The organism is Variovorax sp. J22G73, from assembly GCF_030317035.1.
Taxonomy (GTDB): domain Bacteria; phylum Pseudomonadota; class Gammaproteobacteria; order Burkholderiales; family Burkholderiaceae_C; genus Variovorax.
Genome location: NZ_JASZYK010000008.1, coordinates 1 through 54,444, shown reverse-complemented (window position 1 = coordinate 54,444; position 54,444 = coordinate 1). Strand labels below are relative to the sequence as shown.

Here is a 54,444-nt window from a genome sequence, read left to right as displayed (position 1 = left end):
ACAACTTCGCCGCGCTGAGCGACGCGGCGCTCGACGCGGTCATCGCTTCGGCCTCACGCTTGCCGGGCCCGGAGTGCGAGGTGTTCCTGGCGCAGCTGGGTGGCGCGATGTCGCGCGTCGCGCCCACGGCCACCGCCTTCGTGGGGCGCGACGCGCGCTTCATCATGAACGTGCATGGCCGCTGGTCCGATGCGAAGGACGACCAGCGCGTGCGTGCCTGGGCGCGCCAGGCCTTCGAAGACGCCGCGCCCCACGCCACCGGCAGCGGCTACGTCAACTTCCTGACGGAGGACGAAGGCGAGCGCGTGGCCGCGAGCTACGGCGCCAACTACCCGCGACTGCAGGCGCTGAAGCGGCGCTACGACGCGGGCAACCTGTTTCGCATGAACCTGAACATCGTGCCGGCGGTCGAGGCCGAGGGCGGTGCGCGGGGGGAGGGCGCGTCATGAGTGCGGCATCCACATCGGCATCCTTGCAGGCATCGTTCCAGGTGGGTGAGGCCACCCCGACCCCTACCCCGACCCCCATCCCGACCTCCGCCCTGCACCTCACCGGCGCCACGCCCGCGGCGCTGGCCGCCTACGACAGCGCGCTCGCCGCCGTGCTCGCCTGGCGCAGCGGCGCCGGGGCCCTGCTGGAGCAGGCGCTCGCGCAGGCGCCCGGCTTCGTCATGGCGCATGTGCTGCAGGCCTACACGCTGCTGTGCAGCCGCGACCGGCGGCGCGTGCAGGCAGCGCGGCCCGTGCTGCATCGCGCGGCGGGCCTCGCCGCCAACGAGCGGGAGGCCGCGCACCTCGCGGCCATCGCGAGCGTGCTGGCGGACAACTACGACTTCGCGCGCGAGACGCTCGGCGAGCTGCTGCAGCAAGACCCGCGCGACGCGCTCGCCGTGCACGCGGCCCATGCGCTCGACTACCTCACCGGCGACGCCGAGCGCATGAACACCCGGGTGGCCAGCCTGCTGCCGGCCTGGTCGCCCACCGTGTCTGGCTACCACGCGGTGCTGTCGATGCACGCCTTCGGCCTGGTCGAGTGCGGCGACAGCGAGGGCGCCGAGCGCGACGCTCGCGCGGCGCTGGCGCTGAACCCGCAAGATGCGCGGGCGCACCACGTGATGGCCCACGTCTTCGAGATGACCGGGCGCGCCGACGAAGGCCTGCGCTGGCTGCACGAGCACCGCGCCTGCTGGGCCGACCACAGCGCGGTGGCCACGCACTGCTGGTGGCATCTGGCGCTGTTCCTCATCGAACGCGGCCAGGCCGCGGCGGCGCTCGACGTGTACGACCAGCGCGTGCGCGCGGACCGCTCGGGCGCCATCGCCGACCTCATCGATGCCTCGGCCTTGCTGTGGCGGCTGCAACTGTGCGGCCACGATGCCGGCGCGCGCTGGGAAGAGCTCTGCGACGCGTGGGAGGCGCACATTGCCGACGGCTTCTGCAGCTTCACCGACGTGCACGCGATGCTGGCCTTCGTGGGCGCGCGCGACTGGGCCCGCGCGCGGAGCCTGGAGCGCGCGCTGGCCGTCAGCGAAACGCAGCCCACGCGCCACGGCAAGACCACGCGACAGCTCGGCCTGCCGGCCTGCCGCGCGCTGGTGGCGTTTGGCCACGGCGACCATGCGCGCGCCATCGGCCTGCTGGCCGGCCTGCCGGCGCTGGCGCATCGGCTGGGCGGCAGCCATGCGCAGCGCGACGTGCTGCACCTGACGCTGCTGCAGGCCGTGGAGCGCGTTCGCCGGCCGGTGCGCCGGGCGGTGGAGCGCATCCACACGGTGCCGTCGCCCGGCAGCCGTTTCGCAGGTTCTCCATTGCACGCAGCTGCGCCCGCGTCCGCGCCTGTGTCCGCATCTGCATCCGCTTCCGGAGGTTGACATGTACCACTTGCTGAGCTGTCTCTACGACGCCGTTCACCACGCCTGCACGCCGCGCTGGCCCGCGCTGGCATGGCGCCGCCTTGCCGATGCGCTGCGGGAGCGTCACCGCCGCGCCGTGGCGCGCCGCGAGCTGCGTGCCATCGACGAGCGCACGCTGCAGGACATCGGGCTGTCGCACCGCGCGGCGGCCGAGTGGCCGCGGCCGCGCGATGTGTGGTGAGGCGTGGCGACGTTGGGCCATGGCACGCATGCACTTCATCGCGCCCGCCGGCACGCGCCCGCCCGGCAAGCGGCGTTCCGGAGGGTTGTGGATCACCTTCGCCGCTGCCATGGCGGCGGTGGCGGGCGCGGTCGTGATCGTCGCGATACCGCAGCCGCTGGCCTCGGCGATGCCAGCGCCGTCGTCACTGCCTCCATTTGCCAGCACCGCGCAGCGATAGCACCGCAGTGCCGCGCACGCTCGCAGGTCAAGGCGCCCGGTCGCGCACGTACACGATGGCTTCGGCCCGCGTGTGCACGCCCAGCTTGTCGAAGATGCTCGAGAGCTGGTTGCGCACCGTTTTCTCGCTCTTGTGCAGCTGCCGGGCGATGGCATGGTTGTCCAGGCCCACGGCCACCAGGCGCAGCACCTCGCGCTCGGCCGGCGTCAGCGCTTCATCACCAGTGCCGGCGCCGTCGCCCGCATCGGCCGGGTCGGTGCCCAGGAAGGCACGCAGTTCGGCGAGGAAGGTGGCCCACGCCCGTTCGGTGTCCAGCAGCACATGGTTGTCGCTGTCCAGCGGCACGAAGCGCGCTCCCGGCACCAGCGCCGCCAGACGCAGCCCCTCGTCGAAGGGCACGCGCGCATCGCCGCGCGCATGCAGCACCAGCGTGGGCACCCGCACCTGGCGCGCCAGCGCGGTCACGTCGATGCGGTGGAAGGCCTCGAGCGTGCGCGCGGCGTTCTCGGGGCTCGCCGTGAGCCGCTCGAGCTCGTTCCACCACTGGTGCTGCGTGGGCGTTCCGCCCGGGATGAACTGGTTGGTGAACACCTGTCGGAAGGCGGCGTTGTCGCGCCCCCAGCCCAACCGGATCAGGTTGACCAGGGTTTCGGCCTCCAGGCGCTCGGCATCGCCAGCACTGCCGGTGGTGCCGGTGCTGCCGGTGCCGCGCCGTAGCGCGCCGCGCGCGTAGGCGCCGGGCAGCACCAGGTGCGACACCTTCTCGGGATGGCGCACCGTGAACGCAATAGCGACCGCACCGCCCTGCGACATGCCGATCAGCGGAAAGCGGCGCAGCCCCAGGCTGTCGACCACGGCTTCGAGGTCGCCGACCCAGGCGTCCAGCGAGAAGTCGATCACCGTGCTGTCCGACAGGCCGCAGCCGCGCTGGTCGTAGCGGATGTACCGGTGGTCGCGTGAGAGCTCGGACAGCCACGGCCGCCAGACCGGGCTGTGCAGGTCATGCTCGACGTGGCTCAGCCAATGCGCGCAGCGCACCAGCGGCGCGCCCGCGCCGATGGAGGCGATCGCGATGCGGGTGCCGTCGGCTGCCGTGCAGAAGCGCAGGCTCTGGCGGGGGAGCGAAGGTGAACCGGATGCACCGGGCATGCCCGATTGTCCTGCGGCTGGGCCACGAGTCCCAGCCCGCGGCGCGGGGGATTTGTCACAGCCGAAGACATGGGACAAGCGCCCCATGCGCCGCCGCCCGCGTGGGTGGATTCTTCATGCACGTCGATCCGACGGACCCATGCCAAAGGAACAGCCATGCAAAACCATCCTGCCGCCCTCGACGTGTCCCGCTACGCCAAGACCATCGAAGTTTCCAAGCGCATCCGCTGGGACATCGACCGCGACGTGATCCGGGGCCGCACCTTCGACCTGTCGCACACCTTCCTGCCCGACGGACTGTCGCTGGCCGACGAACTGCCCTTTCTGAGCCCGGCGCAGCACCGCTTCATGAGCCAGGTGCAGGGCCGCACCTACGCCAACATGTTCGGGCTGGTCGAGCGCTTCATCGGCGCCAAGATGCTGGAGGTGAGCCGCGACCACTGGCTGGGCGACCAGACCGCGCTCGAGGCCATCGTGCGCTTCACCGACGAGGAGCTCAAGCACCAGGCGCTCTTCCGGCGCATCGAGCATCTGGTGGCGCGCGACATGCCGGCGGGCTACACGTTCGGCGTGTCGCCCAACGACGTGGCCGCGTTCGTGCTGGGCAAGTGCACCTGGGCCGTACTGGCGCTCACGTGCCACATCGAACTGTTCTCGCAGGCGCACTACCGCGCCAGCATCGAGGCGGCCGAGGGCCTGTCGCCGCTGTTCAAGGACGTGTTCCTGTTCCATTGGCGCGAAGAGTCGCAGCACGCCATCATCGACGAGCTCGAATGGGAGCGCGAGGACGCCAAACTCGCGTTGCTGGCTCAGCGCGACGCTGCGGTGGACGACCTGATCGCGCTTGTCGGCGGCGTCGACGGCATCCTGCAAGGGCAGGCCAAGGCGGACGCGGCCTACTTTTTGCAAGCCAGCGGCATGGCCCAGGACGGCACGCACGCGGAGCAGGTGAGCGCCACGTTGTTGAAGGCCTACCGCTGGCAGTACATCGTCTCCGGCACGCTGGAGCCGCGCTTCCAGAAGCTGCTGGGCAAGCTGGTCAGCGAGGCGCAGATGGGGCGCATCCAGGCAGCGCTCGCGCCGCTCGGCTATGCGGTGCCGGCGCATGGGGTGGCTGGCGCGGTGCCTGCCGAGATGCCTGCCGACATGCCTGCCGAGTGAAAGCCGATACACGTTCTTACGCGAACGGCTTTCGATGGGGCCGATACGTCAGCGTACCGTAGGCATTGGCAGATACAGTCGGCGGGCGCTGCGCCTGCATCGGGGTGCGCGCACAGCTTGACCGGAAGATTTGAGGTGGTGGGTGGGTAGTGCTTGGAATTTTGAGGCGCACATGGGCGCGGAGACCCTGCAAGGTCGCGAGCCCGGTGCGTCACCGCTCGCGCCGGGCATCGCCCGCGTGCGCAGCGCGACCGGTGGCAGCGGCGTGACCGAGCCCTACCCGGTGCACGAGGCATTTTTGGTCGTGCTCCGGCTGCAGCCCTACCGTGTGGCGGACCTGTGGGCCGACAACCGGCGGGTGCCCCACGACGCCGTGAGCGCGGGCACCTTGTCCATCTACGACCTCGACCGCTTGTGGGTCGCGAACATGGATGCGCCGTTCGACTGCCTGCAGCTCCACGTGTCGCAAGACAGCGTCGACTGGGTCGCGGACGAAACCGGACGGCGCGCGGGGCAGCGCCTGCACTGCCCGCCGGAGCACAGCGTCGTCGATCCGGTCGTGCAGCGCCTCGGCCTCGCGATGGCGCCTGCGCTGGAGCGGCCCGGCGAGTTTCCGCGGCTCTTCACCGACCACCTGACGCTGGCCATCCACGCGCACCTCGTCGGCCGCTACGCCACGGGCGCGTCGCAAAGGCGCGTGGCGAACGTGCAGCAGCTCGCGCCCTGGCAGAAGCGCCGCGCCATCGACTTCCTGGGCGCCAAGCTGGCGAAAGATGTGTCCATCGAGGACGTGGCGCGCGAGTGCAGGCTGTCGCGCAGCCACTTCATCCGGGCGTTCAAGGCCAGCATGGGGCTGCCGCCGCACCAGTGGGTTCTTCTGCAACGGATCGAACGCGCGAAGCAGCTGATGCAGGGCACCGCGATGACGCTGGCGGACATTGCGGTCGAGGTGGGGTTCAACGACCAGAGCCACCTGACCCGGCGCTTTCGCCAGGAGGTGGGGACGACGCCGGGGGCTTGGAAAAGGTCGCGGTAGGTTGCAGCTTCGAATGAACGTGTCGACATGGCTTTTCAACCAAGCGCGCAAGCGGTTTCATGCGACGAGAACTGTTGTAGAAGGCCAGGTTCAGCCTTGAAGCCAACTCATGCCGGCCAACTGTTTTGCAGCACGCGCACAACGGTGCCCGGTCGGTTCTCCATCAAGCACTCAACGGCCCGAAGCAATGCGAAATTCATCCACCTTCCTGTTCGCCGCACTTTCGCTTCTTCATCTGAGCGCCATCGCCGAACCGAGCCTGTGCACGCCGGGTGAAACCACCGAGTGGTCCTGCACCGCGAAGAGAAAAACCTACGCGCTGTGCGCGTCCAAGGACCTTGGCGCCGAGACGGGCTACATGCAGTACCGCGCCGGCAGAGGCTCGAAGGCGGAGTTCGTGTTTCCCGAGCGACGAGAGCACCCGAAGGGAAACTTTCGCCTTGTGCTGCAAGCGAAGGGCGTCATGTTCAGTTTCTCGAATGCCGGCTATGAATACGCCATCTATGAGCCGCTGGCAGGGGCGACCCATATCGATGTCGCCAACAGCCAAGGGGCCCATGTAGCGGACGTGACGTGCGATTCGGCCACCGATACGCTGACGTTGACCACCACGATGCAGCGCTTCGAACGCCTGGGCATCTATCGATGAGCGAGCCGGCAATCCCGAAACGTTCTGCCGCCCGACCGCGACGCCGACAAATCAGGGCCGCGGTGTGCGGGGGCGCTTCGCAGTGACCGCCGGCGCTGCCGCGGAAGCGCCGTCATGTGGGGATGGCAGCGGCGACGGCGACGGCGACGGCGAGGGCGAGGGCGAGGGCGAGGGCGACGGCAGCGGCGGCGGCTCGCCGGTGGCCAGCCACCCGTCGTAGAAGGCGATCTTGCCGTCGATGAGTTCCAGCGCCTGCCGCCACTGCGCGATGGTCGCCTCGGTCCGCGCGCGGTGGGCCTCCAGCAGCTCCTTCCTCTGGCGCAGGCTGCTGCGGCCTTGGCGCACCAGCGCGGTGTATTCGCGCATCTCGGCGATCGACATGCCGGTGCGGCGCAGCCGGTCCATCAGCTCCAGCCAGCCCAGGTGCATCGGGTGGTACACGCGCCGCCCGGCGGCGTCGCGCGACACGCCGGGCATCAGCCCCTGAGATTCGTACCAGCGGATGGTATGCACGCTGCGCGCGCTGCGTGCCGCCAGCTCGCCGATGCGCAGGCCGCCGTTGCTCATGTGCCCGACCTCGCAGGCGGCGTCAGCACCGCCTCGGCAAGTGCGGTGTCCATGTACTCGGTCAGCTCCTTGAGCTTGCCGTCTTCGAGGCGGCAGACATAGCAATACTGGTTGTGGTACGGCCGCCCCGCCTTGGTGGTGACGCGGCCCTGGCACTCGACCACCACATGGTCGCCCTCGGCGATGAAGCGCTGCGCGGTGTTGGTGTAGCGGTCGGCGAACTGCGCCATGAGCGGCCCGAGCAGATCGTCGAGCACGGCCTGCTTGCCGCGGTAGCTGCCGCGCCAGGGGCCGGTGCTCTTGAAGCGCCAGCAGAAGTCGTCGGCCATCGCGTCTACCAGCGGCCGGCCGTTGCCTGTCGCCAGTTCGGAAAAGATCGCTTGCATGAGTGCTTTGTTTGCTTGCATCGTTCGGCTCCAGAACTGAAAAGTGATTGGAGTCGCGATTGGGCGAGCTAGAGTGCACTCGACGTCAAGTGGCGGGTGCGCCACAGTCGGGGGCGGCAGGGACGCGGCCGCCCTGACTCGTCGACCGTGTTCCTGCGCAAGGCATCCCACCCCGCGGCGTGATCGCCTGCACCGCACCTCTCAGCCACACCCTTCAGCCACGCGCCTGAATCATCTTCCACCCGTTGCCCGAAGGATCGCGAAACCCCGCGTCCACCGTCCCGTAGCGCTCCACCGGCTCCTGCGTGAACTCCACGCCCAGCGCCTGCAGGCGCGCATGCGCCGCGCGGCAGTCGCTCACGCTCAGCACCAGCGGCGGCATGGCGCCCTTGGCGACGATGGCGCGCACGGCCTGCGCGGTGGCCTCGTCGAGCACGGGCGGGCCGGGCTTGAACAGCCCGAGCTGGAAGCCCGGCTGCTCCGGGTGCTGCACCGTGAGCCAGCGGTAGTCGCCGTTGCCCACGTCGGTGTGCACGCGGAAGCCGAGTTTGTCTACGTAGAAGGCGAGTGCTTCGTCCTGGTCGCGGACGTACAAGCCGACGGTTTCAATGCCCTGTGTCATGGAATCTCCTGTGGTTCGGGCTCGTTTGTACCGTCGGCGGCCTGGCGCCGCTTCTCCGAAACTGCGGTGGCCAGTTGCGGGCGACGCGCGGCGTTGACCACGCACACGGGCACGCGGCCGAGTTGGTGCGCGGTCGCCCGCCCGCGCGCGCGAACGGCGCTCGGGCTGTCGCCGGTGATGTCGCGAAAGGTGCGCCCGAAGGTGCCCAGGCTGGCCCAGCCAGTATCGAAGGCGATGTCGGTGATGGGCATGTCGGTTTCGCGCAGCAGCGTCATCGCGCGCTCGATGCGCCGGGTGAGCAGGTAGCGGTGCGGCGGCGTGCCGAAGGCCTGCTTGAACGAGCGCGCGAAATGCGCCTGCGACACGCCGCTGACCTGCGCCAGCCGCTGCACGGGCCACTCTTCGTGCGACGCGGCGTCCATGCGGTCCTTGGCGCGCAGCAGGCGACGCAGCAGTTCGGGGTCCTGGTCGGGCGTGGCTTCGCTCATGCGCGGATTATGGAACGGCGGTGCGCGGTAACGGCTGCGCTCCAAGCCGGCTTTCGCCGCGTCAGGCCAGGCCGTCCACCAGCAACGCTTGCAGCACGAAACGCCGGTTGTCCCCCGGCGCCGCCTCGTCGCCCAGCGCCTGCGCCATGCGCGCCGACGGATGGGCGTCGGCCGCGACGTCGTCGTACACGGGCACACCCGCGGCCTGCGCAAGCTGCCGCACCAGCGCGGCCGGCATGCCCTGGCAGACCACCGCGTCGTAGAGCCGGCCGAGCATGCGGCCGGTGTGCTGCACCTCGTGCGGCCTGTGGTCGTTCGAAGCACCTGAGTCGGCCGAAGCGGTGGAAGGGCTCCAGCGCACCGTCGCCACCTGCGCGCCCAGCTCGCCCGCGGCGCGCAGCAGCGGCGCCGGGTCTTGCGCGCTCGCGGCGCCGCACAGCAGGCCGATGTTCTTGCCGCGCAGCAGCCGCGGCAGCGCGCCCGCGCGTGCAAGCTGCCGCAGGCGCAGTGCCAGCGCTACCAGTTCGGCTTCACCCGGCTGGGGCAACCACTGGGGCTGATGAGGCGGCGTTTGCAAGGGAGCGTGATCGGAAGGCGGGAGCATGGCGCGGCGGTGGTGTGACGCCGGCAAGGCTAGTGCGCCGGTCCGTGCGCGGCTTGATGCGCATCAAGGCCCGGTCGCGGCGCCCGCGTTGATACACGCCGGACACAAAGCATTCACCGAACGTTACCGGCCGATGCCGAGCGTTGTCACTGCGTTGCCTCGCGCCTCCTAGCATCGGTTCATTGACGGACGCGGCACCAGCCGCCCACCCGTCCCGCCCCAGCTACAACGGTTTTCCCCAGGAGTTCCAGATGCGCGATGTCGCCACCACTGAAAGTGCCACCGAAAGCACCACCGACACGCTCAAGCGGCTGGCCGGGCAGCTGCAGCCGCAGCGGCGCCTGGTGCGTACCGGCGACGTGGTCTACCAGGCCGGCGAGCGCTTCGACAACCTGTACATCCTGAACTCGGGCTTCTACAAGATCGTGAACCTCACGGCCGACGGCCGCGAGCAGGTGGTGGGCCTGAAGTTTCGCGGCGACTGGCTCGGCTTCGAGGGCATTGCCGGCGGCTGCTACGGCTGCGACGCGGTGGCCATGGACACGGGCGAGGTCTGGGTGGTGCCGTACGACGCGCTCATGGCCGCGTGCTGCGTGCACCCGGGGTTGATGCAGGTGCTGCACGCCGCCATGAGCCGCGAGATTGCCAACGACCGCGACTCTCTGATGTCGGTGTGCACGCTGCCGGCCGATGCGCGCGTGGCCGACTTTCTGCGCTACTGGGCCGAGTCGCTGGCCGAGCGCGGCATGCGCACCGACCAGATCACGCTGCGCATGACACGCGCCGAAATCGGCAACTACCTGGGCATGACGCTGGAGAGCGTGAGCCGCGCGCTGTCGCGGCTGGCGCGCGACAAGGTCATCGGCTTTGCCGAGAAGGGCCGGCGCGATGTGCAGATTCCGGATGTGGGGGCGCTGTCGGCCTTCGTGCAGCGCTGCCTGGCACCGGTGCCAGTCGCCGTGCCGGCCCCAGCGATGCTGCAGTAAAGCCCGCGGGCGTTCAGCCCAGCAGCCGAGCGATGGCGCGCGCCAGCTCGGCGCGCGTGTAGGGCTTGGGCAGCAGCTCCCAGCTCGCGGGCATGTCGCGGTCGGCGTCCAGCAGCTCCGACGAGAAGCCCGACATCAGCAGGATCGCCAGGCGCGGAAAGAGCTGCTGCGCCTCGGTCGCCAGCTGCGTGCCGCGCATGCCGGCACCCAGCGCGATGTCGCTCAGCAGCAGGTCGAAGGGCGCGGAGGCTCCATGGTCTTGGGCCTGGGCCTCGGCCCGCATGCTTGCCAGTGCCTGCTCGCCGTTGGCGGCGGCCTCCACCGTGCACCCGAGCGTGACCAGGAAGGTGTGCCCCACCTTGCGCACCTCGGCGTCGTCTTCGACCAGCATTACGCGCAACCCGCGGGGAAGGGGCGCGTCGGCGCGTTCGTCTTCCGCTGCGGGTGACGCGGCGTGGCCGCTGTCCTCGAACCGTGGGAGATAGAGCGTCACCGTCGTGCCCGCGCCCGGCTGGCTCTCGATGGCGATGGCCCCCTTCGACTGCTTCACGAAGCCGTACACCGTGCTCAGCCCCAGCCCCGTGCCGCGGCCGGCTTCCTTGGTGGTGAAGAAGGGCTCGAAGGCGCGCTCCTTCACGTCGTCGGCCATGCCGCTGCCGGTGTCGGTGATCGACAGGGCGACGAAGCTGCCCTGCGTCTGGGCCTGCACCGCGGCCGGCAAGGCGCCGCAGTCTTCCGCGCGAAAGTGCAGCGTGCCGCCCTCAGGCATGGCGTCGCGCGCGTTGATGGCAATGTTCAGCAGCGCCGACTCCAGCTGCACCGGGTCGGCCAGCACCGGCGGGCAGTCCGCCCCGGTGTCGATGGCGATGTGAATGCGCTGGTCGAGCGTGCGGCGCAGCATGTCGGCCAGCGAATGGAGCAGGGCGCGGGTGTCGACCACGTCGGGCTGCAGCATCTGCCGGCGCGAGAACGCCAGCAGCTTGCCCGTGAGCTCCGCGCCGCGCCGGCTCGCGCGCAGGGCCGCGGCCACCAGCTGCTGCGCGTGCGCGTCCTGCGCCAGCGCGGGCAGTTCTTCGAGCACCTGCAGGTTGCCCTGGATCACGGTGAGCAGGTTGTTGAAGTCGTGCGCGATGCCGCCGGTGAGCTGGCCGACGCTTTCCAGCCGCTGTGCGTGGGCCAGCGCCTCTTCGGTCTGCACGCGCTGCAGGCTGGTGGCCAGCAGGTTCGACAGCGATTCCAGAAAACGCAGCTCCTCGTCGCCGAAGCGCCGCGCCTCGCGCGAGCGCACCGACAGCATGCCGATCACGCGGCCCCGGTCCGACAGCGGCACCGCCAGCGCGCTGACCAGCCCCGCGTCCAAGTAGTGCGGCGGCACGGCGAAGCGGCGTTCCTCGCGGTAGTCGGCAATCACCACCGGCCGGCCTTGCGACAGCACGTAGCCGGGCGGCGTGTCGGGGCGGTTGGCGATGTGCGCGCCAATCTCCTCGCCCGCCACGTTGCCCACGCCGCTGGCCACCCGAAACGCCAGGCCGTTGTCTTCCAGCAGCAGCACCATCGCCACCTCGACCTGCAGGCCCGCGGCGGCGATGCGTGGCACCTGCTCGAGCACTACGTTCAGGTCGCGCGTGTCCACGGCCAGCCGGCCCAGTTGCGCCAGGTGGTCGCTGTAGCGCGCGCGCTGCAGCGCCTGCTTCACGCGCGGGTAGGCGCCGATGTCGCGAATGGCGGCCACCACGAAAGGCAGGCCCTGGTCCTGCAGCGGGCTGAGGGCAATCTCGACCATCACCTCGCTGCCGTCCTTGCGCTTGGCCACCAACTCCATGTCGGTGCCCATGGGGCGCGGGCGCGGCGCGCGGCCGTAGGCCTCGCGGTAGGCGGCATGGCGCGGGCGGATGCTGTCGGGCACCAGCACGTCGACGTTCAGGCCCGCGAGCTCGCCCGCGTCGTAGCCCAGCAGCGCCGCGGCCGACGGGTTGGCCAGCACGATGGCGCCGGCCCGGTCGACCAGCAGCAGCGCGTCGGGGTAGGCGATGAACAGCGAGCGGAACACGCTGCCTTCCTCGATGCCCGAGGGCAGCGAAAGCGCCGCCAGGTGGCGCGCCGCGTCAGCCATGGGACACCGGCGGCACCAGGATGTAGCCCGCGCCCCGTACCGACTTGATGAGCTGCGGCGCGTCCGCATCGGCCTCGATCTTCTTGCGCAGCCGGCCGACCTGGACGTCGATGGTGCGGTCGAAGGGCGCGGCCTCGCGACCGCGCGTCTGCTCGAGCAGGAAGTCGCGCGACAGCACGCGCCCCGGGTGCCGCGCGAAGGCGCGCAGCAGGTCGAATTCGCCGCCGGTCAGCGGCACTTCGTGGCCCTGCGGGTCGGTGAGGCGGCGAGCGGCCGTGTCGAGCAGCCAGTCGGCGAAGCGAAGTTTCTCGGCGGCGGTCCCAGGCGTGGCGTGCATTGCGGGGGAAGCCGCGGCCATCGACGGCTCGGGCGCCATGCGCCGCAGCACCGCCTTCACGCGCGCCACCAGTTCGCGCAGGTCGAAGGGCTTGGTCACGTAGTCGTCGGCACCCACCTCGAGGCCGACCACCTTGTCGACCGGGTCGCCCCGGCCGGTGACGATGACCAGCCCGCAGCGCCAGCTTTCGCGCATGCGCCGCGCGATGGAAAAGCCGTCTTCGCCGGGCAGGCCCAGGTCGAGCAGCACCAGGTCGGCCGGGTCGCCGGCCATGAGCGCCATCAGCGCGCGGCCGCTGTGCAGCTGGGTCACGCGAAAGCCGTGGCTCTGCAGGTAGGTGGCCAGGAGTTGCGTGATGTCGACTTCATCGTCGAGCACCGCGATGTGGGGTGCGGGTTTCATGCGAGCAGGGGGAGCAATCCGGAATCCGGGGGAGCGTAGCACGCGTGCCCCCGGAAACAGGCCGGGCGCGGTGCCCCGAAAGCTGCTCGCCCCACCGCAGCCGTGTTGCGTTTGCCTCGCTTGATGTGGCGCAAGGGCGCGACCCGGTGCGCTTCCGAAAATGACCGTTTTCGTCATTCAGAAGCCGCAGAGGCACGCATGCATTCACTGCTTTTTTCCGGAGTCCTGGACCTTCCCTGGTGGGGCTGCGTGCTCGTCGCGCTGGCGCTCACGCACGTCACCATCGCGTCGGTCACCATCTTCCTGCATCGACACCAGGCGCACCGCGCGCTCGAGCTGCACCCGGCCGTGAGCCACTTCTTTCGGTTCTGGCTCTGGCTCACCACCGGCATGGTCACCAAGCAGTGGGCGGCGGTGCACCGCAAGCACCACGCCAAGTGCGAGACGCCCGACGACCCGCACAGCCCGCAGGTGTACGGCCTGCGGCGCGTGCTCTGGGGCGGCGTGGCGCTGTATGCACGCGAGGCGTCCAACCAGGAAACGCTGGCGCGCTACGGCCACGGCACGCCCGACGACTGGATCGAGCGCCGGCTGTACACGCGCCACCAGGTGCTGGGCATCGTGCTGATGGGCGTGATCGACATGGCGCTGTTCGGCGTGCTGCCGGGCGCGCTCATGCTGCTCACGCAGATCGCGTGGATTCCGTTCTGGGCGGCGGGCGTGGTCAACGGCATCGGCCACTACTGGGGGTACCGCAACTGGCCCGGGGCGGACGCCAGTACCAACCTGTTTCCCATTGGCATCGTCATCGGCGGTGAAGAGCTGCACAACAACCACCACGCCTTTCCCACGTCGGCCAAGCTGTCGAGCAAGTGGTACGAGTTCGACATCGGCTGGCTCTACATCCGCACGCTGCAGGCGCTGGGCCTGGCCCGGGTGAAGCACCTGGCGCCGCGGCCGCGCATGGTGGCGCCGCGCGACACCATCGACCTGGACACGGTGCAGGCCGTCATCCGCCATCACTACGACGTGCTCTCCAGCTACACGCGCTCGCTGAAGACGACCTACGCGCGCGAGTTCGGCCGGCTGCGCGACCAGTCGCCGCAGCAGGCGCGCGCACTGCGCGGCGTGAAGCGCTGGCTGGGCAAGGACGAGCGCGGGCTCGGCGAGCCGGGCCAGGCGCAGCTGCTGGCGGCGCTGAGCGCCTCGCATGCGCTGGCCACCATGTACGCCATGCGCCGTGAACTCACCGTGCTGTGGGCCCGCTCGGGCGCCACCGGCGAGCAGCTGGTGCACCGCCTGCAGGACTGGTGCGAGCGGGCGGAAGACAGCGGCATCGCCGCGCTGGCGGATTTTTCAGCGCGGCTGCGGTCCTACGCCTGAGGCGGCTGTGTTCGTGGTGTCACGGTGCGTCGATGCCACTGTCTTCGTCCGCTGGCCGGGTGCCTTGCCGCGCACGAGCGCGCTGCACCAGCAGCCCGATCAGCAAGGCCGCCGCCGCTGAACTCGCCAGCCCACCGGAGCTGGCGAGCAACTGCGCCAGGCTGTCGACCGTTTCCACGCTGACCTGCTGCGCGTGGTGCACCAGCGCCACCACGTCGGCCGAATGAATGCCCTGCAGGTCGTCCATGCGCACGCTGAGCTCCTGGCCCGCGTTGCGAAAGCGCATCTTCGCGAAGATGCCGTTGGCAATGGCCACCAAAGACAGCACGCCCAATGGACGCAACAGCGTTTCCACGAGGCGGCGGCGCTCGGCGCTCGGGGCGGCTTCGTAGACCTGCGCCACCAGGGTGGGAATGGTCATCTCGGACGCGAGATCCGCGGGGGAGGGAGACGACGGGATCGAGGTCTTGGCAGCGGAGGTCCTGCGGCCTTCGGCTTGCGATGCATTGGATGCCATGCGTGTTATTCCTTCGCGTCATGCGGCCCGGCGGCGCTGATTCAAAAAAGATCGACACGAAATGGACTGCATGTCGGCCACCGGGAACCCCGATGGTGAAACCGCCGTGCCCGTGCCTTGATGAACGCACGGTAAAGCCGGCGTGACTTTACGCAACGGAAGGTGGCGATGCGCACCGGCCCAGTCGGTCTAGTCGCCTCAGCCCGCGCCGACCAGCTCCGCCGACGCCGACACCGGCGCGGGCGCACCGGCCGCCTTCGCCGCCGACCCATGCACCGGCCGCTGCAACCCCAGGTGCTCGCGCAGCGTGCGCCCTTCGTACTCCGTGCGAAACAACCCGCGCTTGCGCAACTCGGGCAGCACCAGCTCGATGAAGTCGTCCAGCCCGCCCGGGAACCACGGCGACATGATGTTGAAGCCGTCCGCGCCGCCTTCCTCGAACCACTGCTGCAGCTGGTCGGCAATGCTCTGCGGCGTGCCGACCACCTGCTGGTGGCCGCGCGCGCCGGCAATGCGCAGGTACAGGTCGCGAATGCTCAGGTTCTCGCGCCGCGCCAGGTCGACCAGCAGGCGTTGCCGGCTCTTGGGGCCGTTGGTCTCAGGCAGCTCGGGCAGCGGGCCGTCCACCGGCAGGTGAGAAAAGTCGAAGCCGCCGATCACGCCCGACAGCAGCGACACGCCCACCACCGGGTGCACCAGGTCTTGCAGCTGCGCAAACTTTTCCTCGGCCTCCGCTTGCGTGCGGCCCACCACCGGAAAGATGCCCGGCATGATCTTCACGCTGTCGGGGTCGCGGCCGTAGGCGGCCGCGCGGCGCTTGATGTCGCTGTAGAACGCCTTGGCCTCGTCGAAGGTCTGGTGCGCCACGAAGATCACCTCGGCCGTGCGCGCGGCCAGGTCGCGGCCGGCCTCCGACGCGCCGGCCTGCACCACCACCGGCCGGCCCTGCGGCGAGCGCGACACGTTGAGCGGCCCGCGCACCGAGAAGTGCTTGCCCTTGTGGTTGAGCACGTGCAGCTTGTGTTCGTCGAAGTACTGGCCGCTTTCCTTGTCGCGCACGAAGCTGTCGTCTTCCCAGCTGTCCCACAGGCCCGTGACCACGTCGTGGAACTCGGCCGCGCGCTCGTAACGCAGCGCGTGCTCGAAGTGCTCGTCGCGGTTGAAGTTCTGCGCCTCGCCGGTGCCGCTCGACGTGACCAGGTTCCAGCCCGAGCGCCCGCCGCTGATCTGGTCGAGCGAGGCAAACTTGCGCGCGACGTTGAAGGGCTCGTTGAAGCTGGTCGACACGGTGGCGATGAGCCCGATGCGCTCGGTCAGCGCCGCAATGGCCGACAGCAGCGTGAGCGGCTCGAAATGGTCGCTGCGCGCGGTGCGCGACAGCGAGGGCAGGTTGCTGCTGCGCACGCCGACCGAGTCGGCCAGGAACACCGCATCGAACTTGGCGGCCTCGGCCTTTTGCGCCAGCGCGACGTAATGCCGGAAGTTGCTGCCCGCATCGGCCTGCGCGCCAGGGTGGCGCCAGGCCGCGATGTGGTGGCCCGTTTGCATGAGGAAGGCGCCGAGCTTGAATTGGCGGGTCGATGAGGCCATGAGGACAGTCCGTTGAGGTGGGGGGAATGCAGCCGGGCCCGCAGGTTAGGGGCGGCGCGCGCCGGAGCGAAAGAAGGCTTTCGCGTTTGCTTAGGCGGCTTGCGCATACGAACGCCGGTGCACGGCAGGCGCGTGCCGATCAAGTGAGGAAACCGCATATGCAAAGGCGCAAATCTGATTTCCTCGCGCGCCCGGTCGGGGTGAACACTCGTGGGTTTTTCTTCACCACCGACCGTTCCGGATGCCGCGCACTCCCCCTACCTCCACCGCCGCCACCCTCGCGGTTTCCTCCGCCCCTGCTTCCACCTCGGCTTCGGTTCGCCAGCTTCACTTCGGCATCTTCCTGTTCTCCATCGGCTACCACCCGGGCGCGTGGCGGCTGCCCGGCGTGGACCCGAAGGCCTCGCACGACCCGGCCTTCATCGCGTCGATCGCGCGCAAGGCGGAAGACGCCAAGTTCGACTTCTTCTTTCTCGGCGACGCACTTGCGACCAGTGCCGAGCAGCAGTACGTGTTCCCTTCCCAGACCGTTCGGCTGGAGCCCTTCACCATGGTCGGCTACGTGGCCGCGCACACGCAGCGCATCGGCCTAATTGCCACGGCTAACACCACCTACGCCGACCCTTACCACATCGCGCGCCAGACGGCCTCGCTCGACCACCTGAGCGGCGGGCGCCTTGCGTGGAACGTGGTCACCGGCGCCGACGAGCGCGCCGCGAAGAACTTCAGCCGCGACCACCACTGGGACAACGCCCGCCGCTACGACTACGCCGAGGAACTGGTCGACGTGGTCTCGCAGCTGTGGGACTCGTGGGAAGACGGCGCGCTGGTCGGCGACCAGCAGGCCGGGCTGCTGGTCGACCCGGCCAAGCTGCACGCCATCGAGCACGAAGGCAGCTTCTTTCGCGTGAAGGGGCCGCTGAACGTGGCGCGCCCGCCGCAGGGCCAGATCCCGCTGGTCAACGCGGGCACCTCGCCGCGCTCGCGTGCCTTCGGCGCCGCGCGCTCCACCGTGGTGTTCGCGGGCGTGCCGACCTTCGAGGCCGCGCAGGGCTTCTACAGCGAGATCAAGGCCGGCGCGGTGGCCAACGGCCGGCGCGCGGAAGACGTGTCGGTGCTGCCCGGCCTGGTGCCCTACGTCGGCCGCACCAGCGAGGAAGCCTATGCGCTGTATCAAAAGCTGAGTGCGCTGATCGCCGCCAGGCTGGACACCGCCGCGCTGGAGCGTGACCTGCGCGTGCCGCTGGCCGGCCTGGGCGCGGACGATACGTTCCCGGCCTTTGACGAGAGCGACCCGGCGTTCGCGCAGGCCAGGCACTTCATCACGCAGGCGCGCAAGCTCAACCGCACCGATATGCCCACCGTGCGCCATGTGTTCGAGTACGCGATTGCGCGCGGCCGCGGCCACTTCCTGGCCATCGGCAGCGCAGAAGAGGTGGCCGACACGATCCAGCACTGGTTCGAGAACGGCGCGGCCGACGGCTTCAACGTGTGCCCGCCGCACCTGCCTGCGGGGCTGGACGATTTCGTCGAACTGGTGCTGCCGATCTTGCGTGCGCGCGGCCTGTTCCGCGAGGAATACACCGGCTGCACTTTCGCTGCGCACTTCGGTGGCGCACAGAGGCCGGCCAACCGCTTCGAGCGCGTGCGCACCGCGCAGGCCGAGTTCGGCCGCATCACCGAAACGCATCACCGTGTCGTTTGAAGCGAGGGCCGGCACGGCGCGGAAGTCGGTGAACGCAGAGAAGGCGGGCAAGGCGACTCGACCGGGTGCCCGTGGCTGGGGCATCGTCGCCGCGCAGGTGGCCGCGGCGCTGGTGCTGCTGCTGGCCTGGGAGGGCGCGGTGCGTGCCGGCGCAGTGAGTGCGCTGTACCTGCCGGCACCCACGGCCATCTTCGAGAGCTTCGGGCCGATGCTGTCGCGCGGCCAGTTGCTGCACCACACGTGCGTCACGCTGGCGGAGTTCGCGGTGGGCTATGCCGCGGCGGTGGTCGCGGGCATCGGCTTTGGCGTGGCGCTGGTGCTCACGCCATCCGCGGAGCGCTTCGCGCAACCCTTCGTCGCGGCGCTCATGTCGGTGCCCAAGGTGGCCATCGTGCCGCTGCTGGCGCTGTGGCTGGGCATCGGCTTCGGCCACAAGGTGGCCATCGTCTTTCTTTTCTCGGTGTTCCAAGTGCTCTACAGCACCATCGCCGGCATCAAGCAGACGCGCAGCGAGCACCTGAAGGTGGCCCGCGCGTTCCGTGCCTCGACCCTGCAGACGGTGTGGAAGGTGATCCTGCCTTCGGCTGTGCCCACCATCTTCGCGGCGCTGCGCGTGTCGGCCTCGGTGGGGCTGGTGGGGGCGTTGTTCGCCGAAATGCTTTCTTCGAAAGAGGGGCTGGGCAACCTCATTACGCGTTCGACCGCCTCGTTGGACACGGCCGAGACCTTTGCGCTGATCGTGCTGGTCACCGTGCTCGCGGTGGCGATGATCGCCGCGCTCGACTTGCTGGAGCGTGTTCTCTTCCTGCGCTGGCGGCCTGCCTGAGGCGGGCGCGCATTCATTTTTTTCTTCCTGTTCTCCAGAGTCATGACCTTCACGCTTTCCATCGCTTCCTTCCGGCTGATGCGCCTTGCCGCCTTCGGCGCGGCCGTTGCCATCGTCGCCGCCTGCTCGCGCACCGAACCCGAGGCGAAGGCGCCTGCGCCCTCCGCGGCGCCCGTGGCGCAAGCCGCTGCGCAGAAGGTGCGCTACGCCGGCTACCCGGGCGTTACCGGCCTGGGCGTGCAGCTGGGCATCGACAAGGGCTTCTTCAAGGACGAGGGCCTCGCGCTGGAGTTCATCAACACGCAGGACGCGGTCTCGGGCCTGGCGAGCGGCGACATCGACATTGCCGACTGGAACACCACCGGCGCCATCGTCGCGGCCGGCAAGGGCGTGCCGCTGACCATCGTGTCGTCGATGTTTCGCCACGTGGGGCCGTTCTACCTGGTCGGCGCGCCCGACATCGCGTCGGTCGCGGCGCTCAGGGGCAAGACCGTGGGCGCCGCCGCTTTCGGCACCGGGCTGGACGTGTACGCGCGCACCATCCTGTCGAAGGAGGGCGTGCCGCTGGACAGCGTTTCGTTCGTGGCCAACGGCGTCAACGCCGCGGCGTTGGCCACGGTGGAGAACGGCTCAGTCAGCGCCACCATCATCCATGAGCCCTTCGCGTCGTTGGCCGAGGCGAACGGCAAGGGCAAGGTGCTGGCCGCGGGCTACGACTACCTGCCGCGCTTTCACACCGGCGTGATCGTCGCCAACAACCAGTTCATCGCGAGCTCGCCGCAGCTGGTCGAGAAGTTCTTGCGCGCGTACTTCAAGTCGAACGAATACGCCAAGGCGCACCTCGACGAGTACAAGGCCTTCTACGCCAAGCGCTTGAGCGTGGACCCCAAGGTGGTCGACGCCGCCGTGCAGCGCGAGCTGCCGATCTGGGCGAACGACCCCAAGGTGTCGCTCGACGAGTTGCAGCAAACGCAGCAGGTGCAGCTCGCGCTCGGCTTCCAGAAGGAAATCTACGACGCCTCCAGGTTCGTCAACCTCGCGTTCATTCCGAAGGGCACGGCGCCCTGAGCGCGCGGTATGCCATGACGGAGTTCGTTCTCGAATCGCTGGGCAAGACCTTCGCGGGTGCGGTGCCGATCACCGCGCTGCAGGGAGTGAGCCTGCGGGTGCGCGCCGGCGAGTTCGTCTGCCTGCTGGGCGCGAGCGGTTGTGGCAAGAGCACGTTGCTCGACATCCTCGCGGGGCTGGAGCGCGCGAGCACCGGCACCGCGCTGTTCGACGGCCAGCCCATCACTGGGCCCGACCCGCGCCGCGGCCTGGTGTTCCAGGACCCGGCGTTGTTCCCGTGGCGCACCATTGCGCAGAACGTGGGCTTCGGCCCCGAGCTGCGGGGCCTGGGCCGGCGCGAGCGCCGGGAGCGTGCTGCCGCCAGCCTGGCGCGCGTGGGGTTGGCCGGCTTCGAAGACGCCTACCCGCACCAGCTCTCGGGCGGCATGCGCCAGCGCGCGGGCATTGCGCGCGCGCTGGCCAACGACCCCGAGGTGCTGCTGATGGACGAGCCCTTCGGCGCGGTCGACCACCTCACGCGCATCGCGCTGCAGGAAGACCTGCTGCGCCTGTGGGAGCGCGAGCGGCGCACCATCGTCTTCGTCACCCACGACGTCGGGGAGGCGGTGTTCCTTGCTGACCGCGTGGTGCTGATGTCGCCGCGGCCGGGGCGCATTCACCGCATCTTCGACGTGGCGGTGCCGCGGGCGAGGGTGCGGGGGCAGAAGGCGTTGATCGAGATCGAGGCGCAGGTGTATTGGGCCATTCAGGGAATGGATGGCGGCGACGGTGTCCGGGGGGCCGCGCAGCAGTCTGCTGTCGAGTTTCAGTGAGGATGTGCGGCCGCATTCTTTCGGAGCCGATTGCAGACGCCCGGCCCTGGCGTGATGTCGGACGCCTGTTTCAGGCCTGGCGCAACGAACGGAACGCCTTGCGGAGTTCGTCGGCAAAAAGCTGCGGCTGTTCGAACGCCGCGAAGTGGCCGCCACGGTCCACCTCGTTCCAGTAGAAGAGGTTGGGCCAGTGCGCTTCGGCCCAACGCTTCGGCGCGCGATAGATCTCGTTCGGAAAGACAGTCGCGGCCATCGGCAACTCGATGCGTCCCGCGTTGAACCCGCCGCCGTTGCGTGCGTTCTCCCAGTAGATGCGCGCGGACGAGGCTGCCGTGTCCGTCAACCAGTACAGGGTGATGTTGTCGAGCATTTCATCGATGGTGAGCGCGTCTTCAGCGCGGCCCTTGTTGTCTGTCCATGCCTGGAATTTCTCGTAGATCCACATCGCCTGGCCGACGGGGGAGTCCGCCAGGGCGTAGCCGATGGTCTGAGGCCGGGTGGCCTGCTGCTTGAAGTAGCCGCTCTGGTCGTCGCCGAAGCGCTGCGCCGCTTCCATTGCACGCTTTTCTTCTGGCGAAGGGTTGTCGGGAAACTTCTCGGGAAACACCAGCGGCCAGTTGACGTGCGCCGCGATGAGCCCCGGAGGCCGGACATGGCCCAGCGCGTGCGTCACGCCTGAACCCCAGTCGCCTCCCTGCGCAACCCAGCGGGTGTAGCCGAGCCGCGTCATCAGCGTTCCCCATGCCTGCGCCGTCTTCAGCACGGTCCAGCCGGTGGCCGACGGCTTGTCGGAGAACCCGAAGCCGGGCTGCGACGGAATGACCACGTCGAAAGCATCGGCGGCCGTTCCACCGTGGGCTGTCGGGTTCGTCAAAGGCTCGATCACCTTCATGAACTCCACGATCGATCCCGGCCAGCCGTGGGTCAGGATGATGGGCATGGCATTGCGTTCGCGCGACTTCACGTGAATGAAATGGACGCCGAGGCCATCTATTTCGGTTCGGAACTGTGGATACGCATTGACCTGGCGTTCGAACCGACGCCAGTCGTAGCGGTCCCTCCAATAGGCCACGAGTGCCTGCGCCTTTTCGAGCGGCACGCCCTGGGTCCAGTCGCCGACCGTTTCCTTGTCGGGGAACCGCGTGGATCGCAGCCGCTGGCGAAGATCGTCCAGCGCGGCTTGGGGTATCCGGACCTTGAACGGCGTGACCGACCTGTCCGCGGCCGGTAACTCGAGGGATGCCGGCGATTGCTCCGCCGCCATGGCGGTCGGTCCGGCGGACAGGGCGCTTGTCGCGAGTGCCAGGCCCAGCAGGTTTCGGCGCGAGACCAGGTTTTCTTCGAGAGCGGGAAAATTCATGACGTGCCCGATGCTCATTTCAGGAATGTGCCAAGGTGTTGAAGCAGAACCTTCGGAGCTTCTTCAGGAATGAAGTGCCCGGAATCGACCCGAACGAGGGTCAGGTTCGGCACCTTGGGGGTCAGCGTGGCCTTCAGCCAGTTGAATCCCGGCCCGCCCAGCGCGAGCACGGGCATCTCGAGGTTTCCGTATGTCCCGTAGTCGGCGATGTCCTGGGCAAACGCCTGGTACCAGGCGTTGCCGGCGCGCAGCGAATCCGCGCTGCGATAGGCGCGGGCGTACACCCGGCGCGAGCGCTCGTCGATCTGCCGCTCGTCTTTCGTCAGGTAGTGAAAGAACCAGTCCTGCTCGAGGCGGATGCGACCGTCGGCCGCGAGCTTCTCCGGCAGCCCCTTGACCTGGTGGTACGCAAACCACCACGGATAGGCGTTGCTGCCGTCGCCCACCTTGTCCGAGAACTGGCCGACCGCCGGCAACAAGGGCCATGTCGCCAGCTGCGGGTCGGGGTGTGGAACGTCCATCATCACCATGCGCCGGGTCAGCTCGGGATGGTTCGCCGCGAACGCGTAGGCGACCATCGAGCCGATGTCGTGGCCGACGATGTCGACCTGGGCAAATTCGAGGTGACGAACGAGCGCCGCGACGTCCGAGGCCATCGTCTTCTTGTCGTAGCCGTCCGTCGGCTTGCTCGACGCACCCATTCCGCGCAGGTCCACCGAAATCACGCGGTGTGTCTTCGCGAGTTCCGGCATGACCTTGTGGTACTCCCACCAGGTCTGAGGCCAGCCGGGGAGCAATACCAGCGGGTCTCCGTTGCCGCCGATGACGTAGTGGATGGCGATGCCGTTGACATTCGCGACACCCTGCCTGAAGCCGGGCAACGACCGGACCAGGGCGGCATCGGAAATCGCCGTGCGCGCCACGCCCGCCATGGCGGGGGCGGCCTGCGCCGTTGCAGGAGCCGCCAGCGCGGAGCTTGCGGCAACAAGTAGCACGACCACGAAACTGGCAATGGTTTGAAGTTTCATTGGGGTTCGGTCCGAACGCGAGCGCTCAGGAGCGGGGGTCCAGGAAGACGTAGAGACGGTGAACCCGACCGTTCTCGAAAAACGCGACGTCCGTTCCCGTGGTGTGCGCCTGCTGTCCGGGAACGCTTGCCTGCCACTTCAGGATGGCGCTCGCGTGGTGGCCGATGGCTTTGCCGACCGGCGTGAACGTTGTTCCAGCGGGCAGGCGCGCCTGCAAGGCCGTCAGATTCGCCGAGATTTCCTCGGCGCCGGCAATTGCTGCGTCGTGTTCGTAGAGCACGGGCTGGGCCGACCACAAGGCGTCCAGCGCAGCCAGGCGCTTCTGCGGGTTTCGCTCGTTGAAGACTTGCGCGATGTTGGCGCGCATCAGGTCGTCGAAGTCGACGGCTTCGGGGGCGTTCGGGGTGGGTTGCATGATCGGTCGCTCCATGGTCCGGACTGTTGATGACAGCGGGTTGCGTCGTATGGCGTCGTATGGCGTCGTGTGGTGTCTTTTTCAGGCCGGGGTCTCGCGCGGCGCCGACAGCAACTGGGCCTCCCACGCCAGCGCCACGCCCGTTCCCCCGGCGTGCTCGGCCAGCACCGTCGACAGTGGTTCGAGGTGCTGCGTACGGGCCCAGTCGCGCTGCCATTCGGAGACGATGGCCAGCCAGGTCATGGGGTTGGCGCCCGCGCGGATCATCCTGTGGACCGCCATCTCGTGCGCCTCGCGGCTGACGCCGCCAGAAGCGTCGGTGACGATGGTCACGTCCCAGCCCTCGCCGAGCGCGTGGATCGTCGGCATGGCGAGGCAAACCTCTGTCCAGAGCGCCGCGACGATCAACTTCTTGCGCCCCGTTTTCTTCACGGCCTCGACCACCCGTTGGTCTTCCCAGGTGTTGATGAACGTGCGGTCTATCGGCGGCTGCTCCGGAAAGACGGCCTGAAGGGCTGGAATCAGAAGACCACCACGCGCTGCAAGAACCGTCGTCAAGATGGTCGGCACCCCGAACACCTTGGCGGTTTTTGCCAGCCCGACGACGTTGTTGATCACCATCGTCGGCTCGTGGCTGTGCAGGTTGCTGAATTGAAAGGGCTGGTGGTCGATCAGCAGCAGCACCGATTCTTCGGGGGTGAGCAGCGCGTCGAGTCCGGCGGTGAGAGGCAAAGTCGTTCTCCTTGCGGGTTGGCGAGGTGGGCGGCTGCGGTGAATCAGATCTGGGTCTGTCCGCCGTCGACGAAGAGCTCGATGCCGTTGATGAAGCTGGCGTCGTCGGACGCGAGAAACAACACCGCCCGGGCGATTTCCACCGGTTGGCCCACCCGGCCGGCGGGGATCAGGTCCGTCAGGTTCTTCTTGACGCTTTCCGCCTGGTCGCCGCCGCCGAACAGGGCGTTGAGACCGTCGGTGTCGGTGAGCCCGGGGCTGATGGCGTTCACGCGAATGCGGCGCTCCTTCAGATCGAGCATCCAGTTGCGCGCGAAGTTTCGAACGGCGGCCTTGGTGGCGCTGTAGACGCTGAAGGCCGGCGTGCCGCTGACGCTGGTGGTGGACGACGTCAGCACGATGGAGCCGCCGTCGCGCAGGAGAGGCAACGCCTTTTGAACGGTAAACAGAACGCCTTTGACGTTGGTGGCAAAGGTCGTGTCGAAGTGCGCTTCGGTGATGGCGCCCAGGGGCGCGAACTCGCCGCCGCCGGCGTTTGCAAAGACCACGTCGATGTGACTGTGGCGCTTCTGGATCGCGTCGTACAGGCGGTCCAGGTCTTCCAGGCTGGAAGCATCGGCGCGCACGCCGGTCACCTTGCCGCCGATGTCCTTGACGGCGGCGTCCAGCGCGTCCTGGCGTCGGCCGGTGATAAAGACGGACGCGCCCTCGCTCGCGAACTCGCGTGCGGTGGCCAGGCCGATGCCGCTCGTTCCACCCGTGACCACCACCACTTTGCCCTCGAATCTTGCGCTCATGACTGGTTCTCCTGTGTTGCTTCGATCAATGTCTGGCGAGTGTATAAACGGAACGATCCAAGCAAAAGACGCCAAATTTGGCCTCCAGCGTTCCATGAAAAGAACGATGAACACACTCGATCTGAACGACCTCTACTACTTCGCCCAGGTGGTGGAGCAACGCGGATTCGCCGCGGCGGGCAGGGCCCTGCAGGAGCCGAAGTCCAAGCTGAGCCGCCGGATTTCTGCCCTGGAAACACGGCTGGGGGTGCGACTGCTCGAGAGAACGTCGCGCAGCTTCCGGGTCACGGAGGTGGGCGAGGCGTTTTATGAGCACTGCAGGAACATCACCCGCGAAGCTGGCGATGCGCAGGCGCTGGTCGCCGAAACCCGGGTCGAGCCGCAAGGTCGCATCAGGTTCAGTTGTCCCACGGGGCTGCTGGACCTGTTGTCTCCCTCGCTGCCCGCCTTCCTGGAGCGCTATCCCAAGATACGGTTGCAGGTGTTGGCGGTCGATCGGGCCGTCGATCTGGTGCAGGAAGGCATCGACCTGGCCCTGAGGGTTCGCATCGACCTCACCAGCGACTCCGGGCTGATCATGCGAACGCTCGGCCTGTCGCGCCGCATCCTGGTCGCAAGCCCGCGAACAGCGCGTGCGGTCGGGCCGGACATCGAGTCGCTCGCTGCAACGTCCACCCTCAGCACCAACGATACCGCCGGCGAGGTCTCGTGGCGCCTGGAGGGCCCCGCTGGCGAGGTGCGCAAGATCCAGATCGAACCGCGGCTGGCCTGCGCCGATTTTTCAGCCGTTCGACATGCGGCGGTCGCGGGCCTGGGGGTCGCCTTCCTGCCCGACCACACCTGCAGGGACTTGCTCGACGATGGACGCCTGGTCAGAGTGTTTCCGCAATGGCGCGGGCTCGAGGGAACGGTTCACCTCGTGTTCACGACACGGCGCGGGCTGCCGCTGTCCGTTCGCGCTTTCATCGACCACCTGGTGTCCGCGTTTCCTGAGAACGCCTTGTAGAAATTTCTTTCGGCCGAGCAGGAGATGGTTGCTGACACGGACGGACAGCAGGATGGGCGCCGACTGCGGCTCGCGGCCGCACTCACATAAGCAAGCACGTATTGATTCGTTCACGCCACGCGCGGCGCGCCCTATCGTCGTGTGCTTTCGTTTCTCGCGGTCGTCCCCTTGCATCCCTTGTCTCTCATCGCCCAGCCGGCGCCACGCAGCGCGCCCCTGCTTTCCCCGCAACCTTCACCGATCTCGCGCCGTGTTCAGCATTGAACTCGTCGAGGCCCTGCGCGAGGTAGCGCGCCACGGCAACCTCACACGCGCCGCATCCGCGATGGATTTGTCGAAGTCCACCGTCAGCAAGTACATCACCGAGCTCGAGACGCAGGTCGGCGTGCAGCTCCTGCAGCGCAGCACGCGCACGGTGCTGGTCACCGACGCGGGCCGTCATCTGCTCAAGCGCAGCGTGGCGCTGGTCGACCTTGCGAGGCGCATCCAGTCCGAACTCGACGCGCACGGCGCATCGGCCCGCTGACCGGCCAGCGCCCCCTCATCACACCCTCATCGCGCCTCGATCGCGGCATGCACCGGCCGCTGCAAGCCCAGGTGCTCGCGCAGCGTGCGGCCTTCGTACGCCGTGCGCACACGCCCGCGCACCTGCAGCAGCGGCACCACCTGGTCGACGAAGTCTTCGAGCCCGTCGGGCAGCGAGGGCGCCATCAGGATGAAGCCGTCGGCCGCGCCCGCGTCCACCCAGCGCTCCAGCGAGTCGGCCACCTTCTGCGGCGTGCCGATGAAGTCCGACAGGTCCATCGAGCCCGTGAGCATCGAATACAGCGCGCGCAGCGTCGGGTTCTGCTGCGCCACCAGCGCGCGAAAGCGCCGGAAGTCGGCGCGCGCGTGGGTCGATTCGTGCAGGCCCAGGTCCACTGCGCGTGCATCGAGCGTGGCGTCTGCGAAGTCGTGGCCGCCGAAGTAGTCCGACAGGAACTGCAGCGCCTGCTCGCGCGTGATCAACGACTCGAGCGCCGCGAGCTTTTCCGCCGCGGCCTCCCGCGTGGGCGCGAGCAGTGGCGAGATGCCCTGCAGCACGCGCACCTGCGCCGGGTCGCGCCCGGCCTCGGCCACCTTCTGCTTGAACGCACGGTAGAACGCCTGCCCCGCCTCCAGGTTCTTCTGGATCACGAAAATCACCTCGGCCGCGCCCGCCGCAAACGACTGCCCTTCGTTCGACGAGCCCGCCTGCACGAGCACGGGCTGCCCCTGCGGTGAGCGCGCGATGTTCAGCGGCCCTTCCACCGAGAAGAACTCGCCGGTGTGCCCGATGCGGTGCAGCTTGGCGGGGTCGAAGAAGCGGCCGCTGGCCTTGTCGCGCACGAAGGCGTCGTCTTCCCACGAGTCCCACAGGCCGCGCACCACGCGCACGAACTCGCCGGCGCGGCGGTAGCGCAGGCCCAGCTCCAGGTGGTCGGTGCCGTTGAAATTGCGCGCGGTGTTGCCCGACAGGTCGCGCGTGGTGACGATGTTCCAGCCCACCCGCCCGCCGCTGATGTGGTCGGCCGACATGAACTGCCGCGCGAGGTTGAATGGCTCGCTGTAAGACGTGGATGCGGTGGCCACCAGCCCGATGCGCTCGCTGGCGCCGGCCAGCGCCGACACCAGCGTGATCGGCTCGAAGCGGTTCAGGATGTTCGGGTGCGAGGCCTCGTTGATGGCCAGGCTGTCGGCCAGGAAGGCCATGTCGAAGCAGCCGCGCTCGGCGGTGCGCACGAGGCGGCGGTAGAAGTCGAGGTCGATGCTGGCGTCGGCCTGTGCAGCCGGCTGGCGCCACGAGGCGATGTGCATGCCGGTGCCCACGAGGTAGGCGGCCAGCGCAATGCGGGACGGTGAAGACATGAAGAACCGAGAGAAAGTTGAAGGCCGGAGCGCAGGCGCGGCGCGGCGCTCAGGTGTACGGCAGCACCCGCGGATGCCGCCCGTTCAGCGCGTACTCGCCCACCTCCAGCACCTTGTAGGCCACGGGGTCGTGCAGGCTGTGAATGCGCAGGTCGCGCCAGAAGCGGTCGAACAAATTGCGGTTGGAGGTGGCGCGCGCGCCCGTGCTGTCGAAGATGCGCGTGGTCACGTCCAGCCCGGTGCGAATCGCATGCGTGCGCGCCGCGGCCACGTCGATGGCGGCCTCTCCGCGCTGCGCGGGTGTCCAGTGCTCGGGGCCGGCGTCGATCAGCGCCTGCACCTTGCCGGCGGCGCGGTCGGTGAAGGCGATGGCGGCCTGCAGCGCGATCCACAGCTCGCCGAACTGCGAGATGACCAGCGGGTCTTGCGATGCCTTCTCGGCCGGCGACAGGTGCCATGCGCGGGTGGTGGTCTGCACGTAGTCGCGCGCGGTGCGCAATGCGCCCAGTGCGAAGCCCACGTAGTAGTTCGCGAACATCGAGTGCACGAGCGGCGTGCGCAGGCTGGCGCCGAAGTCGGTGTCGTCGTAGACCTTCACCGGGCCGACCTCGTGCGCCTGCGCGACCACGTCGGTGAGCGTGAAGCTGCCGCTCTCGGTACGGCCCAGGCCCAGGTGGTCCCAGTCGTCACCGAAGGAAATGCCCGCGCGGTCGGCGGGCAGCCAGGCGGTGAGCGTCTGCCCGTCGGGCGCGCGGCCGTAGGCCACCAGCCGGTCTGCGAAGCGCGCGCCGGTGCAGAAGGTCTTGCGGCCCGACAGCCGCCAGCTGCCATCGGGCGTTGGCACGAAGTCGATGTCGTCGTCGCGCGAGTTGGCCAGGCCGGCCACCCACAGCTTGTGCTCGACGATCTGCCGCGCGCGCTCGGGCAGGCGCATGTTGGCGGTGCTGATGAGGTGGTAGCCCAGCAGCACGCCGAGCGAGCCGTCGGCCGCGCACAGCTCGCGCACCACCTCCAGCGCCGTGAGCCAGCGCGCGCCGCCGCCGCCGAATTCGCGCGGAACCAGCAGCGTGCTGAAGCCTTGTGCTTTCAGCAACTCGATCTGCGCGAGCGGCGGCGTGTTGGCACGCTCGCGCGCCACCACGGTGCTGGCGAGTTCGGCCGCCAGCGCGCGGGCGCGCGCCACCCATTCGTCGTGGCCTGGGTGTTGCGAAGGGAGCGTCATGTGAACGGCCCCTGCGTCAGAAGGCCGGCAGCAGCGTGCCCTTGAACTTGGTCTCCAGCAGCTGGCGCACCTCGTCCGACTGAAACGCCCGCACCAGCTTCGGCACCCAGGGCTGGTCGCGGTTCTTTTCCTGCACGGCGATCACGTTGGCGTACGGGCCGCCGGGCGGCTCGGCCGCGATGGCGTCGCGCGCCACCAGCAGGCCGGCCTGCGAGGCCTGCGCGGTGATGACGGCGCCTGCGTCCACGTCGGCCAGCGAGCGCGCGAGGATGAGCGAATCGATTTCCTTGATCTGCACCTTCTTCGGGTTCTCGACCACGTCGAGCAGGCTGGCGTTCTCGCCCTTGCTCACGTCGAGCGTGGGGCGCAGCTTGATGACGCCGTAGTGCTGCAGGATGAGCAGCGCGCGGTTGCGGTTGGTGTCGTCGCCGGGAATGCCGATGACGGCCTTGTCGGGCAGCGCGGCCAGCGACTTGTAGCGCGTGGAGTAGATGCCCAGTGGCGCGCTCAGCGTCTTGCCCACCGGCACCAGCTTGTAGCCGAAGGCCTTGATCTGACCGTTGAGGTAGGGCTGGTGCTGGAAGGCGTTGGCGTCGATGTCGCCGTCGTTCAGCGGGCCGTTGGCGTTGATGTGGCCGCTGAAGACCACCGGCTGCACCTTGAGCCCTTCGCGCGCGGCGGCCTTCTGCACGGCCTGCACCACCTCTTCCATCACGCCGCCGCTGATGCCCAGCTTGATGGTGGTCTTGTCTTGTGCATGGGCGGCGTGGGCCAAAGAAAAAGCGGCCACGCAGGCCGCCAGCAGATGTGCGATTTTCATTGCGCTCGGGAGTCCCCGGAGAAGGGGAGGGAAGAGAAGGAAGCCCATGAATCTAAGGCTGCGCGCGCCCGGGCCAATCGACGCATTTCGGCTTTGCATATGCGCGAAAACGATTTGGCCGCAGGCGGTGCGGCCGATAGCATCCGTACCCTTTCAGCCGGTTCCGGCTTGGCAGAAAGAGCCGCATCGCATGACAGACCTGTCGGACATTCACCGGGTGGCCGAGCCATCCGATTCACTTGAGCCACTTGACCCGTTTGAGGCACTGGCGCCCCCGCTCGTCTTCGAGCGGCTCGGCAAGCAGTACCAGGGCGCCACAGGCACCGTGGTCACCGCGCTGCAGGACATCGACCTGCGCGTCGAGCACGGTGAGGTCTTCGGCATCATCGGGCGCAGTGGCGCGGGCAAGTCGACGCTGCTGCGCACCATCAACCGGCTGGAGCGCCCGAGCGCGGGCCGCGTGCTGGTGCAGGGCATCGACGTGAACACGCTGGCCGAGCGCGAGCTGGTGCAACTGCGCCGTCGCACCGGCATGATCTTCCAGCACTTCAACCTGCTGTCTTCCAAGACGGTGTGGCAGAACGTGGCGCTGCCGCTGCAGGTGGCCAAACTGTCTCCGCACGAGGTGGCCAAGAAGGTGGCGCACCTGCTCGACCTGGTGGGCCTGGGCGACAAGAAAGACGTGTACCCCGGCAAGCTCTCGGGCGGCCAGAAGCAGCGCGTGGGCATTGCGCGCGCGCTGGTGCACGACCCCGAGCTGCTGCTGTGCGACGAGGCCACCTCGGCACTCGACCCCGAGACCACGCAGTCCATCCTCGCGCTGCTGCGCGACATCAACCGCCGGCTGGGCCTGACCATCGTGCTCATCACGCACGAGATGGCCGTGATCCGCGAGATCTGCGACCGCGTGGCCGTGCTGGAAAAGGGCCGCGTGGTCGAGCTGGGCGAGGTGTGGCGCGTGTTCGGCGACCCGCGCAGCGAGGCCACGCGCGCGCTGCTGCGCCCGCTGCTGCACGACGTGCCGCAGGAGCTGCTCGAAGGGCTGGGCAAGGTCGACGACGCGACGCGGCTGTCGCCCGCGCGCAGCCTTTTACTGGCGTTGAACTTCACCGGTGAATCTCGCCAGGAGCCCGACCTGGGCCGGCTCGCGCAGGTGCTGCAGGGCGGCGTGCAGCTGCTGCACGGCGGCATCGACCGCATCCAGTCGCGCCCGCAAGGCCGCTTGCTGGTGGCCGTGAGCACCGCCTTGCCCGACGTGGCCGCCGTGCGCGAAGCCGTTCGCGGCGTGGCGAACCGCATCGAAATACTGGGGGTGCGCGATGGCGCTGCTTGACCTGTTCATCGCCGCCATCGGCGAAACCTTGACGATGGTGTCGGTCTCGGCGCTCATCGTGCTGTTCATCGGCCTGCCGCTGGCCGTGCTGCTGGTCACGACGGCGCCCGGCGGCATCTACGAGGCCGCGCGGCTGAACCGCGTACTGGGCGCGGTCATCAACATGTTCCGCTCGACGCCTTTCATCATCCTGATGGTGGCGCTCATTCCGTTCACGCGGCTGGTGGTGGGCACCACCATCGGCGTGTGGGCGGCGGCGGTGCCGCTCACGGTGGCCTCGGCGCCGTTCTTCGCGCGGGTGTCGGAGGTGAGCCTGCGCAGCGTGGACAAGGGCCTGGTCGAGGCCGCGCAGGCCATGGGCTGCCACCGCCGCGACATCGTGCGCCACGTGCTGCTGCCCGAGGCGCTGCCCGGGCTCATCGCGGGCTTCACGCTCACCGTGGTGGCGATGATCGGCTCGTCGGCCATGGCCGGCGCGCTGGGCGCGGGCGGCCTGGGCGACCTGGCGATCCGCTACGGCTACCAGCGCTTCGACACCAGCGTGATGCTGATGGTGATCGTGCTGCTGATCCTGCTGGTGAGCCTGGTGCAGTTCGTGGGGGAGTCGCTGGCGCGGCGGTTAACGCGCTGAACTCACCGAAGCGAGCCAGCCGCCGCCGCGCGCTCAGCGCCCCGGGTGCCCGACGGCCTGTGCGCTGGCCTTCGCGGCAAGCCAGCGGTGCGCCAGGATGCTCTCGAAGCTGGCCTTGACGATGGCGTCCGCGTCGCGATGCTCGTAGCGATAGACGCCAGGGTTCTTCGCTTCGTAGCGGATCGGGTTGCCCACATGGCTGTAGATGCTTCGCATGGCCGGCGACAGCTTCGACAGCAGCCAGGCCAGCCACTGCGGCGCCACCCGTGCCCGTGGGCGAAAGCCCAGCGGGCCAAACTGCCGCGCCACGCTGCGCGTGAGGTCCGCGAAGCTGGCCTGCGTGGCAAACGAGAACTGGCGCCTGCCGTCGGTGGACGCGTCGGCCATCACCGCGACGTGCATGCGCGCGCAGTCGCGCACGTCGACCATGTGAACGGTCATGTCCACCAGCAGCGGCATTTTTCCGGTGGCGATGTCGCTCAGCAACTGCAGGCTGAAGCGCCCCCAAGGCACGAGCGAGGGCCCGAGGATCAAACAGGGGTTGACCGTGGCCAGGGGCACCTTCCGCGGGTTGACGCGGGCGTCGGCGGCCAGCTCCCAGGCCAGGCGCTCGGCCAGCGTCTTGCTGCGAAAGTAGTCCGCGCCGGCGCCCACCTGCGACAGGTCGGTCCAGTCGTCTTCGCTCACGCTGCGCTGGCTGCGCGGGTGCCCGTAGGCAATGGCGGCCTCCGAGCTGGTCACCACGACCTTGCGCACCGAGGGCTCCGCGAACGCGGCGTTCAGCAGGTGGCGGGTGCCGCTCAGCGCGCCGGCGGTGCGTTGCCGCTCCGCCTTGACCGCCTGCGGGCTCGCCACGTGAAAGACCCAGGCACACCCGGCCACGGCCTGCGTCCACCCGTCTTCTTGCCGCAGGTCGGCCGCCACCAGCTCGATGCCGGGGAGCAGCCGCGCCAGGGTCGCGGAGCGCTCTGTGTCCGCCAGCGAGCGGACGGTGCCGCGCACGCGAAAGCCGCGCGCGAGCAGGTCCTTGGCAATCCATGAAGCCAGGTAGCCGCTTACGCCGGTCACCAGGCACAAGTCACCCGGGTTCATGAGAGTTGTTCCTTGTCGAAGGTGGTCATTTCTTCAGCTCCTTCGCCCGTGCAAACGAGCGTTCCATGTCGATGGAGCGGACTCTAGGCGGGCCTCATTGATTCGACTAGACCCATAATTCGGCACAGCTTGATAAGCCAAGCAGAACAATGGAGCGTGCATGAAGCGAAACGGCCTGTCTGAACTCGATGGCGTGGTGGCCGTGGCGGCGCACCGCAGCTTTCGCAAGGCGGCGGCCGAGCTGGGTGTCTCGCCCTCGGCGTTGAGCCAGTCGGTCGCAGGGCTCGAAGCGCAGATGGGCGTGCGGCTGTTCCACCGCACCACGCGCAGCGTGGCGCTGACGCAGGCCGGAGAAGACTTCCTCGACAGGGTGCGCCCCGCGCTGCGGCAGCTGGCCGCGGCCATGGACGCGACCAACGCCTTTCGCGGGAAGCCCGTGGGCACGCTGCGCATCAACACCTCGGAGGGCGCGGCGCGCCTGGTGCTGGTGCCCGTGGTGGGGGAGTTCCTGCGGCGCTACCCCGACATGGCGGTGGAGCTCGTGACCGAAGGGCGGTTGGTCGACATCGTGAAGGCGGGCTTCGACGCCGGCATCCGCTTCACCGAAAACGTGCCGCAGGACATGATCGCCGTGGCCTGCAGCCCCCCGTTGCGCCACGCGGTGGTGGCCTCGCCCGCGTACTTCGAGGGGCGTTCGCGGCCTGCGCATCCGGACGACCTGGCCGCGCACAGCTGCATTCGCGCGCGGCTCGCCGCGGGGGCCCTCTACCGCTGGGAGTTCGAAAGGAACGGGGAGGTCTTCGAGGTGGAGGTGCCCGGCGCGCTCACGCTCGACAACCAGACGCTGATCGTGCGTGCCGCGGTCAACGGCTTGGGCATCGGCTACGTGCCCGACTGGGCGGTGGCCGACCACCTGGCTTCAGGGCGGCTGGTGCGCGTGCTGCAAGACTGGACACCGCCTTCACCGGGCCTGAGCCTGTACTACTCCGGCCACCGGCACGTGCCCGCCGGCCTGCGCGCGTTCGTTGACCTGGTGCGCGAGCTGACGCCCTCCGCACGCTGAGACCTCAGCGGCCCGCCGCCGCTGCCGCTGCCGCTGCCGCCGGATGCGCCGGTCTCTTCAACCCCAGGTGCTCGCGCAGCGTGCGGCCTTCGTATTCAGTGCGAAACAGCCCGCGCCGGCGCAGCTCGGGCAGCACCAGCGCAATGAAGTCGGTGAGCCCGCCGGGCAGCGTGGGCGCCATGATGTTGTAGCCGTCGGCGCCGTGGTGCACGAAGCGCTCTTCGAGCTGGTCGGCGATCTGCTCGGCCGTGCCCACCAGTTGCCAGTGGCCGCGCGCGCCGGCCACGCGCTGGTAGAGCTGCCGAATGGTGAGGTTCTCGCGCCGCGCCAGGTCGATCATCAGCTGCTGGCGGCTCTTGCTCGCGTTGGTGTCGGGCAGCTGCGGAATGGGCCCGTCCAGCGGGTACTCCGACAGGTCGAAGCCGCCCGTCAGCCCCGAGACCAGCGCCAGGCCGACCACGGGGTCGATCAGCGACTGCAGTTGCTCGAACTTCTCCTTCGCCTCGCTCTCGCTGCGGCCCACCACCGGAAACACGCCCGGCAGGATTTTCAGGTCGTCCGGCGCGCGGCCGTGCTTGTGGAGCCGGCCCTTGAGGTCGGCGTAGAACGCCACGGCGTCTTCCAGCGTCTGCTGCGCGGTGAACACGGCTTCGGCCGTGCGCGCGGCCAGCTCCTTGCCCGCTTCTGAAGAGCCCGCTTGCACCACGACCGGGTGGCCCTGCGGCGGGCGCGACACGTTCAGCGGCCCCTGCACCGAAAAGTGCTTGCCCTTGTGATCGAGCACATGCCGCTTGGCCGGGTCGTAGAAGCGGCCCGAGGCCTTGTCGCGCTGGAAGGCGTCGTCTTCCCAGCTGTTCCACAGGCCGGTGACCACGTCGGCGAACTCGCCGGCGCGCTCGTAGCGGTCTGCGTGCGCAAAGTGCGTGTCGCGGTTGAAGTTGCGCGCCTCGTGCTCGCTCGACGAGGTCACCAGGTTCCAGCCCGCGCGCCCGGCCGAGATGTGGTCCAGCGACGCGAACTTGCGCGCCACGTGGTACGGCTCGTTGAAGCTGGTCGAGGCGGTGGCCACCAGGCCGATGCGCTGCGTGACCGCGGCCAGCGCCGACAGCAGCGTGATCGGCTCGAACTGCGCCTGGTAGCTGTGCGCGGTGCGGCTCAGAAAGTCGACGTCGGTGCCGCGCGTGCCCACGCCGTCGGCCAGGAACACCAGGTCGAACTTCGCGGCCTCGGCCGCGCGCGCAAGCTCGACGTAGTGATGAAAGTCGATGCCCGCGTCGGCCTTCGAGTCGGGGTGGCGCCAGGCGGCGATGTGGTGGCCGCTGGGATAGAGAAAGGCGCCCAGGCTGAAGGGGCCCTTGCGTTGGGTCATGGCGGTCGGTCCTGAAGAAAGAAAAGACTAGGAGAAGGTGTCGCTCACCACGCGAGCTGGAGACCGGCGGGCAGGCCCGGCACCGGCACCGGCAACCCGCCTTGGGGCTTGTGCGGTGGCGAAGGGGGCGAATGTCGTGCAGGCTGCGCGTCGGCCCCGCTGTCGATGAAGTCACCCAGCACGTCGTCGCGCAGGCGAATGAACTCGGGGTCGCTGCGGTTGCGCGGGTGCGGCAGGTCGACGTCCACCGTGCGGCGGATGCGCCCGGGTGATGGCTGCATCACCACCACGCGGTCGCCCAGGAACACGGCTTCTTCCACATCGTGCGTCACCAGCAGCATGGTGATGCGTTCTTTCTGCCAGATGCGCTGCAGCTCGTTCTGCAGCCGCGAGCGCGTGAGCGCGTCGAGCGCGCCGAAGGGCTCGTCCAGCAGCAGCACGCGCGGCCGGTTGACCAGACCGCGCGCGATGGCCACGCGCTGCGCCATGCCGCCGGAAATCTGGTGCGGCCACGAGCGCTCGAAGCCTTCGAGGCCCACCAGCGCCACGTGCTCGGCCACGAGCTCGGCCTTTTCGCGCGCGGTGTACGGCGCGTTGCGCAGGCCCACCGCGATGTTTTGCGCCACCGTGAGCCAGGGGAACAGCCGGTGGTCCTGGAACACGATGCCGCGCTCGCGCCCCGTGCCCGAGATGGGCTGGCCGCCGAGCAGTATCCGGCCTTCGTACTGCGTGTCCAGCCCGAGGATGAGCCGCAGCAGCGTCGACTTGCCGCAGCCGCTCGCGCCCACGATGCTCACGAAGCGGCCTTCGGGCACGTGCAGGTCGATGCCTTCGAGCACCTGGATCTCGCCGCTGGTGGCCTGTGCGTGGGTGTAGCGCTTGCCGAGGCCGCGAATGTCGAGCTCGTTGGAGGCCGGGGGGTTCAGGGGAGTGCTCATGGGGTGACCGTGGGTGACCGTTTGGGGGATGCCAGGGATGTGTTGTTTCAGTTCGCGCGGCCGGTCCAGCGCGCCAGCCGGCGCTCCAGCGCGCGTGCGGCGGCGTTCATCAGCCAGCCGACGGTGCCGATCACGACCATGCCGAAGATCACCAGGTCCATCTGGAAATGCTCGCTGCCCTCGATCAGCGTGTTGCCGATGCCCTTGCCGGCCACCAGCAGGTATTCGGCGCCGATGGTCGCGAGCCACGAATAGATCAGCGCCAGGTACACGCCCGTGAAGATGGCCGGCAGCGCCGCCGGCAGCACCACCTGCGTGACGGTCTGCCAGCGCGTGAAGCCGTACACCCGCGCCACTTCCAGCAGCCCGGGCGGCACGGTGCGGATGCCGTCGCAGGTGTTCACCACCACCGGCACCAGCGCGGCCAGCGACAGGAACACCACCTTGGCCACGTCGCCCAGCCCGAACCACACAGAGATGAGCGGAATCCACGCGAACAGCGAGATCTGCTTGAAGGTGTTGAAGCTCGGGCCCACGACGCGGTTGAACAGCGGCGACAGGCCCAGCAGCGCCCCCAGCAGCAGGCCCGCCAGCGTGCCGATGGTGAAGCCCGTGGCCTCGCGCAGCAGGCTGGCGCTCAGCGCACGCCAGAGCCGCCCGGTCACGACCTGGTCGACGGCGGTGTCGAACACCTTGGCCGGCGACACCAGCAGCGCCGAGTTGGCGATGTCCAGCGACGACAGCAGCCACCACAGCGCAATGGCCGCCACCGGCAGCACGAAGCCGCGCCAGCGGCTGCTGTCGGCCGGGCGCAGCGGTTGCACCGCGGCGAGCTCGGCGGCGTCTCTTGCGCTAACGCGTGGGGTGCCGCTCATCGCGCACCTCCGGGCCGGTGCCGGTTCGCCACCGCCTCGAGGCGGTCGAGCAGCCGGTCGATGGCATAGCCGATGGCCCCCACCACGATCACCGCCGCCATCACCAGGTCGAGCTGGAACAGCTGCCGGCCGTACACGATGAGGTAGCCCAGCCCTTCGCTGGACGCCACCAGCTCCACCACCACCAGCGACAGCCAGGCCTTGGTGAAGCCCAGCCGCACGCCCGTGAAAAGCGTGGGCACCGCATGCGGCAGCACGATTTCCAGCACCTGCTGGCGACGGCTGTAGCCATACACCTGGCCCACTTCGCGCAGCGCCGACGGCGTCTGGCGAAAGCCCTGCAGCGTGTTGAGCGCCACCGGCACCATCGCGGCCTTGGCGATCAGGATGTACTTCAGCGGCTCGCCGATGCCCACGATCAGCAGCACGAAGGGCAGCCAGGCCAGCACCGGTATCTGCACCAGCGCGTTGAAGCTGGGCAGCACGTAGGCCTCGATGCTGCGCGACAGGCCCATGGCCGAGCCCAGCAGCAGGCCCAGCGAAGTGCCGATGGCAAAGCCCACGCCCACGCGCGTGAAACTGGTGCTCACGTGCAGCCAGAGGTCGCCGTTGAGCGCGAGGTCGCGCAGGGTTTCCCACACGAACTGCGGCGGGGGCAAGACCTGCGGGGAAATCCAGCCTTGCTCGGCGCCGGTGAACCACAGGGCGACGAGGGCGAGGGGAAGGAGCCAGGGGAGGGCGGTGTCGACGGTGCGGGCGGCGATGCGGCGCCAGGGCAGCGGGGGGCGTGTGGGTGGGGCGTTGTCGCGCTCGAGGACGGCGGACAGTTCGGCTTCGGCGCTCATGTGTCTTGCTCCCTTCGCGGCGAGTGGGACGGAGACAACGCGCGGTCTTGCTCCCTCTCCCGCTCGCGGGAGAGGGCTGGGGTGAGGGTCAGCGACATGTGCGAACGCGGTGCTTGTGCGAAGGCCCCGGCCCTCACCCTAGCCCTCTCCCGCGAGCGGGAGAGGGGACAACGCGAGTCGCCGCGCCCGAGCTTGAGAGGACCAAGCAACAACGCGCTCATTTCGCCGCGACCGACTGGCCCGTTTTCGCCTGCCCCTTGGCATCGAACGCCGTCCAGTAGTTCTCCAACCCCTGCTTCTTCAACGCCGCCTTCAAGTACCGCGTATCGAACCAGTCGTCCACCGTCACTTCGCGCCGTATCAGCTTGAGCTTCAGCGCATCGGCCACCACGGCCTTGTAGCGCGCCACGATGAACTCGTCGACCAGCGGCGAATTGCGCACGGCCAGCGGCTGCTGGTCGAACTCGGCCGCCCACGAGGCCACCGGCGTGCCGCTGCGCGCCCAGATGCGGAACAGCTCGTCGCGGTTTTTCTCCTCCGACGACCAGTGCGCCGCGCGCACGAACACATCGACCACGCGCTGCACCTCGGCCGGGTTCGCTTGCTCGAACTCGCTGCGCACCAGCAGCGAGGCCTGGCGCGTGAGCGCCGGGTTCTTGCCCTGCGTGGAATAGACCACCTTGGCCAGCCCCGAATCGCGCACCTTGAACCACTCGTAGCCACCGAAGGCCGCGTCCACGCCGTTGGACACCAGCGCTGCCTGCGCGCTGCCCGCGTCCAGGTTCACACCCTTCACGTCGCGCTCGGCCAGGCCCGCCTCGGCCAGCACGTTGATGGCCACCAGGTGGCCGTTGGTGCCGCGAAAGATCGACACGTTGCGGCCCTTCAGGTCCTTCACCGATGCGATGTCCGACTTGGGCGGCGTCACCAGGTACAGGTTGTTGCGCGCGCCGCTCACCATCAGCAGCTTGGTCTTCAGCCCGTTGGAGCGCCCGACGATCTGCGGCAGGTCGCCCTGGTAGGCGAAGTCGATCTGCTTGTTCGACAGCGCCTCGTTCACCGCCGGCCCAGCGCCCTTGAAGAACAGCCACTCGACCTTGATGCCCGAGGCCTTGAACTCGTCCTCCAGCCAGTTGTTGCTGCGCGCCACGCCGCCGGGCGAGCCGCCGAAGGTGACCGGGTCGCCGCCGCCGGCCGAGGCCACGCCGATGCGGATGGTGTCGGGCGCCGCATGGGCCGACGCGGCTAGGGCCGTTGCGGCAAGGGCCAGTGCGAGCGTCGCGGTCCAGCGCGCGAACCGTGTGGTGCCGTTCATTTCGCTTCCTTCAGCGCCAGCTTGCGGCCGACCTCGGTGCCTTCGAAGAAGCGCGGGTTGGCCTCGGTGTAGAAGCGGTGGGGGTTGCCGAAGACGAAGGCCTTGAAGTCTTCCGCCGAGATCACGCCCTGCTGCACCAGGTCCCAGGTTTCGGCGAGGGGCTCGGTGAACTCGGGCACGTCCCAATGGCCCACGTCCGAAGACCAGATGGCGTTGATCTTCACGCCCAGCGGGTTCACCCGCGTGTTGAAGGCGGCGGCCACGGTGCGGTCGTCGGCCTCGGAGCCGAAGTAGAAGTTGTTCACCCAGCGGTCGCGAATGTCTTCGACCTTCTCGATGCCCGCGAGCGCGAAGTCGTCGATCTCGGATTCGTTCGGCTCGCGGCTGTGCGGCAACGCCGAAATGCCCAGGCTGTCACGCAGCAGCGTGGTCTTGTCGAGCGTGCGGCCCTTGACGAAGTCGCCGCCGTACTGCTCGAAGAGCGAGGCCAGCAGCTCGATGTCGGCCTCGGCCGGGTCGTAGTTGCGCACCGCGTGCCTGTTGCGCTTTTCCCAGCGGTCGACCAGGTGCGTGTACACGTGCGACCCCCAATCGGCCCCGCCTTCGAGCAGGCCCACGCGCAGGCCCGGAAAGCGTCGCGTCACGCCGCCGAAGAACAGCGCCTTGGCGAAGGCCTGCGAACCGTCGGCGAAGTGGCCGATGTGGTTGTTCATGTAGTTGCTGGTCGACTGCCGCCCGGTCCAGCCCTGGCTGCCGTAGTGCGTGGTCACCGGCACGCCCAGCTCCACCACCTTGGCCCAGAAGGGGTCGTAGTCGTGCTCGCTGTCGATGCCGTAGAAGTCGATGTAGCCCACCTGCTTCGCGATGTCGGGGTGCTCGGCGGCCGGGTACTTCTCGGCAATGGCGCGAATGGGCCGGCGCACGCCGCCGGCGATGTTGATCACCTTCAGCCCCAGCGTCTTCACCGCGAACTCCAGCTCCTCGATGCCTTCTTGCGGCGTGTGCAGCGGAATGCCCGCCACCGGCGTCAGGCGGTCGGCGTAGGGCCGGTACTGGTCGGCGTGAAAGTGGTTGATGGCGCGGTGCAGCGGCTGGCGGTATTCGCTGCCGGCCGCCGCGGGCGAGAGCACGTCGTTGGGGAAAAGAATGGAGTAGTCCGAGCCCTGCTCGCCCAGGCGCTCGTGCAGCAGCGCGGGCAGGGTGTAGGTGGCCAGGTCGTAGGTGTTGCGCGTCACGCGGGCCCACCAGGGCGCGCGCAGCGTGCGATGGAACTGTCGCTCCTCGGCGCTTTGCTGGTACCAGTCCTTGCCGCCGCCGTTGCGCGTGACGAAGCGCCCGCCCAGCGCCTTGCGCAGCGCGTCGACCAGCTTGTTGCCGCCGTACTGCGCCACGTAGTCTTCAAGTACAGGTGCGAAGTCGTTGACGTGGACATCCGTGTCGATCACGGGATGGTCGAGGCCGGCCTTGACGGCGGCGGAGCGCGAGGCGTGCACGCGGTTCAATCGATCGTTCATCTGCGGGTTCCTTGGTGTTCGACGCGGTGGAAGAAGGAACGCCGCAGGCTACGCGCGGGCCGCTGGCTTGCCAAAGAAGGGTTTGGCTGTTGCTTATGCAGGGCTCGCACTAGGCACACCGGCAGGCACTGGCACGAACGAGCAAGCGCTAGGAATTCGCACGCTCGGGAAAGCGCGGAATCGCCACCGCCAGCGCCGCGGTGTACGCGTGGCGCGGCCGGTCGAGCAGCTCGCGCGCCGGTCCCTGGTCGACGATGCGGCCTTCGCGCATCACCAGCACGCGCTCGCACAGCAGGCGCACCACGCCCAGATCGTGCGAGACGAACACGATCGCCAGGCCCAGCTCGCGCCGCAGCCGGTCGAGCAGCGCCAGCACGCCGGCCTGCACCGACACGTCGAGCGCCGCGGTGGGCTCGTCGAGTATCAGGAGCTCGGGTTCGGGCGCCAGCGCCCGCGCGATGCCCACGCGCGCGGCCTGCCCGCCGGAAAGCTCGTGCGGGCGGCGCTGCAGCAGGTCGGCGCCCAGCTGCACGCGCTGCGCCACGTCGAGCACACGCTGCCGCAGCGCGTCGCCCCTCAGCCCGCGCAGCGAACGCAGCGGATCGGCGATGGCATCGAACGCGGTCCTGCGCGGGTCCAGGCTGTCGTGCGGGTCCTGGAACACCATCTGCACGCGGTGCCGCCACGGCGCCTTCGCAGCCTGTGCTGCAGGTTGGTCGGCCAGCTCGATGCCGTCGAACACGATGCGTCCCGACACCGGGTCGGCCAGCCGCGCCAGCAGCGACACCAGCGTCGACTTGCCGCAGCCCGACTCGCCGACCAGCCCCACGGCCTCGCCGCGCGCGAGCGTGAAGCTCACGCCGTCGACCGCCTGCAGCCAGCGCCGCTGCGTGACCAGCCCGCCGAACGACGGCACGCCGGGCAGCGCGTAGCGCGCCACCAGGTCGTGCACTTCCAGCAGGGGCCGCTGCGCCATGCGGGTGCCCTCAGCGCAGGCCGATGCGCTGGGCTTGCAGCGCCTCGACCAGCCGGTGGCGTCCGCGCAATTGCTCGGGGCCGCGCAGGCGGGCCAGCGAATGCTCGCTCCAGCGCGCGACCGGCATGCCCTGCGCGGCATAGAAAGACTGCATGGTGTCGTCGTAGCGCCGCACGTGCTGCTGCGCCTCGGGCTGCGCATAGCGCTCGCGCGAGAGCACCGCGCTTTGCGGCAGGCGCGGCTTCACCGCGGCGGGGCGCGCGGCGTCGGGCCGGCCGATGCACAGGCCCACCACCGCGAACACGCCGGGCGGCAGCCCCAGCTCCTGCGCCACGCGCTCGGGCTGGTTGCGAATGGCGCCCAGGTACACCGTGCCCAGCCCGAGCGATTGCGCGGCGACCACGGCGTTCTGCGCGGCCAGCACCGCATCGATCACGCCCATCAGCGACGAGTCGAGGTAGTCCGCGCCCTCGATGGGCACCTGCGCCTGTTCGGCCAGCCCGCGCAGCCGCGCCAGGTCGGCCAGCCACACCAGCACCAGCGGCGCCTCGCGCACCTGGCGCTGGTCGCCCGCGAACTCGGCCAGGCGCGCCTTGCGCCCAGGGTCTTCCACGGCGACCACGCTCCAGGTCTGCAGGTTCGACGAGCTGGGCGCCGACTGCGCCGCGGCAATCAGCCACTCGAGCGTGCCGGGGTCCAGCGGCGCGGGGTCGAAGGCGCGCACGGAGCGGTGCGCGAGCAGCGCCTGCAGCACCGGGTTGGGCGCGGCCGGCGGCGCGGGCGCGACGCCCTCGCCGTAGCGTGCGCGCCAGAGGCCGGCAAAGCCGGGGTCGGTGTCCGAGCCGGTGTCCGAATGGGTGAGAAGTTTGGTCATGCGGCGATGGGAAGCGGTGGGTGAAAGACTTGAACCGGGTGCCAGCAGGCCAGCGCGTGCGGCGCGCCGAAGCGCGTGCCGAGCCCCGTGAGCCCCGTGAGCCGCGTGAGCGGTGCGGCCTGCGCGCGGCAGCGCGCTTCGGCCCTGTCGCAGCGCTCGGCGAAGCGGCAGGCGGGCAGGTCGTTGCGCGTCAGGTCGGGCAGGGTGCCGTCCACGCTGCGCAGCGCCTCCAGCGTGGCGGCCGACTGCGGTGTGGCGCGCAGCAGCTGGCGCGTGTAGGGGTGGGCGGCGCCGTCGCGCAGGCCGGCGGAAGGCAGCGTCTCCACCAGCTGCCCCGCGTGCATCACCGCGATGCGCGCGCAGCGTTGCGCGGCCAGCGCCAGGTCGTGCGTGATCAGCAGCATGGCCAGGCGCCGCTCGCGCGCGAGCCCGGAAAGCTCCGCGACCAGGTCGAGCACGCGCGCCTGCGTGCTCACGTCGAGGCCGGTGGTGGGCTCGTCGGCAATCAGCAGCTCGGGCTCGCCGGCCAGCGCCAGCGCGATCATCACGCGCTGGCACTGGCCGCCCGACAGCTCGTGCGCATGGGCCTTGAAGCGGCGCGCCGGGTCGCTCAGGCCGACGCGCTCGATCCACGCGAGCGCCTCCTGCCGTGCCGCGGCCGGCTTCAGGCCGCGGTGCACCTGAAGCACCTGCTGCAACTGCGCGCCGATGGGCCTCAGCGGATGCAGCGCGCGGCGCGGGCTCTGGAACACGAAGCCGATGCGGCGCCCGCGCAGGCCTTGCCATGCCGCCGGATCGGGCTCGCCCCGGCTGTTCAGCAGGTCGCGCCCCTGAAAGCGCAGCGTGCGCGCCTGCACCTGCGCGCGCGCATCGAGCAGGCCGGCCAGCGCCAGCGCGGTGACCGACTTGCCCGAGCCGCTTTCGCCGACCAGCCCCAGCGTTTCGCCGGCCTGCAGCGCGAAGCCGACGTTGTCGAGCACGTTCACCAGGCCTGAAGGCGTGCGAAAGCGCAGCGTGAGGCCGTCGACCTCGAGCATCGGCGCGCTCATGCAGCGGCCTCCGCGGCGCCGCGCGGGTCGAGCAGGTCGCGCAGCGCATCGCCCAGCAGCGTGAAGCAGCCCACCGCCGCGAACAGCGCCAGCCCGGGGAAAAAGGCCAGCCACCATTGGCCCGTGATGATGTACGGCGCGCCTTCGCTCACCAGCACGCCCCATTCCGCCGTCGGCGGCCGCACGCCCAGCCCGATGAACGACAAGCCCGCGCCGTTCAGCAGCGCCCACCCGAGGTTGATGGAGCCTTGCACCGCCAGCATCGGCAGCACATGCGGCAGCAGCACGCCGAACAGCAGGCGCGGCGCCGTCGCGCCACCGAGCCGCGCGGCCAGCACATAGCCCGCGTTGCGCCGCACGCCCACCTCGCTGCGCGCCAGCCGGATGTAGAAGGGCAGGTTGATGAGCGCCGTCGCGTAGACGATGTTCGCCACGCTGTTGCCCCAGGCCGCGACCAGCGCCATGGCCACCACGAACAAAGGGAAGGCCATCAGCACATCGACCAGCCTGCCGGTCCATCGGTCGAGCCGGCCGCCGACAAAGCCGCACCACGCGCCGATCGCGCTGCCCGCGAGCAGCGACAGCACCACCGCGCCCGCCGCCATGCCCAGGTCGAGCCGTGTCGCCACCAGCACGCGCGAGAACAGGTCGCGCCCCAGCGCATCGGTGCCGAACCAGTGCGCGGCGCCGGGCGGCTGCAGGCGCGCGATGACGTCGGTCGCCAGCGGATCGAAAGGTGCCAGCGCCGGCCCGAGCAGCGCCGCCAGCAGGAACAGCGCGAGCAGCAGCAGGCCGAGCACCGCATTGGCATGCGCCCATGGCCGCCGCGCCCTCATGCCTGCGCCCCCGCGCGCGGATCGATGCGCGCGTGCAGCAGGTCGACCGCCAGGTTCACGCCCACGAACAGCAGCGCCACCAGCAGCACGAAACCCTGCAGCGGTGCGTGGTCGGCAGCCAGCAGCGCGTCGAGCGCATAGCTGCCGATGCCGGGCCAGGCGAAGACCTTCTCGATCACCACGTTGGCGCTCAGCATGTACGAGAACACCATGCCCGCCCCCGTGACCACGGGCAGCAGCGCCAGGTGCAGCGCGCTCGCCAGCACTGCGCGGCGCGGCAGCCCGAGCGCACGCGCGGTGCGCACCGGGTCGCTGCGCAACACGCCGAGCAGCGACGCGCGCATGAGCCGCGCCACCGGCGCCAGCGAGAACAGTGCCATCGCCACCGCCGGCAGCAGCAGCCGGCCCGCTGCCGACGCGAGCGCCTCCCACTGGCCCGCGAGCGTGGCGTCCACCAGCAGAAAGCCGGTGACGGTGGGGGGCGGCGCGAGCATGGCGTCGATGCGCCCGGTCGGCTCCGGCGCCCAGCCCAGCAGGAAGTAGAAGACGTACACCAGCAGCAGCGCGATGACGAAGGTCGGCATGCAGCTGCCGCCGACCGTGAGCAGCGTGCACGCCCGGTCCCACACCGAACGCGGGCGCAGCGCCGCGGCCGCGCCCAGCGGCAGCGCGACGGCCAGCGTGAGCGCGAAGGCCACGAAGGTGAGCTCCAGCGTGGCGGGCAGGCGCTGGCGCAGGTCGGTCCACACCGGCTGGCCGGTGGTGTGCGACTGGCCCCAGTCGCCCTGCGCCAGCGCCAACAGGTAGTGCCACAGTTGCGTGGGCAGCGGCTGGTCGAGGCCCATGCGTGCGCGGATCTGCGCGATTTCTTCAGGCCCCGCGCTCGGGCCCGAAGCGAGGAACGCGGCGGGGTCGCCCGGCAGCACGTGCGTGAGCAGGAAGGTGAAGACGACCGCGCCCAGCAGCACCGGCAGCGTCGCCAGCACCCGGGCGCCGATGCGCGCCGCGAAGTTCGCTCCCGTGGCCACGCCGACGCTCATCCGCGCGTAAGCGGGCGGAAGTCCACCTGCCCGTGGATGTAGTAGGTAAAGCCCTGCAGGTCGGGCTGCAGCGCCGCCTCGAACGAGGGCAGCCACAGCGGCACCAGCGGCACCTGGTCGAACGCGATTTCGATGGCGCGCTGGATGGCGCGGTCGTACCTGGCGCGGTCGGTTTCCCAGCGCGCCTGCTCGACCAGCTTGGCGAGTTCGTCGTTCTTGAACGAGCCGAAGTTCCAGCGCCAGTCGCCCTGGAAGAAGATGCGGAAGAAGTAGTCGGGGTCGTTGAACCAGGCCGACGAACTGTCGATGAAGAAGGGCAGTTTCTTCTCGGTCTGCAGCGTGCCCCATTGCGCGCCGGGCACTTTCTCGATGCTCAGCTCGATGCCGATCTTGCCCAGCGCCTCCTGGATCAGCAGCGCGGCGGGTTCGGCCAGCGTGGCGTCGCCCACGTTGTAGCTGAAGCTGGTCTTGAAGCCCTTGGCCAGCCCGGCCTGCGCCAGCAGTTCGCGTGCGCGCAGCAACTGCGTTTCGTAGGGATAGGGTTGCGGAAAGCGGCTGCTCGTGGGCTTGGCCGACTTTGCGCCGTACAACGGCTCGCCGCGGCCCAGGTTGGCGCCGCGCAGCAGCGAGGTGTAGGGCAGGGCGTAGGCAATGGCCTGGCGCACGCGCACGTCGTCGAAGGGCTTGGCCTGCGTGTTGAAGGCCACGAAGCGAAAGCTGGTGGTCACGGGCACCGACACGACCTTGGCGCGCGTGGTGTCGGTGAGCGCATCGAGGTCCTTGGGCGGCAGCTGCAGCGCCACGTCGGCATCGCCCTTCAGCAGCGCGGCCACGCGGTTCGAGGCAGAGGGCACGACCTGGAACACCGCCCGGCGCACCTGCGGCAACGCGCCGCTCTTCCAGCCGTCGAAGCGTGCATAAATGACCTGTTGCCCCGGCGTGAAGTTCTCGACGCGGTAGGCACCTCCGCCCGCCGCATTGGCCTTGACCCACTCCGCAGCCCAGGGGTCGGCCGCGGTGGCATGCGAGCGCGCGAGTTCAGCGTTGAGCACCGACGCGAAGAACAGCGCCAGGTTGGGCAGCGTGTAGCGGTCGGCGCGCGGCAGGGTGATGCGGAAGGTGTGCGCATCCACCACGCTGAACTGCGCGGGGTTCTCCAGCGAGCCGGTGGCCAGTTGCCGTTTGCTGGCCGGCAGGGAGACCGCACGGTCGAGCGACCATTTCACGTCGTTGGCGGTCACGGGCTTGCCGTCGTGAAAGGTCGCATCACGGCGCAGCTTGAAGGTCAGCGTGCGGCCGTCCGCCGACTGCTCGAAGCTCTCCGCCAGTTCACCGCGAAAGCGCCCGTAGTCGTACTTGAAAACCCCCGGCGACACCTGCACCCGGTCGAAGTTGATGAGCCGGTCGTACACATTGGTGAACAGTCCCAGCGATTCGCGGCTCACGCCTTCGCCATGCGGGTCTTGCGAATTCGGCGCACCTTCGGCGAGCACGCGCACGGTTTCCTTTCTGGACTGTGCGAACGCGGAAAGCGGCAGGCCCAGCCCCGTCGTGGCGATGGCGCCGGTAGCGCCTACCGAGACGAATGCGGTGCTCTGTTGGATGAAGCTGCGACGGTCCATTTGGAACTCTCTTTGGAAACTGTGAATTGGGGTTGGGTTTGGTGCTTGCGCTGTTCAGGGCGTGTGAACAGGCCGCCGGGTACTTCCCTCCGCGAATGTCCCCCGGGGCTGCGCCCCTCCTCCTTGATTTCGCTGCGTGAAGCACCCGACGCCCTGTTCACCTGGGCACGCTGCCGGTGAACCGCGATCAACGACCGCTGCGAACAACGATCACGACGGCGAGGTAGCCCTTTTCGAGAAATAAAGGAGGAGCCCGAAGGGCGGGGGACATTCGAGAAAAGGGCTACCCCGCCGGCGTGATCGCGCCCGGAACAACAGAAGTCAAAGAACGAGCACATCACAAAGATGCGTGCCGCTGAGGCGTAGCACCGTTCAACCAGTGGTTGCCGATGGCATGTGGCTTCCATCGAACAGGGTCATGAACCGTGTGCGTGCGTGCATTGCGCCAATGGCGGTCCAGGTTGTGCTCGGCCAGCGTGGCCTGCGTGCCACCCAGCTCGATCAGCGTCGTGGCTGCGCGCAACGCGAACTCGGTCGTCACCACCTTGGTCTCCGCCACGGCAATGGAGGCCTCTGTCACGCGCTCGGGCGTGCTGTGCTCGCGTGCCGAGTCGAGGTAACGGCCGCTGCGCTCCAGCAGGGCCTCCGCGGCATGCTGCCGGATGACCAGTTCGCCGAGCTTGGCCAGCGTGAGCGGGTCGTCCGCCGCGCGTGCCACGCCGCTGTCCGGCCAGGGGCGCGCACGGTCTCGCACCCATGTGCGCAGGTCGGCCATGGCCGCGCGGCCGATGCCCAGGTCTATGGCGGCATGCAGGATCTGGGCGAAGGGGCCGTGGATGGTGGGTGGGTCGAACAGCTGGGCGCGGGGAAAGACCTGCAGTGCATCGACCGCCACGTTCTCGGCCGTGACCGTGCCGCTGGCGGTGGTGCGCTGGCCGAAGCCGCTCCAGTCGTCGATCACTTCCAGCCCTAGCGCGTTGCGTCGCACGTAGACCAGCACCTGTCGGTCTTGCTCGTCCTTGGCCGCGACCGGCACCCAGTGCGCGAACAGCGCGCCCGTGCAATAGAACTTGCGGCCGTTCAGGCGCAGGCCCTCCGGTGTTTTCGTCAGGCGCGCGGTCACGACCTTGGCATTGGGCGTGCCGCTTTCCGACACGGCATTGCCGAAGCGCTTGCCTTCCAATGCTTCGCGAAAGAAGAAGTCTTGCTGCGCCGGGTTGCCGATGAGGCGCACCGCATCGACCAGGCAATGGTGGTTCTGCGGAATCTGGCCGAGTGCGGGGTCGGCTTCGGAAATCAATGCGATGACCTCCGCCAGCGTCACGTGCGACACCGCCGCGCCACCGAAGGCGCGCGGCACCGCGATGCCCCACAGGCCGCTGGCCGAGAAGCGCTCGACCTCGGCATGCGGCAACCGGCGCTCGCGGTCGCGCTCGGAGGCGGTCGGCGCGAACTCGGCGGCCAGCGCGCGGGCGACTTCAATGGCTTCGGCGTCGGTCTTGATCAGGTGGGCGGTCATGGCGGGGTGGGGTGCGGTTTGACCGACTGAACGGCGGACGGGCGCACGCTGGCGCGCCCGAAGATCTTTTCGCGCCAGCTGCCCTCGGCATAGGCGCGCTTGTGCAGGCCGCGGCGCTGCAGCTCGGGCACGACGAGGTCGACGAAATGCTCGAGGCCCTCGGGGCTCACCGTGCGCACCAGGTTGAAGCCGTCCACGCCGGCCTCCTGCACCCAGGCCTCGATTTCGTCGGCGATCTGCGCGGGCGTGCCGACCACGGGCGTGTGGCGCCCGCCCAGCGGCATCTGTGCGAGCAGCTGTCGCACCGTGGGCGCGGCGCTGTGCCGCTGCAGCGAAGCGACCGAACTCTGGATGGCGTCGGCGCTGCCGCCCGTGACCGGGTCGTCCAGGCCGTGGCGCGACAGGTCGGCGCCGATGGCGCTGGAGAACTGCACCAGCCCGGCCTCGGGGCGGGCGTAGCGGCGGTAGTCTTCGTAGCGTTCGCGGGCTTCGCTTTCGGTGCGGCCGGGCACCACCTGCAAGGTGGTGACGAAGCGCACGCTCGATGCATCGCGGCCGGCCTCGGCCATCGCGGCCTTGAGCTTGTGCACGACCGCGGCGGTCGCTTTCAACCCCTGGTTGGGCACGAACACCACCTCCGCATGGCGCGCCGCGAAGGCGGTGCCGCGCGCGGAAGCGCCGGCCTGGAACAGCAGCGGCGTGCGCTGCGGCGACGGCTCGCAAGGGTGCACCGCATCGAGCTTGTAGAACGCGCCTTCGTGGTGAATGGCGCGCACCTTTGCCGGGTCTGTGTAGATGCCGCTCGCACGGTCTGCGAGCACCGCGTCGTCGTCCCAGCTCGACTCCCACAGCCGGTAGACCAGTTCCATGAACTCGTCGGCGCGGTCGTAGCGCTGGTCGTGGCCGGCGGTGGCCGTGTCGCCGCGCGCCCGCGCCGAGCTGTCGAGAAAACCGGTGACGATGTTCCAGCCGATGCGGCCTTCGCTCAGGTGGTCGAGCGTGGACATGCGCCGCGCGAAGGCATGCGGCTGCTCGGCGGAAATGGTGGCGGTGATGCCGAAGCCCAGGTTGCGCGTCACGCTGGCCATGGCACCGACCAGCACCGCCGGGTCGTTGATGGGCAGCTGGATGGCGTCGCGCAGCGCCGCGTCGGCATTGCCGCCCCACACGTCGTACACGCCCGTCACGTCGGCCAGGAACAGGCCGTCGAACAGGCCGCGTTCCAGCGTGCGTGCCAGGTCCAACCAGTAGGGCAGGCGCTTGTACTCGGTGGACCGGTCGCGCGGGTGGCGCCACAGGCCGTGCGAGATGTGGCCGACCGCGTTCATGTCGAACGCGTTCAGCAGGATGGGGCGGCGAGGGGCCATGCGGGGTTGCGCGCGCCGCCCCTGGCGGGCCGCGCGTGTTCGCGTATTCGGTGGCTGCAGCGTCGCTCAGTAGGGGCGGCTGCCCGACAGGCTGATGCGCTTGAGCAGGCGCCGCTCGCCGTTGTCGAAGGCGCTGCGCGCGTGCAGCGTGGCCTGGTTGTCCCAGTACACGATGTCGCCCACCGACCAGCGGTGCGTGTACGCGAAGCGCGGCTGCAGCAGGTGCTTGCGCAGCCGGGCGACCAGCGCGGCGCCGTACTGCGGCTCGACGCCGACGATTTCCACCTCGGTCTTCTCGCCCAGGTGCAGGATGCGGCGGCCGCTGTCGGGGTGCGTGCGCACCAGCGGGTGCACCTCGAAGGGCGTGAGCGGCTCGATGTCGGGCGTGCGGTACAGCGGAAAGCCGGTGGTCAGCGGCTTGAGCTTGCGCAGGAAGGGGTTGTAGGTGATGAGCTTCAGCTCGGCGATCTCGCGCTGCGTGCCGGCGTCGAGCTCGTCCCATGCGGCCGCCAGGTTGAACCAGGTGGTGTCGCCGCCTTCGGACGGCACCTCGATGCCGTAGAGCAGCGAGCCCGACGAGGGCACCGGCGTCCAGTGGTGGTCGGCATGCGCGGCCAGTTCGTCGTGCCCGAGCACGCCGCCGGCCAGGTTCGACACGTGCACGATGTCGGGCGTGTTGCCGCCATACGGGTCGGAGCCCAGCACCGGCACGTTGGCCGGAGGGCGGAACACGCTGCCGAAGTAGCTGGCCAGGCGCTCGAACTGCGCGTCGTCGAGTTGCTGGCGCTTGAAGACCAGCACATGCCGCTCCAGCAGCGCGCGCTTCAGCGCCAGCACCTGGTCAGCGCGCAAAGGGCGCGTGGCGTCCAGGCCCGTGACCTCGGCGCCCAGCGACGCGGCGATGGGCGAGATGCGGAAGCCTTCGGTGGAAAGTTCGCTTGCGCCGGTGGGCGCCACGGGGGGCGTGGGGCGGGTGAGGGTGTCGGTCGGGAAGGACATGGGTGGGGCGTCTTCAGCGCGATGCAGTAGCCCGAATGCTAGGAAAGTTCGCGTCCTCCGCATGCGCCCATTGCGCATGTGCATATGCGCAAAACTCGTTTGGCGTTCAGGCCGTTCAGGCCGTTCAGGCCGTTCAGGCCGTGCAGGCCGTGCAGGCCGTGCAGGCCGTGCAGGCCGTTCAGCCCGGTGCGGTGTAGATCGAGCGGGGCTTTTGCGAGAACACCTCGTTCACTATCGGCGCGAAGAAGGCCAGTGGCAGCGTGTCGAAGCCCGGCTTGAAGGCCGGCGCGTCGTACTTGAAGCAGAACTCCGCCGTGCGCTCGAACAGCGCGGGCTGGTCGCGAAACCGCTCCCGCAGGTTGCGGTCCAGCCCGAGCTGGTGGAAGAAGTAGTAGCCCTGGAAGATGCCGTGCTGCCGCACCATCCACAGGTTCTCCGAGCTGACGAAGGGCTGCAGTATGGCCGCGGCAATGTCGAAGTGGTTGAAGGACGCCAGCGTGTCGCCGATGTCGTGCAGCAGCGCGCACACCACGTACTCCACGTCCCTGCCGTCGCGATGGGCCAGCGTGGCGCATTGCAGGCTGTGCTCGAGCCGGTCCACCGGAAAGCCGCCGTACTCGCCCGCCAGCAGCTTCAGGTGCGCCAGCACGCGCGTGCCGACTGCGCGTTCGTACAGGTGGCTCTCGCGTGTGATGGTCTCCCAGTCGGCCTGCGTGCTGTTCGCGATGTTGTCGAAATGCGCGCGTGCGTCCTGTGCTGGATGCGCGGAATGAGTTGGGCTTTCCTGGTGAACGATAGGCATCGTCGTTGTTTCCTTGCGTGTCTTTGGGTCTCGGCGTCCAGGCTGTCGTTCGCTGGTGGCGCAGGGATTCTGGACTGCAAGGTGCCGTGCTGCGTGGCATCGACAAGGGTTTGGCTCGGCCGATCAACATCGATGGCCTGCCTGAACACGCCCTTCAGGAAATCAGCGACCGCGAATGCCCTGCGGCCGACCGGCCGTGAGAGTCAGGCGTCGTTCGCCGCCGCAGCGGCCAGCTCGATCGCCGGGCGCGGCAGGTCTGGCGCGAAGCACTCGATGAAGGCATACACATAGCTGCGCAGGTAGCCGCCGCGGCGCACCGCGAGCTTGGTCTGGTTCACGCCGAAGAGGTGGCCCGCGTCGAGCGTGCCCAGGTGCGTGTCGCGCTCGGCGTCGCAGGCCAGGTCGGCCACGATGCCCACGCCCATGCCGAGTGCCACGTAGGTCTTGATGACGTCCGCATCCATCGCGGCCAGCACGATCTCGGGGGCGAGGCCGGCGCGCGCGAAGGCGTCGTCGATGCGCGAGCGGCCGGTCAGGCCGTTGTCGTAGGTGATGAGCGGCCAGGCCGCGAGTTGCTCCAGCGTGAGCGGCCCTTGCGCGCGCAGCAGCGGATGCGCCAGCGGCGCGATGACCACGTGGCGCCAACAGCGGCAGGGCAGTGCCAGCAGTTGCGAGTGATCGGCCAGCGCCTCTGTGGCGATGCCGACATCGGCCTCGCCGTCTTGCAGCATCTGCGCCACCTGCTTGGGCGAGCCCTGGTGAAGATGCAGCCGCACTCCCGGAAAGCGCAAACGAAATTCCTGCACCGCGCGCGGCAAGGCATAGCGCGCCTGCGAATGCGTGGCCGCCACCGACAGCACGCCCTGCTGTTGTGCCAGGTACGCATGACCGGCCTGCTGCAGATGGCGACTCTCGGCAAGCACGCGCTCGATGATCGGCAACAGATGGTCCCCGGGCGGCGTCAGCCCCGTGAGCCGCTTGCCCGAACGCACGAAGAGCTCGATGCCCAGCTCTTGTTCCAGGTCGCGAATCTGCCGGCTCACGCCGGACTGCGAGGCACGCAGCGTTTGCGCGGCCTCTGTCAGGTTAAAGCCGCTGCGCACGGTTTCCCGCACGGAACGCAATTGCTGGAAGTTCATTGGGTCTGTGGTGGGGTGTGCGTTGTCTCTGTGTGGATCACCGGGGGAAGCCCCGTTCGTTTGCAGAGTGTGGGTTGCGCACGTTGAGGCCGCCAAAGAAGAAATGCGGCTATGGATATGCGGGGGTGTCTGCGTATGTGCGACGGCCGCTTTTTCCAGGGCGCGATCACGCCGGCGGGGTAGCCCTTTTCTCGAATGTCCCCCGGCCTTCGGCCTCCTCCTTAATTTCTCGAAAAGGGCTACCCCACCGGCGTGATCGTTGTGCGCAGCGGTGGTTGATCGCGGTTCACCCACAGCGTGCCCAGGTGAACAGGGCGTCGGGTGCTTCCCGCAGCGAAATGAATGCAAAGGGACTTCTCGCTTCCTGGTCACGGTATCGAGTACCAAGATTGATGTGCGAAGTCAATCTGAAACCTTTGGAAGGAGAAGCCCCATGAACGAGATTACCCGAGTCGGTGTCGATCTGGCAAAGCGCGTCATCCAGGTTTGTGCGGTCAATTCCGCTGGCGTGCGCGTCACAAGCCGGGCCTTGGCGCGCGACAAGTTCCTGCCCTGGTGCGCGCAGCTGCCCGCAGGCTGCCTGGTCGCCATGGAGGCCAGCTCCAGTGCTCACCACTGGGCACGCAAGCTGCTCGCGCTGGGGCTGCAGGCGCGCATCATCCCCGCTCACCTCGTCGTGCCCTATCGGTTGCAAGGCAGGGGCGGCAAGAACGACGCCAACGACGCTGCCGCCATCTGCGAAGCCGCTTCGCGCCCTCAGATGCACTTCGTGGCCATCAAGCGCGTGGAGCAGCAAAGCATGCTGTGCATTCACCGCCTGCGCGAGGGCTTCAAGGAGGAACGCGTGGCCTGCATCAATCGCATCCGAGGGCTGCTTGCGGAGTTCGGACTGGTGTTCCCCCAAAAACCCGAGGTGTTGCGCCAGGCCCTGCCCGACGCCATGGAAGACGCCAGCAACGAGCTCGGCAGCCTCGCCCGGTTGGCGCTGCAACGCGCCTACGCGCAGTGGCAGGAACTCGACGAGCACATGCGTTGGTGCGACCAGCGCATCGCCGCACACGGCAAGGCCAGCGAGCAGGTGCGCCAGGCCGAGCAGCTCATGGGCGTAGGGCCGGTCACGGCCTCTGCCGTGGTGGCCACCGTGGGTGACTTCCAGCAATTCAAGAACGGTGCGCAATTCGGCGCCTGGCTGGGCCTGACCCCGCGGCAGAACTCCAGCGGGGGCAAGAACAACCTGGGCCACATCACCAAGCGAGGCGACATGT

The 54,444-nt window shown here is 69.0% G+C and carries 55 protein-coding genes (1 of these 55 only partly in view); 19 read left to right on the top strand and 36 right to left on the bottom strand.

The annotated features are described in order from the left end of the window. The 4 genes in view from QTI51_RS25600 to QTI51_RS25585 are tightly spaced (at most 19 nt apart) and all read left to right on the top strand, a layout consistent with a single transcriptional unit that may run on beyond the window. On the top strand, positions 1 to 449 hold the 3' portion of the coding sequence (locus QTI51_RS25600) for an FAD-binding oxidoreductase (RefSeq protein ID WP_286516497.1). The gene continues 1,012 nt to the left of window position 1, outside the view; 449 of the gene's 1,461 nt are visible here — the last part of the coding sequence; its start codon lies off the left edge, out of view; its stop codon occupies positions 447 to 449. Next, a complete protein-coding gene (locus QTI51_RS25595; protein WP_286516496.1) occupies positions 446 to 1,870 on the top strand; it encodes a tetratricopeptide repeat protein in 1,425 nt (474 codons plus the stop codon). The genes QTI51_RS25600 and QTI51_RS25595 overlap by 4 nt, the downstream gene beginning before the upstream one ends. Before the next feature lies 1 nt (position 1,871). Beyond that, entirely contained in the window at positions 1,872 to 2,093 is a 222-nt protein-coding gene (locus tag QTI51_RS25590) for a YjiS-like domain-containing protein (protein WP_116913726.1), read from the top strand. A gap of 19 nt (positions 2,094 to 2,112) precedes the next feature. Continuing rightward, positions 2,113 to 2,313, top strand: a complete 201-nt coding sequence (locus tag QTI51_RS25585) for a hypothetical protein (RefSeq protein ID WP_286516495.1) — start codon at positions 2,113 to 2,115, stop codon at positions 2,311 to 2,313. Between the two features lie 27 nt (positions 2,314 to 2,340). On the opposite strand, the gene QTI51_RS25580 is transcribed toward QTI51_RS25585, so the two are convergent. Continuing rightward, positions 2,341 to 3,462, bottom strand: coding sequence for an alpha/beta fold hydrolase (locus QTI51_RS25580; RefSeq protein WP_286516494.1), 1,122 nt, complete (start codon positions 3,460 to 3,462; stop codon positions 2,341 to 2,343). Between the two features lie 156 nt (positions 3,463 to 3,618). Between QTI51_RS25580 and QTI51_RS25575 the strand changes: the two genes are divergently transcribed. From QTI51_RS25575 to QTI51_RS25565, 3 genes are all read left to right on the top strand, one after another. Then, the gene (locus tag QTI51_RS25575) at positions 3,619 to 4,623 is read left to right on the top strand and encodes a hypothetical protein (protein WP_116913728.1); all 1,005 of its coding nucleotides are present in this window, start codon (positions 3,619 to 3,621) and stop codon (positions 4,621 to 4,623) included. 172 nt (positions 4,624 to 4,795) lie between these two features. Next, entirely contained in the window at positions 4,796 to 5,659 is an 864-nt protein-coding gene (locus QTI51_RS25570) for a helix-turn-helix domain-containing protein (protein WP_116913729.1), read from the top strand. 187 nt (positions 5,660 to 5,846) lie between these two features. Then, complete coding sequence (locus tag QTI51_RS25565) at positions 5,847 to 6,308, top strand: hypothetical protein (protein WP_116913730.1); 462 nt, start codon at positions 5,847 to 5,849, stop codon at positions 6,306 to 6,308. Between the two features lie 51 nt (positions 6,309 to 6,359). Here the strand turns inward: QTI51_RS25565 and QTI51_RS25560 are convergent, their stop codons facing one another. The 5 genes from QTI51_RS25560 to QTI51_RS25540 all read right to left on the bottom strand — a co-directional run bounded on the left by QTI51_RS25560 (position 6,360) and on the right by QTI51_RS25540 (position 8,975). Then, positions 6,360 to 6,875, bottom strand: a complete 516-nt coding sequence (locus QTI51_RS25560; RefSeq protein WP_286516492.1) for a MerR family transcriptional regulator — start codon at positions 6,873 to 6,875, stop codon at positions 6,360 to 6,362. Then, positions 6,872 to 7,261: a nuclear transport factor 2 family protein gene (locus tag QTI51_RS25555; RefSeq protein WP_286516491.1), complete on the bottom strand. Its 390-nt coding sequence runs from the start codon at positions 7,259 to 7,261 to the stop codon at positions 6,872 to 6,874. Before QTI51_RS25555 ends, QTI51_RS25560 begins: the two co-directional genes overlap by 4 nt. 214 nt (positions 7,262 to 7,475) lie before the next feature. After that, positions 7,476 to 7,883 (bottom strand): VOC family protein, encoded by a 408-nt coding sequence (locus tag QTI51_RS25550; RefSeq protein WP_286516490.1) that lies wholly within the window; start codon positions 7,881 to 7,883, stop codon positions 7,476 to 7,478. Continuing rightward, positions 7,880 to 8,371, bottom strand: coding sequence for a helix-turn-helix domain-containing protein (locus QTI51_RS25545; protein WP_116913733.1), 492 nt, complete (start codon positions 8,369 to 8,371; stop codon positions 7,880 to 7,882). The genes QTI51_RS25550 and QTI51_RS25545 overlap by 4 nt, the downstream gene beginning before the upstream one ends. A 61-nt stretch (positions 8,372 to 8,432) precedes the next feature. Beyond that, the gene (locus QTI51_RS25540; protein ID WP_286516489.1) at positions 8,433 to 8,975 is read right to left on the bottom strand and encodes a Rossmann-fold NAD(P)-binding domain-containing protein; all 543 of its coding nucleotides are present in this window, start codon (positions 8,973 to 8,975) and stop codon (positions 8,433 to 8,435) included. Between the two features lie 251 nt (positions 8,976 to 9,226). Here QTI51_RS25540 and QTI51_RS25535 point away from each other — a divergent pair, with 251 nt between their 5' ends. Continuing rightward, complete coding sequence (locus QTI51_RS25535; RefSeq protein WP_286516488.1) at positions 9,227 to 9,961, top strand: Crp/Fnr family transcriptional regulator; 735 nt, start codon at positions 9,227 to 9,229, stop codon at positions 9,959 to 9,961. 13 nt (positions 9,962 to 9,974) lie between these two features. On the opposite strand, the gene QTI51_RS25530 is transcribed toward QTI51_RS25535, so the two are convergent. Together QTI51_RS25530 and QTI51_RS25525 are read right to left on the bottom strand one after the other, a co-directional pair. Beyond that, the gene (locus QTI51_RS25530) at positions 9,975 to 12,074 is read right to left on the bottom strand and encodes a PAS domain S-box protein (protein ID WP_116913736.1); all 2,100 of its coding nucleotides are present in this window, start codon (positions 12,072 to 12,074) and stop codon (positions 9,975 to 9,977) included. After that, positions 12,067 to 12,813: a winged helix-turn-helix domain-containing protein gene (locus QTI51_RS25525; protein WP_116913737.1), complete on the bottom strand. Its 747-nt coding sequence runs from the start codon at positions 12,811 to 12,813 to the stop codon at positions 12,067 to 12,069. Before QTI51_RS25525 ends, QTI51_RS25530 begins: the two co-directional genes overlap by 8 nt. Positions 12,814 to 13,011: 198 nt before the next feature. Here QTI51_RS25525 and QTI51_RS25520 point away from each other — a divergent pair, with 198 nt between their 5' ends. Further along, positions 13,012 to 14,196, top strand: a complete 1,185-nt coding sequence (locus tag QTI51_RS25520; protein ID WP_286516487.1) for a DesA family fatty acid desaturase — start codon at positions 13,012 to 13,014, stop codon at positions 14,194 to 14,196. Between the two features lie 19 nt (positions 14,197 to 14,215). On the opposite strand, the gene QTI51_RS25515 is transcribed toward QTI51_RS25520, so the two are convergent. Further along, positions 14,216 to 14,713, bottom strand: coding sequence for a hypothetical protein (locus QTI51_RS25515; RefSeq protein ID WP_286516486.1), 498 nt, complete (start codon positions 14,711 to 14,713; stop codon positions 14,216 to 14,218). A gap of 198 nt (positions 14,714 to 14,911) precedes the next feature. Further along, complete coding sequence (locus QTI51_RS25510; protein ID WP_286516484.1) at positions 14,912 to 16,303, bottom strand: LLM class flavin-dependent oxidoreductase; 1,392 nt, start codon at positions 16,301 to 16,303, stop codon at positions 14,912 to 14,914. Positions 16,304 to 16,544: 241 nt separating this feature from the next. Here QTI51_RS25510 and QTI51_RS25505 point away from each other — a divergent pair, with 241 nt between their 5' ends. Genes QTI51_RS25505 through QTI51_RS25490 form a run of 4 tightly spaced genes read left to right on the top strand, consistent with a single transcriptional unit; the run spans position 16,545 to position 20,714 of the window. Continuing rightward, entirely contained in the window at positions 16,545 to 18,008 is a 1,464-nt protein-coding gene (locus tag QTI51_RS25505; RefSeq protein ID WP_286516483.1) for an NtaA/DmoA family FMN-dependent monooxygenase, read from the top strand. A gap of 28 nt (positions 18,009 to 18,036) precedes the next feature. Continuing rightward, positions 18,037 to 18,834, top strand: a complete 798-nt coding sequence (locus QTI51_RS25500; protein WP_286516482.1) for an ABC transporter permease — start codon at positions 18,037 to 18,039, stop codon at positions 18,832 to 18,834. 42 nt (positions 18,835 to 18,876) lie between these two features. Next, entirely contained in the window at positions 18,877 to 19,902 is a 1,026-nt protein-coding gene (locus QTI51_RS25495; protein ID WP_286516480.1) for an ABC transporter substrate-binding protein, read from the top strand. 14 nt (positions 19,903 to 19,916) lie between these two features. Continuing rightward, a complete protein-coding gene (locus QTI51_RS25490; RefSeq protein WP_286516479.1) occupies positions 19,917 to 20,714 on the top strand; it encodes an ABC transporter ATP-binding protein in 798 nt (265 codons plus the stop codon). A gap of 70 nt (positions 20,715 to 20,784) precedes the next feature. Here the strand turns inward: QTI51_RS25490 and QTI51_RS25485 are convergent, their stop codons facing one another. The 5 genes from QTI51_RS25485 to QTI51_RS25465 all read right to left on the bottom strand — a co-directional run bounded on the left by QTI51_RS25485 (position 20,785) and on the right by QTI51_RS25465 (position 25,046). Continuing rightward, complete coding sequence (locus tag QTI51_RS25485; RefSeq protein ID WP_286516478.1) at positions 20,785 to 22,092, bottom strand: epoxide hydrolase family protein; 1,308 nt, start codon at positions 22,090 to 22,092, stop codon at positions 20,785 to 20,787. Beyond that, entirely contained in the window at positions 22,089 to 23,102 is a 1,014-nt protein-coding gene (locus tag QTI51_RS25480; RefSeq protein WP_286516477.1) for an alpha/beta fold hydrolase, read from the bottom strand. The genes QTI51_RS25485 and QTI51_RS25480 overlap by 4 nt, the downstream gene beginning before the upstream one ends. Positions 23,103 to 23,127: 25 nt before the next feature. Next, complete coding sequence (locus QTI51_RS25475) at positions 23,128 to 23,517, bottom strand: hypothetical protein (RefSeq protein ID WP_286516476.1); 390 nt, start codon at positions 23,515 to 23,517, stop codon at positions 23,128 to 23,130. Between the two features lie 81 nt (positions 23,518 to 23,598). After that, complete coding sequence (locus tag QTI51_RS25470) at positions 23,599 to 24,249, bottom strand: hydrolase (protein ID WP_116913748.1); 651 nt, start codon at positions 24,247 to 24,249, stop codon at positions 23,599 to 23,601. A gap of 44 nt (positions 24,250 to 24,293) precedes the next feature. Next, positions 24,294 to 25,046, bottom strand: coding sequence for an SDR family NAD(P)-dependent oxidoreductase (locus QTI51_RS25465; protein WP_286516475.1), 753 nt, complete (start codon positions 25,044 to 25,046; stop codon positions 24,294 to 24,296). Positions 25,047 to 25,152: 106 nt separating this feature from the next. On the opposite strand from QTI51_RS25465, the gene QTI51_RS25460 reads away from it, so the two are divergent. After that, a complete protein-coding gene (locus QTI51_RS25460; protein ID WP_286516474.1) occupies positions 25,153 to 26,052 on the top strand; it encodes a LysR family transcriptional regulator in 900 nt (299 codons plus the stop codon). 250 nt (positions 26,053 to 26,302) lie between these two features. Then, positions 26,303 to 26,578 carry a LysR family transcriptional regulator gene (locus QTI51_RS25455; protein WP_286516473.1) on the top strand — a complete coding sequence of 92 codons (276 nt, stop codon included), beginning with the start codon at positions 26,303 to 26,305 and terminating at the stop codon, positions 26,576 to 26,578. Between the two features lie 26 nt (positions 26,579 to 26,604). On the opposite strand, the gene QTI51_RS25450 is transcribed toward QTI51_RS25455, so the two are convergent. The 3 genes from QTI51_RS25450 to QTI51_RS25440 are packed head-to-tail and all read right to left on the bottom strand — an operon-like array spanning position 26,605 to position 29,981. Beyond that, the gene (locus tag QTI51_RS25450) at positions 26,605 to 27,939 is read right to left on the bottom strand and encodes an LLM class flavin-dependent oxidoreductase (protein ID WP_286516472.1); all 1,335 of its coding nucleotides are present in this window, start codon (positions 27,937 to 27,939) and stop codon (positions 26,605 to 26,607) included. A 49-nt stretch (positions 27,940 to 27,988) separates the two neighbouring features. Beyond that, positions 27,989 to 29,161: an acyl-CoA dehydrogenase family protein gene (locus QTI51_RS25445; RefSeq protein WP_286516471.1), complete on the bottom strand. Its 1,173-nt coding sequence runs from the start codon at positions 29,159 to 29,161 to the stop codon at positions 27,989 to 27,991. A gap of 16 nt (positions 29,162 to 29,177) precedes the next feature. Next, complete coding sequence (locus QTI51_RS25440) at positions 29,178 to 29,981, bottom strand: MetQ/NlpA family ABC transporter substrate-binding protein (protein WP_286516470.1); 804 nt, start codon at positions 29,979 to 29,981, stop codon at positions 29,178 to 29,180. A gap of 190 nt (positions 29,982 to 30,171) precedes the next feature. On the opposite strand from QTI51_RS25440, the gene QTI51_RS25435 reads away from it, so the two are divergent. Continuing rightward, positions 30,172 to 31,314: a methionine ABC transporter ATP-binding protein gene (locus tag QTI51_RS25435; RefSeq protein ID WP_286516469.1), complete on the top strand. Its 1,143-nt coding sequence runs from the start codon at positions 30,172 to 30,174 to the stop codon at positions 31,312 to 31,314. Next, the gene (locus QTI51_RS25430; protein ID WP_286516467.1) at positions 31,301 to 31,945 is read left to right on the top strand and encodes a methionine ABC transporter permease; all 645 of its coding nucleotides are present in this window, start codon (positions 31,301 to 31,303) and stop codon (positions 31,943 to 31,945) included. The genes QTI51_RS25435 and QTI51_RS25430 overlap by 14 nt, the downstream gene beginning before the upstream one ends. 33 nt (positions 31,946 to 31,978) lie before the next feature. On the opposite strand, the gene QTI51_RS25425 is transcribed toward QTI51_RS25430, so the two are convergent. Continuing rightward, a complete protein-coding gene (locus QTI51_RS25425) occupies positions 31,979 to 33,037 on the bottom strand; it encodes an NAD-dependent epimerase/dehydratase family protein (RefSeq protein ID WP_286516466.1) in 1,059 nt (352 codons plus the stop codon). A gap of 160 nt (positions 33,038 to 33,197) precedes the next feature. On the opposite strand from QTI51_RS25425, the gene QTI51_RS25420 reads away from it, so the two are divergent. Continuing rightward, positions 33,198 to 34,100 (top strand): LysR family transcriptional regulator, encoded by a 903-nt coding sequence (locus QTI51_RS25420; RefSeq protein ID WP_286516465.1) that lies wholly within the window; start codon positions 33,198 to 33,200, stop codon positions 34,098 to 34,100. Positions 34,101 to 34,104: 4 nt separating this feature from the next. Here the strand turns inward: QTI51_RS25420 and QTI51_RS25415 are convergent, their stop codons facing one another. The 17 genes from QTI51_RS25415 to QTI51_RS25335 form a co-directional block, all read right to left on the bottom strand. Then, on the bottom strand, positions 34,105 to 35,469 hold the full coding sequence (locus QTI51_RS25415; protein ID WP_286516464.1) for an LLM class flavin-dependent oxidoreductase: 1,365 nt from the start codon (positions 35,467 to 35,469) through the stop codon (positions 34,105 to 34,107). Between the two features lie 44 nt (positions 35,470 to 35,513). Next, on the bottom strand, positions 35,514 to 36,407 hold the full coding sequence (locus tag QTI51_RS25410; RefSeq protein WP_286516461.1) for an ABC transporter ATP-binding protein: 894 nt from the start codon (positions 36,405 to 36,407) through the stop codon (positions 35,514 to 35,516). A gap of 47 nt (positions 36,408 to 36,454) precedes the next feature. After that, the gene (locus tag QTI51_RS25405) at positions 36,455 to 37,282 is read right to left on the bottom strand and encodes an ABC transporter permease (protein ID WP_286516460.1); all 828 of its coding nucleotides are present in this window, start codon (positions 37,280 to 37,282) and stop codon (positions 36,455 to 36,457) included. After that, positions 37,279 to 38,127: an ABC transporter permease gene (locus QTI51_RS25400; RefSeq protein ID WP_286516459.1), complete on the bottom strand. Its 849-nt coding sequence runs from the start codon at positions 38,125 to 38,127 to the stop codon at positions 37,279 to 37,281. Before QTI51_RS25400 ends, QTI51_RS25405 begins: the two co-directional genes overlap by 4 nt. A 217-nt stretch (positions 38,128 to 38,344) precedes the next feature. Further along, the gene (locus QTI51_RS25395; protein ID WP_286516458.1) at positions 38,345 to 39,442 is read right to left on the bottom strand and encodes an ABC transporter substrate-binding protein; all 1,098 of its coding nucleotides are present in this window, start codon (positions 39,440 to 39,442) and stop codon (positions 38,345 to 38,347) included. Then, positions 39,439 to 40,956 (bottom strand): amidohydrolase family protein, encoded by a 1,518-nt coding sequence (locus QTI51_RS25390; protein WP_286516457.1) that lies wholly within the window; start codon positions 40,954 to 40,956, stop codon positions 39,439 to 39,441. Before QTI51_RS25390 ends, QTI51_RS25395 begins: the two co-directional genes overlap by 4 nt. Positions 40,957 to 41,104: 148 nt before the next feature. Beyond that, on the bottom strand, positions 41,105 to 41,932 hold the full coding sequence (locus QTI51_RS25385) for an ABC transporter ATP-binding protein (RefSeq protein ID WP_286516456.1): 828 nt from the start codon (positions 41,930 to 41,932) through the stop codon (positions 41,105 to 41,107). A 10-nt stretch (positions 41,933 to 41,942) separates the two neighbouring features. After that, positions 41,943 to 42,806: a nitroreductase family protein gene (locus QTI51_RS25380; RefSeq protein WP_286516455.1), complete on the bottom strand. Its 864-nt coding sequence runs from the start codon at positions 42,804 to 42,806 to the stop codon at positions 41,943 to 41,945. Next, complete coding sequence (locus tag QTI51_RS25375; RefSeq protein ID WP_286516453.1) at positions 42,803 to 43,855, bottom strand: ABC transporter ATP-binding protein; 1,053 nt, start codon at positions 43,853 to 43,855, stop codon at positions 42,803 to 42,805. Before QTI51_RS25375 ends, QTI51_RS25380 begins: the two co-directional genes overlap by 4 nt. Beyond that, positions 43,852 to 44,691 carry an ABC transporter permease gene (locus QTI51_RS25370; RefSeq protein WP_286516452.1) on the bottom strand — a complete coding sequence of 280 codons (840 nt, stop codon included), beginning with the start codon at positions 44,689 to 44,691 and terminating at the stop codon, positions 43,852 to 43,854. Before QTI51_RS25370 ends, QTI51_RS25375 begins: the two co-directional genes overlap by 4 nt. Beyond that, positions 44,688 to 45,719: an ABC transporter permease gene (locus tag QTI51_RS25365; RefSeq protein WP_286516451.1), complete on the bottom strand. Its 1,032-nt coding sequence runs from the start codon at positions 45,717 to 45,719 to the stop codon at positions 44,688 to 44,690. Before QTI51_RS25365 ends, QTI51_RS25370 begins: the two co-directional genes overlap by 4 nt. Positions 45,720 to 45,727: 8 nt before the next feature. Further along, positions 45,728 to 47,353 (bottom strand): ABC transporter substrate-binding protein, encoded by a 1,626-nt coding sequence (locus QTI51_RS25360; RefSeq protein ID WP_286516450.1) that lies wholly within the window; start codon positions 47,351 to 47,353, stop codon positions 45,728 to 45,730. 337 nt (positions 47,354 to 47,690) lie between these two features. Next, on the bottom strand, positions 47,691 to 48,872 hold the full coding sequence (locus QTI51_RS25355; protein ID WP_286516449.1) for an SfnB family sulfur acquisition oxidoreductase: 1,182 nt from the start codon (positions 48,870 to 48,872) through the stop codon (positions 47,691 to 47,693). Further along, positions 48,869 to 50,239: an LLM class flavin-dependent oxidoreductase gene (locus tag QTI51_RS25350; protein ID WP_286516447.1), complete on the bottom strand. Its 1,371-nt coding sequence runs from the start codon at positions 50,237 to 50,239 to the stop codon at positions 48,869 to 48,871. The genes QTI51_RS25355 and QTI51_RS25350 overlap by 4 nt, the downstream gene beginning before the upstream one ends. 66 nt (positions 50,240 to 50,305) lie before the next feature. Continuing rightward, positions 50,306 to 51,238, bottom strand: coding sequence for a TauD/TfdA dioxygenase family protein (locus QTI51_RS25345; protein ID WP_286516446.1), 933 nt, complete (start codon positions 51,236 to 51,238; stop codon positions 50,306 to 50,308). Positions 51,239 to 51,416: 178 nt separating this feature from the next. Continuing rightward, positions 51,417 to 52,040, bottom strand: coding sequence for an HD domain-containing protein (locus QTI51_RS25340; protein WP_286516444.1), 624 nt, complete (start codon positions 52,038 to 52,040; stop codon positions 51,417 to 51,419). Between the two features lie 203 nt (positions 52,041 to 52,243). Further along, positions 52,244 to 53,179 carry a CysB family HTH-type transcriptional regulator gene (locus QTI51_RS25335; RefSeq protein ID WP_286516442.1) on the bottom strand — a complete coding sequence of 312 codons (936 nt, stop codon included), beginning with the start codon at positions 53,177 to 53,179 and terminating at the stop codon, positions 52,244 to 52,246. Between the two features lie 433 nt (positions 53,180 to 53,612). On the opposite strand from QTI51_RS25335, the gene QTI51_RS25330 reads away from it, so the two are divergent. Further along, a partial coding sequence (locus tag QTI51_RS25330) for an IS110 family RNA-guided transposase (RefSeq protein WP_286516440.1) occupies positions 53,613 to 54,444 on the top strand: 832 nt, incomplete at its 3' end.

Bases quoted from the DNA above. Each gene is read 5' to 3' on its own strand.
- QTI51_RS25515 (WP_286516486.1), bottom strand. From the start codon at position 14,713: ATGGCATCCAATGCATCGCAAGCCGAAGGCCGCAGGACCTCCGCTGCC.
- QTI51_RS25570 (WP_116913729.1), top strand. From the start codon at position 4,796: ATGGGCGCGGAGACCCTGCAAGGTCGCGAGCCCGGTGCGTCACCGCTC.
- QTI51_RS25540 (WP_286516489.1), bottom strand. From the start codon at position 8,975: ATGCTCCCGCCTTCCGATCACGCTCCCTTGCAAACGCCGCCTCATCAG.
- QTI51_RS25375 (WP_286516453.1), bottom strand. From the start codon at position 43,855: ATGAGCGCGCCGATGCTCGAGGTCGACGGCCTCACGCTGCGCTTTCGC.
- QTI51_RS25525 (WP_116913737.1), bottom strand. From the start codon at position 12,813: ATGAAACCCGCACCCCACATCGCGGTGCTCGACGATGAAGTCGACATC.
- QTI51_RS25585 (WP_286516495.1), top strand. From the start codon at position 2,113: ATGGCACGCATGCACTTCATCGCGCCCGCCGGCACGCGCCCGCCCGGC.
- QTI51_RS25385 (WP_286516456.1), bottom strand. From the start codon at position 41,932: ATGGCGCAGCGGCCCCTGCTGGAAGTGCACGACCTGGTGGCGCGCTAC.
- QTI51_RS25580 (WP_286516494.1), bottom strand. From the start codon at position 3,462: ATGCCCGGTGCATCCGGTTCACCTTCGCTCCCCCGCCAGAGCCTGCGC.
- QTI51_RS25400 (WP_286516459.1), bottom strand. From the start codon at position 38,127: ATGAGCGCCGAAGCCGAACTGTCCGCCGTCCTCGAGCGCGACAACGCC.
- QTI51_RS25495 (WP_286516480.1), top strand. From the start codon at position 18,877: ATGACCTTCACGCTTTCCATCGCTTCCTTCCGGCTGATGCGCCTTGCC.
- QTI51_RS25420 (WP_286516465.1), top strand. From the start codon at position 33,198: ATGAAGCGAAACGGCCTGTCTGAACTCGATGGCGTGGTGGCCGTGGCG.
- QTI51_RS25440 (WP_286516470.1), bottom strand. From the start codon at position 29,981: ATGAAAATCGCACATCTGCTGGCGGCCTGCGTGGCCGCTTTTTCTTTG.
- QTI51_RS25530 (WP_116913736.1), bottom strand. From the start codon at position 12,074: ATGGCTGACGCGGCGCGCCACCTGGCGGCGCTTTCGCTGCCCTCGGGC.
- QTI51_RS25445 (WP_286516471.1), bottom strand. From the start codon at position 29,161: ATGACGCTCCCTTCGCAACACCCAGGCCACGACGAATGGGTGGCGCGC.
- QTI51_RS25360 (WP_286516450.1), bottom strand. From the start codon at position 47,353: ATGGACCGTCGCAGCTTCATCCAACAGAGCACCGCATTCGTCTCGGTA.
- QTI51_RS25510 (WP_286516484.1), bottom strand. From the start codon at position 16,303: ATGGCCTCATCGACCCGCCAATTCAAGCTCGGCGCCTTCCTCATGCAA.
- QTI51_RS25410 (WP_286516461.1), bottom strand. From the start codon at position 36,407: ATGAGCACTCCCCTGAACCCCCCGGCCTCCAACGAGCTCGACATTCGC.
- QTI51_RS25560 (WP_286516492.1), bottom strand. From the start codon at position 6,875: ATGAGCAACGGCGGCCTGCGCATCGGCGAGCTGGCGGCACGCAGCGCG.
- QTI51_RS25350 (WP_286516447.1), bottom strand. From the start codon at position 50,239: ATGGCCCCTCGCCGCCCCATCCTGCTGAACGCGTTCGACATGAACGCG.
- QTI51_RS25480 (WP_286516477.1), bottom strand. From the start codon at position 23,102: ATGAAACTTCAAACCATTGCCAGTTTCGTGGTCGTGCTACTTGTTGCC.
- QTI51_RS25450 (WP_286516472.1), bottom strand. From the start codon at position 27,939: ATGTCTTCACCGTCCCGCATTGCGCTGGCCGCCTACCTCGTGGGCACC.
- QTI51_RS25395 (WP_286516458.1), bottom strand. From the start codon at position 39,442: ATGAACGGCACCACACGGTTCGCGCGCTGGACCGCGACGCTCGCACTG.
- QTI51_RS25460 (WP_286516474.1), top strand. From the start codon at position 25,153: ATGAACACACTCGATCTGAACGACCTCTACTACTTCGCCCAGGTGGTG.
- QTI51_RS25475 (WP_286516476.1), bottom strand. From the start codon at position 23,517: ATGCAACCCACCCCGAACGCCCCCGAAGCCGTCGACTTCGACGACCTG.
- QTI51_RS25555 (WP_286516491.1), bottom strand. From the start codon at position 7,261: ATGCAAGCGATCTTTTCCGAACTGGCGACAGGCAACGGCCGGCCGCTG.
- QTI51_RS25545 (WP_116913733.1), bottom strand. From the start codon at position 8,371: ATGAGCGAAGCCACGCCCGACCAGGACCCCGAACTGCTGCGTCGCCTG.
- QTI51_RS25390 (WP_286516457.1), bottom strand. From the start codon at position 40,956: ATGAACGATCGATTGAACCGCGTGCACGCCTCGCGCTCCGCCGCCGTC.
- QTI51_RS25370 (WP_286516452.1), bottom strand. From the start codon at position 44,691: ATGAGGGCGCGGCGGCCATGGGCGCATGCCAATGCGGTGCTCGGCCTG.
- QTI51_RS25345 (WP_286516446.1), bottom strand. From the start codon at position 51,238: ATGTCCTTCCCGACCGACACCCTCACCCGCCCCACGCCCCCCGTGGCG.
- QTI51_RS25405 (WP_286516460.1), bottom strand. From the start codon at position 37,282: ATGAGCGGCACCCCACGCGTTAGCGCAAGAGACGCCGCCGAGCTCGCC.
- QTI51_RS25590 (WP_116913726.1), top strand. From the start codon at position 1,872: ATGTACCACTTGCTGAGCTGTCTCTACGACGCCGTTCACCACGCCTGC.
- QTI51_RS25435 (WP_286516469.1), top strand. From the start codon at position 30,172: ATGACAGACCTGTCGGACATTCACCGGGTGGCCGAGCCATCCGATTCA.
- QTI51_RS25550 (WP_286516490.1), bottom strand. From the start codon at position 7,883: ATGACACAGGGCATTGAAACCGTCGGCTTGTACGTCCGCGACCAGGAC.
- QTI51_RS25490 (WP_286516479.1), top strand. From the start codon at position 19,917: ATGACGGAGTTCGTTCTCGAATCGCTGGGCAAGACCTTCGCGGGTGCG.
- QTI51_RS25465 (WP_286516475.1), bottom strand. From the start codon at position 25,046: ATGAGCGCAAGATTCGAGGGCAAAGTGGTGGTGGTCACGGGTGGAACG.
- QTI51_RS25505 (WP_286516483.1), top strand. From the start codon at position 16,545: ATGCCGCGCACTCCCCCTACCTCCACCGCCGCCACCCTCGCGGTTTCC.
- QTI51_RS25535 (WP_286516488.1), top strand. From the start codon at position 9,227: ATGCGCGATGTCGCCACCACTGAAAGTGCCACCGAAAGCACCACCGAC.
- QTI51_RS25340 (WP_286516444.1), bottom strand. From the start codon at position 52,040: ATGCCTATCGTTCACCAGGAAAGCCCAACTCATTCCGCGCATCCAGCA.
- QTI51_RS25335 (WP_286516442.1), bottom strand. From the start codon at position 53,179: ATGAACTTCCAGCAATTGCGTTCCGTGCGGGAAACCGTGCGCAGCGGC.
- QTI51_RS25430 (WP_286516467.1), top strand. From the start codon at position 31,301: ATGGCGCTGCTTGACCTGTTCATCGCCGCCATCGGCGAAACCTTGACG.
- QTI51_RS25355 (WP_286516449.1), bottom strand. From the start codon at position 48,872: ATGACCGCCCACCTGATCAAGACCGACGCCGAAGCCATTGAAGTCGCC.
- QTI51_RS25380 (WP_286516455.1), bottom strand. From the start codon at position 42,806: ATGACCAAACTTCTCACCCATTCGGACACCGGCTCGGACACCGACCCC.
- QTI51_RS25595 (WP_286516496.1), top strand. From the start codon at position 446: ATGAGTGCGGCATCCACATCGGCATCCTTGCAGGCATCGTTCCAGGTG.
- QTI51_RS25565 (WP_116913730.1), top strand. From the start codon at position 5,847: ATGCGAAATTCATCCACCTTCCTGTTCGCCGCACTTTCGCTTCTTCAT.
- QTI51_RS25425 (WP_286516466.1), bottom strand. From the start codon at position 33,037: ATGAACCCGGGTGACTTGTGCCTGGTGACCGGCGTAAGCGGCTACCTG.
- QTI51_RS25520 (WP_286516487.1), top strand. From the start codon at position 13,012: ATGCATTCACTGCTTTTTTCCGGAGTCCTGGACCTTCCCTGGTGGGGC.
- QTI51_RS25415 (WP_286516464.1), bottom strand. From the start codon at position 35,469: ATGACCCAACGCAAGGGCCCCTTCAGCCTGGGCGCCTTTCTCTATCCC.
- QTI51_RS25575 (WP_116913728.1), top strand. From the start codon at position 3,619: ATGCAAAACCATCCTGCCGCCCTCGACGTGTCCCGCTACGCCAAGACC.
- QTI51_RS25485 (WP_286516478.1), bottom strand. From the start codon at position 22,092: ATGAGCATCGGGCACGTCATGAATTTTCCCGCTCTCGAAGAAAACCTG.